This window comes from Streptomyces sp. SudanB5_2050 (genome assembly GCF_964272335.1).
GTDB classification, from domain to species: Bacteria; Actinomycetota; Actinomycetes; order Streptomycetales; family Streptomycetaceae; genus Streptomyces; species Streptomyces rochei.
The window spans coordinates 517,753-572,454 of record NZ_OZ186760.1 but is presented as its reverse complement, the minus strand read 5'-3'; the positions used below and the strand labels follow the sequence as shown (position 1 = coordinate 572,454).

The following is a 54,702-nucleotide window of genomic DNA, read 5'->3' as shown; positions in this document are numbered from 1 at the left end:
GCCCGACCAGGACGGGGCCGTCTCCGAGCCCAGTGGCCTGCTGGACCTGCTGGGTGTCGCGGCGGCCGTGCTCGACGACGAGGGCCGCATCACCCTGTGGAGCCCGGAGGCGGAGCGCCTCTTCGGATACAGCTCCGCCGAGGCGCTGGGACGGTACGCGGCGGACCTTCTGATCGATCCCCTGCACAGGTCCCAGGTGCTGGATCTCTTCGCCCGGGTGCTGTCCGGTGAGTCCTGGGCCGGAGGGTTCCCCATCCGCTGCAAGGACGGCACGGTGCGCCAGACGGAGTTCCGCAACGTGCCGCTCCAGGACGATCAGCACCACGCCTACGCGCTCGGTATCGCCACCGACCAGAAGCAGCTGCGTGAGCTGGAGACCGGTCTGGCGCTGACCTCGCGCCTGTTCCACCACGCGCCGTTCGGTGTGGCCGTGCTCGACCCCGACCTGCGCTACATGCTCGTCAACCCGGTCCTGGAGAAGATCCACGGCAAGCCGGCCGGCGAGACCGTGGGCCGGCACCCCTCCGAGGTCATCCCCGTCCCGGACACCAGCCGGATCGAAGCGGCCATGCACCGCGTCCTGGCCACGGGCGAACCCCTGCTGAACCAGTCCACCCTCAGCACCACCCCCTCCGATCCCGACCCGCGCGCCGAACACGCGTGGTCGGCGTCCTACTACCGGCTCCAGGACCAGCGCGGCCACATCATCGGGGTGGCCGTCACTGTGGTCGACGACACCGAACGGCACCGGGCCGCCGCCGAGGCCGGCCGGGTGCGCGGACGCCTGGCCACGCTCGCCGAAGCGGGGATGCGCATCGGTTCCTCCCTCGACCTCGACCGCACGGCGCACGAACTCGCCGACATCGCCGTCGACGACCTCGCGGACGTCGCCGCGGTCGACGTCCTCGATGTGATCTTCACGGCCGCCGATCCCGCCGTCCCCGACACCGGGCAGGGCACCGCCTTCCGCCCGCTGGCCGTGGCCGCCCGTCCACCGACGGACGCCGTCCGGGCCGCCGACCCGGTCGGTGAGTCCGTCATCTACGCCGCGGACCGGTTGGTCACCCAGTGCGTACGAACTGGGCGGCCGGTCCTCGTGCCGCACCTGACGGCCGAGAGCTTCCGGCGTCTGGGCACTCGGCCCGACAGCGGGATCCTCGACCGCGCGGGTGCCCACTCCTACCTGGCCGTGCCGCTCCGGGCGCACGGCTGCGTCCTGGGCGCCCTGTCCCTGCTGCGCGTCCACGACCCGCGCCCCTTCGACGAGGACGACCGTGACTTCGCCGTCGAACTCGCCGACCGGGCGGCCATCTGCGTCGACAACGCACGCTGGTACCGGCACGAACGCGACACCGCTCTCGCGCTGCAGCGCAGCCTCCTGCCGCACCGGGCCCCGGACCGCCCCGGGCTCGGGATCGCCACACGCTACCGCCCGGCCGACGACACCTCCGAGATCGGAGGGGACTGGTACGACGTGCTTCCCCTGGCCGGCGACGGCACCGCACTCGTCATCGGCGACGTCATGGGCAGCGGCGCGACGGCCGCCGCCACCATGGGACAACTGCGCACCGCCACCCGCGCCCTGGCCCGTCTCGACCTGCCGCCGGGCGCGGTGCTGAGCGGCCTGGACTCCCTCGCCGAAGACCTCGACTCCTCATTCGCCACCTGCACCTACCTCACCTGCCGGCCGGCCGCCGGTACCTGTGAGATCGCCACCGCCGGCCATCTGCCGCCCGTGGTGATCCGCCCCGACGGCACCACCGGACTCATCGACCCGACCCCCGGACCCCCGCTCGGCATCGGCGGCACCACGTTCACCACCCACCACTTCACGCTCGCCCCCGGCAGCCGCGTCCTGCTGTACACCGACGGTCTCGTCGAGACGCGCACCGACCCCATCGACGACCGGCTCCAGCTCCTCCTCGATCTGCTCACCCGCCACTCCCATCGAGAGCTGGAGGACACCTGCGACCTCCTCCTGGAGGAACTGCGCCACCCCGGCTCCCGTGACGACGTCGCCCTTCTCCTCGCCTCGCTCACCTGAACCCCGAACCGCGGTTAGCTACCTTGACATACCTATACGTCTATATATAGATTCGGGGTATGCCCGAGATCAGCCCGTCCGCGCAGGACATCGACCACGTGGCCGCAGGGCTCGTGGCGTGCCTGCCGGCGCTGACCCGGGCCCTCGACCGGCGGGTCGGCCAGGACTTCCCGTACCCGAAGCCCCCGGAGGCCCAGCTCGCGCTGCTCCGGCATGTACAGACCCATGACGGGACCACGGTGCGTGCGGCGGCCGACGCGCTGCTCATGAAGCCGAACAACGTCAGCGCCCTGGTGACTCAGCTCACCGAGCAGGGGCTGCTGGAGCGCCGGTCGGACCCCGCCGACAAGCGGGTCGCGCATCTGCACCTCACGCCGACCGCACGACAGCGGCTGACCGAGGCCGAGCGCACGATGGCCGTCCAGGTCGCCCGTGCGCTGCACGCGATGACCGACGGCGAGCGTGCGGCGCTCGGCTCGGCCCTGGGCGCGCTCTCCTCGCTCAGCCGGCACCTCCACACCCGCGACTGACCTCGCCGCACCCGGCCCCGGACCCATCGGCTCCGGGGCCGTGGCCCGGCGTGGCCGCCGGACCCTCCGTCCCGCGCGCCGGCCTCCGTACGGGGCCGGTGGTCGTTCCCCCCTGCCGTGCGGACGGCCGCGGTCCTCGCGCCGCCGCCCTCCCCGGCCGTAACTCCCACACTCGAAAGAGGACCGGCACACCCATGCCTTCCGCCATCTCCGCATCCTCCGCGCGCACCCACGCTCCGCCCGCCGACCGTCCCCGCGGCCGCCGCGCGAACCCCTGGCTGACGCTGATCGCCGTGGCGTTCGGGCTGTTCATGGTCGGGCTCGACGGCTCCGTCGTCTCCATCGCCAACCCGGAGATCGGCCGGGACCTGAACGCCTCGACCACCGATCTCCAGTGGGTCACCAACGCCTACCTGCTGGCCCTCGCCGCCGCGCTCATCCTCGGCGGCAAGCTCGGTGACCGCTTCGGACGCCGGACCTTCTACCTGATCGGCGTCGCGGGCTTCACCGTCGCGTCCGTCGCCATCGGCCTCGCGGGATCCGTCGAGGGCGTGATCGCCTTCCGCGCGGTGCAGGGCTTCTTCGGCGCGCTGCTGATGCCCAACACCCTCGGCATGCTGCGGGCCGTCTTCCCGCCCAAGAAGTTCGGCATGGCCGTCGGCATCTGGGCCATGGTCTCCTCGGTCTCCACTGCCCTCGGCCCCATCGTCGGCGGACTGCTCGTCCAGCACGTCAACTGGGAGTCCGTCTTCTACATCAACGCCCCGATCGGCGTCCTGGCCCTGGTGTTCAGCGCGCTGGTGCTGCCGCAGACCAAGAGCGGCGGCGCGGCGGACGAGAAGTTCGACCTGCCCGGGGTGATCCTGCTGGCGCTCGGTCTGCTCGCCGTCGTCTTCGGCGTCGTCAAGGGCGAGACCTGGGGCTGGACCTCGGGCGGCACCCTCGGCGCCATCGGGGCCGGCCTGGTGATCCTGCTCGCCTTCGGCTTTTACGAGACCCGGGTGGCGGCCCCGCTGCTGCCCATGCGCCTGTTCCGGAACCCGGCGCTCACCATCGGCACGGTCATCACCGCGCTGAACTTCTTCGTCCTGCTCGGCGTGATCTTCTTCGTCATGCTCTACCTCCAGAACGTGCGCGGCTTCACGCCCGTCGAGGCCGGTGTGCGCACGCTGCCGCTGAGCCTGGCCTCGGTCGTGGCCTCCCCGCTCGGCGCGGCGCTCACGGACCGGTTCGGGCCGCGGCTCACCATGCCGCTGGGCATGGCCCTCCAGGCGGTCGCCTGCTTCACCATGCTCGGCTGGAGCGCCGACTCGTCGTACGCCACGATGTGGCCGCCGTTCATCGCGCTCGGCCTGGGCGTGGGCATGGTGATGTCGTCCTCCTCCGACGCCATCGTCGGCAACGCGCCGGTCAAGGACGGCGGTGTGGCGGGCGGCCTCCAGGCGACCGCCCTGCAGATCGGCGGCGCCCTCGGCACGTCCGTGCTCGTCTCGCTGATCAGCAGCCGTGTCGGTTCCACCCTCACCGGCGAACTGACCTCCGCCGGTGCGCCCGCGCAGGCCGCGGCCGGACTGAGCGAGGCCAAGGACGCCGTGGCGATGGGTGTCGCGCCCGTCTCCGACACGATGCCCGACCAGCTGAGGACCGCCGTCGTCGAAGGCAGCCACCAGGCGTTCATGAACGGGGTGCACACCGCCGCCCTGGTCGCCGGGGTGCTGTGCGTCATCGGCGCCGCGACCGCCGTCGTCGGTGTGCGCCGCACCCCCGACACGGCTCGTCACTGACGGACCCCGGACCCCGGACCCCGGCCCCCGGACCCCGGACCCGGTTCCCGGGTCCGGACCTCGGACCGCGGGACCGGGCCCGGTCGAGCCCTCACTCGGCGGGAACGGCGTCCCGCACGTCGGCCACCTCCCAGGGCCCCGCTCGTGCCACGAGCGGGGCCCTGCGCGCGGGCCCACGTGGCGCAGCGGCCGGGCCGAGACGGGCCGCACGCGCCGGTCGGGTCAGAGGCGGCTGCCGATCGTCAGCTCCACGTCGCTCCCGGCTCGGGCCAGGCGCCGGATCAGCCAGGTGCGACCCGCGAGGGGGGTGCCGGCGCCGGTGGTGTAGGGCGGGACGTCGAGCACGGCGCCGGCCTGCTCCTCGATGCGCAGTTCCGCCGCGGTGACGACATCGTCGCGAAAGCGCAGATGCAGGTCGATCGGCCGGGGATCGGCGGCGAAGCCGTCGGGGTCGGGCAGCTCCAGGAGCAGGCAACGCGCACCGGGAAACAGATGAGTGTGACCGCAGACGGCCTGGAAGGCGTCGGCATCGGTCGGTTCCGTGGGGGAGGGCCGCACGAGAGGGCTCCAAGGGCTCAGGGGACGGGCCCTGAGCAGTCTGACGGCCCGGACGGTCGCGCCCCGGGATTCCCTGCCCGTGCTGCGCCGCCCGTCACTCAACCGCTGCGCGCGCCCGCTCCGTCGCCGGTTCAGGGCTTGGCCAGGGACCGGAACTCGGTCGGCGTCATGCCGGTGCGCTGACGGAAGAACGCGCTGAACACCGTCGGGTAGGCGAAGCCGATGCGTTCGCTGACCGCGGCGGGCGGCAGGGAGGTGTGGATGAGCAGGCGCTTCGCCTCCAGGAGCACCCGGTCGTCGATGTAGCGCTTGGCGCCGCAGCCGAGGGCCGCCCGGGTCGCCCGGGTGAGCGTGCGGGCGCTGTACCCGAGCCGGGCGGCGTAGTCCTCGACCCGGTGGGTCCGGCCGAAGCCCTCCTCGACGGCCTGGCGGAACAGGTGGAACGGCTCGCTTCCGGCGGAGCGCGTCCGCCGTGGGTCGGCGAGGTGGACGAGCCGGATCAGGATGACCGAGAGCAGGTGGCGCAGCGTCTCGATGTACGCCTCCAGCGCCAGACCGGGCAGCTCCCGGTGCTCGTCGACCAGCGCGTCGAGGTAACGGAGCAGGGCGGCCTGACGTGCCGCGTCCGGCGAGACCAGGCGGCACGGGGCATGCTCGCCGTCCCGTATCAGGACATCGGTCGCGGCGCTGGGGAAGCCGGTCGGGAAGACCAGGACGGTGGCGTCGCAGTCCCCGGGACCGTCCGGGAAGCGGAGGACCTGACCGGGCCACACCCACAGCCAGTCGCCCGCCCTCGCGGTGTAGGAGGTGAAGTCCACCGAGCACGCCACCCGCCCGCCGCGCACCGCGACGATCAGATGGAAGTCGGGCCGCGCGGGCAGGGTGAGGGGCAGCTTTCGGCCGGCGGCACGGACGGCGAGCCCGGGCAGGTCGAGAACCTCCAGGCCCGGAGGTCTGCCCGGAGTCGGACGGTAGGACACCCTCGGGATTCCGCTCGGCCGACGGCCGGCCGCGAACTGTCCGTTTTCCTTCATCGCGTGCCCGAGTGTATGCCGGTCGGCCTCCGGTGACGGTCCTAGGTTGGGCGGGAGGAAGCGCGACCGGGCCGAGCCGCACACGACCGGCCCCGCGGTGCCCCCGGCCGAGTGCGCCGCCCGTTCCCGCGATCAGGAAGGACACCATGACCATCGAGTTCGCCACCCGCTACCGCGAGCGCTCCCACATCCCCGCCGAGCCGGGCAAGCCCTACTTCATCGAGAAGGGCATGGGCGACCGCGCCCACCTCTTCACGGACATGTTCACCGTCTACGCCGGCGGCGAGCAGACCGAGAACACCTTCAACTTCTTCACCTGCGAGGGCCCCAAGGGCGACGTCATCCCGGCCCACTCCCACCCGGACACCTACGAGGTCTTCTACGTCACCGACGGCGCGGTGCGCCTGTTCGTCGAGGACCTGGAGGGCGAGCAGTACGAGAAGCTGCTCACCGCGGGCGACTTCGGCTTCGTACCGAAGAACTGCCCGCACGCCTACCGCATCGAGCGCCACCACAGCCGGATCGTCGGCGTCGCGGCCGGCCCCGGCGGCACCTTCGAGCGGTTCTTCGAGAACCTCGGCACCCCCACCGACGAACTCACCGTGCCGCAGCGGCCGTACGTGCCCGAGCCGCACAAGTTCGGCACCGTGCCGCAGCAGTACGACGTGACCTTCCTGCCCGACCACGAGTGGCGCACCGGCAACTGACCACCCCCGCCCCGCTGAGCTACGGAAGCGCCCACGGGGACGGCGGGTGACCGGGCCACCGGCACGGACCGGGTCGGGCCGGCCGCCCTGCTAGGAAGCCCGTGCGTCGTGGTCCTCGCGGTGGGCGAGGACTTCTCCCATGTGGGTCTGCGCCCAGTGCCTGAGCCCGCGCGTCAGGTGATGGAGTGAGAGGCCGAGGTCGGTCAGCTCGTAGGTGACGGTGACGGGGACCGTGGGTTTCACGGTGCGGACGAGCAAACCGTCGCGTTCGAGGGCCCGCAGGGTCTGAGTCAGCATCTTCTGGCTGACGCCGGCCAGGAGCCGGGCCAGCTCGGAGTAACGCATCGCCTTGGGGGCGTGCGAGGCGCCGGACTGCTCGGGTGTGTCACCGCCCAGTGCGCACAGGATCAGGACGACCCACTTGTCCGAGATCCGGTCGAGGAGCTGACGGCTGGGGCACACCGCCAGGAACGCGTTGTACTCCGCTTTGGCCTGTGCCTTCTCGTCGGCCTTCGTCGCCACTGGCCTCGCCTCTCACTTTCCGGTCCGTTACGCACTTCGAAGTGCCTACTTCCCGACGGGAAGTTCCTCTCCAACACTGGTGCAAGGGAGTGGGAGACACCACCCCCGGCACATAGTGAAAGGCACCACGATGAACACATCCTCCGCGTCTCTTCCCGGCGGAACCTGGACTCTCGGTGACTCGTCCGTCACCCGCTTCGGTTACGGCGCGATGCAGCTCGCCGGCCCCTGGGTCATGGGGCCGCCCGCCGATCACGACGGTGCTCTGGCCGTGCTGCGCGAGGCGGTCGGCCTCGGGATCACCCACATCGACACCAGCGACGCCTACGGACCACGCTTCACGAACGAGCTGATCCGTGAAGCGCTGCACCCTTACCCGGAGCCGCTGTTCATCGCCACCAAGGTGGGTGCGACCCGGGACGCGCAGGGCGGCTGGCCCACGGCCCGGCGCCCCGAAGACCTGCGCAAGCAGGTCCATGAGAACCTCGGCTCCCTCGGCGTCGACACCCTCGACCTGGTCAACCTGCGCATGGGCGACGCTCAGGGCCCCCGGCCCGGCTCGATCGCCGAAGCGTTCGAGACGCTCGTGGACCTCCGACAGGAGGGACTGATCCGCCATCTCGGCGTCAGCAATGTCACCGCGGAGCAGGTCGCCGAGGCCCGCGGCATCGCCCCCATCGTGTGCGTGCAGAACATGTACAACCTCGCCCACCGCCACGACGACGACCTCGTGGATCACCTCGCCGCCGATGGCATCGCCTACGTGCCGTTCTTCCCCCTGGGAGGCTTCACGCCGCTGCAGTCCGAGGCCCTCTCACGGGTTGCGAACCGACTGGGGACGACGCCTATGTCGGTCGCGTTGGCCTGGCTGTTGCGGCGCTCGCCGAACATCCTGCTCATCCCCGGCACTTCCTCCACCGCCCACCTGCGCGAGAACGTCGCAGGCGCCGGTCTCTCCCTCTCGGACGAGGATGTGGCCGAACTGGACGGCATAGGCCACTGAACAATATGTGAGACCCCTGCGCCCATATGGTGATGCTTCGGTTCACGTCCTGTCAGGAGGGGCACGCGCTGTGCCTGCCAGTGCAACCGATCAGGACGGGTGGTAGTGCATGACCGATACGGACCTCACGCGTACTGACCCTCCCCGGGCCCCGCTCCTTCTGGAGGGCGACAGCTCCGAGGGCATCGCTCGCGCCCGCGACCTCACCCGTGCCTTCGTCGACGGACTGGACCCGGCTCCGGCCGCCGAGACGGCCGACATCCTCGCCCTCGTGGTCTCCGAGCTCACCACCAACGCCCTGCGGCACGGCGGAGGCCGGTACACGCTCGAACTCACCGCCACCTCCGAGGTCGTCGACGCCGCCGTCAGCGATCCCAGCCCCGCGCCTCCACGGGAACGGATCCCGGATCTCATGGGTGGCACCGGAGGGTTCGGGTGGCCCATGGTCCGGCGCCTCGCCGGCCGGGTCGTCGTGGTCCCTGGGCCCGGCCGGGGGAAGACCGTTCACGCTCGTCTTCCGCGGCGGCCCGGGCCCGGTGACGCCTGAGATATCCGAACAACCGCCCTGTTCACCGGTTGCCCCTGCGCTCCCCGGGTAGCAGCGCAGGAGCGGAAGGCCGTATTCGCCCGCGTGTCTGGTACTGAGAGTGATGAATCGTGACTGGTCTCGGCAGTTCGGGCGGTGGCCGTGGGAAGGGCTCGGGCGATGCTCCCGAGGATGTCGCCCGGGAGATCGCCGATGCCGTCGAGGCTCTGGCGAGCCTGTGGTCGCTGGCCGCTCAGGAGGCGATGCTGCGGTTGTCCGTGCAGCAACTGCGGGCGCTGCGGGAGTTGCGGGCGACACCCGACCTCAACCTCACCGCTCTGGCGGAGCGGCTGGCCGTGGGGCTTCCCACCGCCAGCCGCCTGTGCGACCGGCTCGAAGCCGCCGGCTTGCTGGAGCGCGCACTGCATCCGCGCAGGCGCCGTGAGGTGCGGCTCAGTCTCACCTCGCACGGACACAAGGTTCTGGACGATGTCGCGGGGCGCAGAGCGCAGGCGCTCGCCGCTGTGCTGGTGGGGATGGAACGCGCCGACCGTGCGGCTCTGAGTCGCAGTATGCGGGCGTTCCTCGCGGCGCGGGAGTCCGGTTCACCGCTGTCCGGGAGCGGAGAGGAGCAGGACTGTCCCGCGCGTTCCGTACGGGCGGCGGGGGCCGGCGGCGAGGCTCCGGAGGCGCCCTGCGGCACGGACGACTAGCCGTGGTTCACGGCGTCGTGGTGGTGTGTCGGAGCGGCAGGCGGCTCACAGGACACCGCTGCGAGGGACCGGCAGTGCGGAGAGCCACTGGGTGACGGTGACGGTGGTGCCCTGCCCGGGGTGGCTGTCCAGGGTGAACTCCTGCACCAGACGCTTGGCCCCGCTCAGGCCCAGCCCGAGCCCGCCGCCGGTGGTGTAGCCGTCGGTCATCGCCAGGTCGATGTCGCGGATGCCGGGGCCCTCGTCGATGCACGACAGCCGCAGCCCACGGGCCTGGCCGTCGTCCAGAACGGTCAACTCCATGCGGCCGCCGCCACCGTGGACGAGGGTGTTGCGGGCGAGTTCGCTGGCGGCGGTGAGCAGCTTGGTCTGCTCCACGAGGCCGAAGCCGAGGCCGGCCGCGGCCCGGCGGACTTGGTGCCGCGCCCAGGCCAGGTCGGCGTCGGAGCCGATGGGGAAGCTGGTCGTCAGGCCGAGCCGGGCAGACATGACACGCCCTCCTGCGGATGTGGGGACCGTGCCGGGGAAGCGGCTCCCAGCAGGGCCAGGGCGCTGTCGACGTCCAGGGCGGTGCGCGGGCCGGGCAGGATGAGCCCCAGTTCGACCAGCGTGATCGCGACGGCGGGCCGCATCCCGGTCACCACCGTCCGGGCCGCCATCAGGTGGGCGCCGGCGGCGATCTCCGCCAGGACACGGCCCAGGAAGGAGTCGACGATCTCCACGCCGGAGATGTCGATGACGACGCCGGTCACCGGCCCTCGCGCGATGCGGTGCGCGAGGTCGTCCTGGAGCTGCTCGGCCGCGCCGTCGTACGGGGCTTCCCGCAAGGTGACCAGCAGTACGTCACCCAGCTCCAGCACCGGCACGGACACCGCGGGCCGCAAGGTCACCGTCGGACCGCCGCGGCGGTCCGCGGGGAGACTTCGATACCCAGCCGGCCCAGCGCGTAGGCGAGGGCGTCGGCCAGTCCGGCGCGTGTGGTGACGGGACCCAGATCGATGCCGAGGTGGACGATGGTCTGGGCGATCGCCGGGCGGATACCCGAGAGGATGCACTCGGCACCCATCAACTGCGCGGCGGCCACGGTCTTCATCAGGTGCTGGGCGACCAGGGAATCGACCGTGGGGACACCGGTGATGTCCAGGATGGCGTAGCGGGCGCGCTGCGCGACGATCGTCTCCAGCAGGCTCTCCATGACGACCTGGCTGCGGGCGCTGTCGAGCGTGCCGATCAGCGGTACCGCCACCACGCCGTCCCACAGCCGGATCACCGGGGTGGCCACCTCGAGAAGCTGCTCGCGCTGGCGGGCGATGAGATCCTCGCCCGCGTTGAGCGCCGTCTCCATCACGACCAGGCGCAGGGTCCCCATCAGCACGGTCAGGGCCAGCACGGACTCCCGGGCCTGCGGCTCCGAGGGGTCGGAGAACTCCGCGAGGAGCAGCTCGGTGGCCGGGGACCGCAGCGCCGCGACCTCCTCGGCGATCCGAGCCGGGGACGATCCGCTCCGGGCCCGGGAGGCGGCCATACGGCCCAGCTGGTCACGCACGGCCCCGAAACCGGCCGCCGCGACGTCCTCCGGCCGGCCGGACGACGCGACGGCGGCCAGCGCGTCCACCACCGCCTTGCTCGCCTCGACCGCCTCGTCACGGGAGAGGGTGAACACCGTGCGGAACAGAGGGACGTCCGCCCAGCGTTGGGCGAGCTGCTCGCGGCGCCGGGCGAGGAACGCGCCCACCTGCCGCGTCGCCAGCTCATGGGCTGCGTTCCGCTCCGACACCTGCATCGTCTCCCTTGCCCGTGGTCACCGCGCCGCCGAACGACGCATCCCTCCCGACAATAATTGCCGTATGGCAAACATTAGCCCCGGGGGTGGGGGCGAACAAGCGATTCCGGGTGAGGGTTCGGTGGTGGCGGTTCCGGTCACCGTCCCAGCCAGTCCAGGCAGACCACGAGAGCGTCGTCGTCGGGGACCGGCCGGCCCCGGTGGCCCGTGAGCTCCCGCAGGACGGCCCGGGGGACCTCGGCGGCCGGCAGCAGGCGCGTCGCCTGGATCGCGCGGGCCAGGGCCGCGTCCCCGTAGGCCTCGCCCTTCGGGGAGGCGACCGCGTAGACGCCGTCGCTGACGAAGAGCAGCCGGTCACCGGGCTCGACGCGGAACTCCTGGGCCACGTAGTCGGTCTCCTCGAACATGCCCAGCGGCAGCTGCGCCTCCAGCTCGATGTGCTCCACACTCCCCGCGCGCAGCCGGAGCATCTGCGGCGATCCGGCGTCCACCACCCGGGCCCGCCCCGTGGCGAGCTCGAAGTCGAACATCAGCATCGACAGGTAGCACTCGCCCCGGTACTGCGCGTACACCGCCTGGTCGGCCAACGCCGCCTGGTCGGAGATCGGCAGCCCCGCGCGCCGGGCGTTGCGCAGCGCGTTGATGGCCAGGTTCGTCAGCAGGGAGGCCTCTATGCCCTCGCCCATGCCGTTGGTGACGTACAGCATCAGGTGTTCCGCGGTCGCGGACCAGTCGAAGTTGTCGCCGAAGATGGCGTACGCCGGCTCCAGTTGCGCGCCCAGCTCGTACTCGGGCCGGGTGCAGGAGCGGCCGGGCAGGAGCTGCCACTGCATCTCCGCCGCCAGCGTGAGCCGGTCCTTGCGGCGGGCCTGGAGATACAGGTCGGTGTCCCGCTCCGCCACGACCACCTCACGCCCCAGCACCTCGGCGATCTCGGCCAGCTCCGCCAGGCAGCCGCGGACGTGGTCGCCGCCCGGCAGCACGACCGACAGCACGCCGAGGCGGTCACCGCGCACACTCACCGGGAGGTGCGCCCGCACGGACCCGCCTCCCGGCGCGTCCTCCACGAACGGCTCCTGGGCGCCGAAGGCCCGGCCCTCGGGGCTGTTGTGCACCGACACCGGCTCCATGGTGTGGGGCAGGACGGACACCGGCTGCAGCACGGTCAGTCCGTAATCGGCCATGAACAGCTCGACGCTGTCCGCCGCGTACTGCTCGACCAGTACACGACGGACAGCGTCGAGCAATTGATGCGGTGCGGCCGTACGGACGGCGCGCTCGGCGATCACAAATCTGTTCACGAGGGGAAGTCCAATCATTTGTCTGGCATCTCGGGAATGTGGGGACACGCGATCGATACGGGAGAAAGTCGGTGCTCCGGGCCGTGGGCCGCCGGAGTCCGGGCCTAGTACGCTGACATCCGTCCCGGCGTCTGCGAGAGTATGAACGTGAGTACCGTCCGCCCCGGCCCACAGCCCGACGAGGTCGCACGCGTGACCTCCACGGCCGCGGAGCTGCTGGAAGTGCTCTGGGGGCGTGCCTCGACGGCTCCCGCCTCCGCCTCCCAGCTGCGCGTGCTGCTCATCCTCGAACACCACGAGGGCATCAACCTGCGCACGCTCGCCGACTCCCTCGCCTCCACGCCTCCTTCGACCAGCCGACTGTGCGACCGGCTGCAGGCCACCGGGTTCGTCGAGCGTGTGGTGAGCCCGTCCGACCGTCGCGAGGTGCGCCTGCGCCTCAGCGACCGGGGGCGGACCTTCCTGGAGGACCTCCGCCGGCGAAGGCAGCGCGAACTGCAGGCGGTGCTGGACGTGATGCCCGCGGCGAAGAGGGCAGCGCTGCTCGAAGGGCTGGAAGCCTTCTGTGATGCGGCGGCGGGCCAGATACACCACGAGGCCGACTCCGACGTCCGATCCGCCTGAAGCGGGCACGGCCCGCCCGGGCGCGCCGCCGTCTCGGCATGACGGCAACCGGTGCGCGGTGCGACGCCGGACCGGCGGAGCATCCCGGCCCCTTCCTCATCCACTTCTGCCACGGCCACTGTGTTGCCTCATGACTACGGTTGTCAAACGGCAACAATCCCCCTTCCTGCTCGGACATCCGGTACCCGCTGCGCCGCGGTGCAAGGCTGTCGCGGTGTCGTGAGGGCGCTGGGGCCCACGTGGACCGGCTGCCGGCACCGAGGGGGAGTGCTGTACCACCGGGGAGAGCACGAAGGGGGGCATGCGGAAGCGGCACGGCTCCTCGGGGAGGCCGCCGTGCCGCGCGAGTCCGCGGGAGCGGGGAACGGGTCGGCCTCAGTGGGCCGTCGTGAGGGTGTCCAGGCGCAGCGGAGCGCCGGTGCGCGCGGTGATGGCCTCGACGGTGACGCCCGGGGCCGTCTCGACGAGGGCGAGGCCCTCCTCGGTGACGTCGATGACGCCGAGGTCGGTGATGACGCGGTGGACGCACCGTTCACCGGTGAGGGGGAGCGCGCACTCCCGGACGATCTTCGGGCTGCCGTCCTTGGCGGTGTGCTCCATCAGGACGATGACGCGGCGGGCGCCGTGGACGAGGTCCATGGCGCCGCCCATGCCCTTGACCACCTTGCCGGGGATCATCCAGTTGGCCAGGTCGCCGCGTCGGGACACCTGCATGGCGCCGAGGACGGCGGTGTCGACGTGGCCGCCGCGGATCATGCCGAAGGAGAGCGCGGAGTCGAAGAACGAGGCGCCCGGCAGGACGGTGACGGTTTCCTTGCCCGCGTTGATCAGGTCGGGGTCGACCTGGTCCTCGGTGGGGTAGGGGCCCGTACCGAGGATGCCGTTCTCGGAGTGCAGGACGACGTGGACGCCGGGCGGGAGGTGCTGGGGGACGAGGGTCGGCAGGCCGATGCCGAGGTTGACGTAGGAGCCGTCGGTGAGTTCGGCGGCGGCGCGGGCGGCCATCCGGTCGCGGGTCCAGGGCATCAGGAACGCACCGTCCCTCGTGCCGAGGACGCGGCGAGCGTCAGACGTTCGACGGGCTTGTCGGCGGCCTGGGCGGCGCTGAGCGTGACGACCCGCTGCACGTAGATGCCGGGCAGGTGGACGTCCTCCGGCGCCAGTTCGCCGGGTTCGACGAGTTCCTCGACCTCGGCGATCGTGACGCCCGCGGCCATCGCGGCGAGGGGGTTGAAGTTGGCGGCGGCCCGGCGGAAGACGAGGTTGCCGTGCCGGTCACCGCGCCAGGCCCGGACGAGGGCGAAGTCGGTGGTGATGCCGTGCTCCAGGAGGTACGGGCGCCCCCCGAACTCCCGTGTCTCCTTGGGCGGAGACGGGACGGCCACCGTACCGTCCGGCGCGTACCGCCAGGGCAGCCCGCCTCGGGCCACCTGGGTGCCGACACCGGCCGGGGTGTAGAAGGCGGGGATGCCCGCGCCGCCGGCGCGCAGCCGCTCGGCGAGGGTTCCCTGCGGGGTGAGTTCCACCTCCAGCTCTCCGCTGAGGTACTGGCGGGCGAACTCCTTGTTCTCGCCGACGTAGGAGCCGGTGACGCGGGCGATGCGGCCGGCGGCGAGGAGGACGCCGAGGCCCCGGCCGTCCACGCCGCAGTTGTTGGAGACGACCCGCAGACCGGTCGTGCCCCGCGCGTACAGGGCGTCGATGAGGGCGGCGGGGACGCCGGAGAGGCCGAAGCCGCCGACGGCGAGCGAGGCGCCGTCGGGGATGTCGGCCACCGCCTCGGCGGCACTGCCGCGGACCTTGTTCATGTGCTGGGTTCCCTTCCGGGAGGCGTACGGGGCGTAGGGGGTTCAGACGGTGGCGCCGGGCAGGACGGCCGACCAGCCGCCGTCGACGACGAGGTTGGCGCCGGTGATGTACGCGGCCTCGTCGGAGGTCAGGAAGACGGCCGCGTTCACCACGTCGTCCGGGGTGCCCACCCGGCCCAGCGGGACGTGGCGGGCGATGCCGCGCATCGGGTGGTCGTCGGCGAGCAGGTCGGCGCGCGAGCCGTCGGTGTCGATCATCCCGGGGCTGACGCAGTTGGCCCGGACGCCGTGCGGGGCGCCCTCCGCGGCGAGCTGCCGGGTCAGTGCGATCACCGCGCCCTTGGACGCCGAGTGCGCCGTGCGCGTGTTGGTGAGGGAGCCGGTCAGGCCGGCGGTCGAACCCACCGTCAGCACGCAGCCGCGGCTGCGGACCAGGTGCGGCCAGGCCGCCCGGACCGTCAACCACACCGAGTCCAGCTCGGCGCGCATCGTGAACGCGAAGTCCGCGTAGGACTGCGAGCCGATCGGCCCGAAGCGGACGGCGCCCGCGTTGGCGTAGACGATGTCGACGCCGCCGAACGCGTCCACGGCCTCCTCGGTCCAGGACCGCACGGACGCCTCGTCGGTGACGTCCACAGGACCCGGCGTCAGCATCGTGCCGCCCTCACGGGCCACCAGCCGCTGGGTCTCCAGGGCCTCCTCGTGCAGCAGGTCGCCGCCCACGACCAGCGCGCCCTCGGCGGCGAAGCGCAGGGCCGCCGCCCGGCCCTGTCCCCGGGCGGTGCCGGAGATCAGGGCCACCTTGCCGTCGAGCCGGTTCATCCGCCGGCCTCCGAGGCGAGCAGCGCGTCGGAGACGGACTTGACCCCGCCGTGCGCCGTCAGGCCGCCGTCCACCGGAATCTCCGCACCGGTGATGAACGACGACTCGTCCGACAGCAGGAACACCACCAGCGGCGCCACCTCGTCCACGGTGCCGGTGCGCCCGAGGGGAGTCTCCCGGACGTTGGCCGCGCGGAACGTGGGGGCCGCCGAGGCCGTCATCTCCGTCTCGATGTAGCCGGGGTGAACGGTGTTGACGCGGATGCCGAGGGGCCCGAGTTCGAGCGCGGCGGTCTTGGACAGGCCCCGCAGCCCCCACTTGCTCGCCGTGTAGGCGACCGGGTAGTGGGCGGTGAGCGCGGCCGAGGAACCGACGTTGACGATCGAGGAGCCCGGCGGCATCAGCGGGCTCAGGTGCTGGATGCCGAGCAGCGGACCGGTCACGTTGACCGAGTGGACCCGCTCGAAGTCCTCGGCCCGCACGTCACCGACCCGGGCCCGCCAGGTGACGCCCGCGTTGTTCACCAGGCCGTGCACCTGCCCGTACGCCTCCCGCAGCTCGGCGGCCAGTTCCGCCCACTGCTCGCCGTCGCTGACGTCGAGGCGGCGGCAGTCGCCGACCGGTGCCACGTCGGTGGCGACGACCCGGGCGCCCTCGCGGGTGAGGGCCTCGGCCTCGGCGGCGCCCTGCCCGCGGGCGGCGCCCGTGACCACGACGACCTTGCCGAGCAGCCTCTTGGGACGCAGGTCGCTCACGGCCGCACCCGGCCGCGCCGCCGGCCCGTCGGCAGAGGCACCGGATCGGTGCCGGGGACGACGGTGTTGGTCAGGGTGCCGATGCCCTCCACCGTGAGGGTGACCGTGTCGCCGGGCTTCAGCGGCGGCGGGGTCCGCTCGCCGCGCCGGCCCCACAGCTCGGCCAGGCAGCCGCCGTTGCCGCAGGTGCCCGAGCCGAGGACGTCACCCGGCACGACGCGGGTGCCGCGGGAGGCGTAGGCGGTCATCTCCTCGAAGGTCCAGCTCATGTGGGACAGCAGGTCCTCACCGACCTTCTCGCCGTTGACCTCGGCGGTCAGGGCCAGGCGCAGGAACCCGTCGGCGTCCCGGTACGGCTCCAGCTCGTCCGCGGTGACCAGCCAGGGACCGAGCGTGCCGGCGGTGTCCTTGCCCTTGCAGGGGCCGAGGCCCACCTTCATCTCCGCGCTCTGCAGGTCGCGCGCGGACCAGTCGTTGAACACGGTGTAGCCGACGATGTGGTCGCGGGCCTGTTCGGGCGTGAGGTCCCGGCCCTCCCGGCCGATCACCGCGCCGACCTCCAGCTCGAAGTCCAGCACGGCCGAGCCGGGCGGCACGGGGATGTCGTCCCGGTGGCCGTGGATCGCGTGCGGGTTGGTGAAGTAGAAGGTCGGGGCGGCGTACCACTGCTCGGGGACACCGGCCGCCCCGTCGACGGAGCGGCGCACGCCTTCGACGTGCTCCTCGAAGGTGACGAAGTCCCGTATCGAGGCGGGCTTCAGCGGAGGCAGCAGCCGTACCTCGGAGACGTGCGGGCCGGGCGGGACGTCGAGTGCGTCCCGGCCGGCGGCGAGCAGGCCGGGCAGGCCGTCGGTCCGGGCGAGCAGGGCCGACAGGGACGAGACGTCCGGCAGCGGGAGGAGGGTGCCGTCGTCCTCGACGACGGCCACCCGGTGACGGTGGCGGTGCTCGTAGGAGGCGAAGCGCATGGTGTGACTCCAGTGGGACGGATCGGCCGGTCCAGCGGGATCGACGGCCTCGTGGACCAGGAGGCCGCGGCGCCGGGCCGGGGTGACCGGCTCCTCGCCGCGGACGGTGTCGCCGAAGAGGTCAGGACCGGGGACGCGACGGTGCGCGTCAGGGCGTGGGCGGCACGGCCGCGTCCCCGGGGGCTCGGCGCCGGCTCAGACCGGCGGGGCGACGAAGACGCCGCGGTCGGGGTCGTTGAAGGACTCCTTGGCGACGAGTTCGTTCATGGGATTGGCGGTGCCCCACTGGTCGGTGACCTCGGGCTGGGAGAAGTCGTAGACGTGGGGGTGCCAGGTGTCCTCGTCCAGGCACTCCAGCTCGGTGGTGTACTCGACGGTGTTGCCGTGCGGGTCGAGGAAGTACGTGAAGGTGTTGTCGCCCGCCATGTGCCGGCCCGGGCCCCAGATCTTCCTGAAGCCGGCCCGGATGACACGGCCGGAGCCGCGCATGTACTCGTCGATGCCGCGCATCTCGAAGGAGACGTGGTGCAGGGAGGTGTGCGGGCCCTTGGCCAGCGCCATGGAGTGGTGCTGGTTGCTGATCCGCATGAAGTGCATGACCTCGCCCATGTGCGGCGAGCTGAGCGTGTCGGAGAGGGCGAAGCCGAGGTGGCGCTCGTACCACTCGCGGGTGCGGTTCAGGTCGGGGGAGTTGAGGACGACGTGCGAGAGCTTGACCGGGATGGACTCCTTCTCCTCGATCTTGCGGTGCTGCCGGACCTCGACGTCGGCGGAGACCTCGATGGTGCGGCCGTCGACGTCGAAGAAGCGGAAGCCGTAGCCGCCGCCGGGGGTGTCGACCGTGCCAGGCCGGGAGATCAGCCGCACGCCGCCCGCGAGCAGCCGCTCGGCGAGGGTGTCCACGTCGGCGGCGCTCGCGGCGCCGTAGGAGACGAGGTCGAGGCGCTTCTCCTCGGCCTTGCGGAGCCGGACGACGTACTGCTCGGGGGAGCCCTCGGCGGCCAGGAAGGAGATGCCGGAGTCCTCGGCGACCTTGGTCAGGCCCCAGACGCCGGAGTAGAAGTCGAGCTGCTTGTCGTAGTCGGGCACGGCGAGGTCGACGTGCCGCAGGTGGGTGAGCAGGCGCATGATGATCAGTCCTTCCGGAGGAGGGCGGCGGCGTTGCCGCCCCGGACGGCGTGGAAGTCGGCGTCGGGCAGGCGCGCGGCGCGCAGGGCGGCGACCGGGTCCTCGGTTCCCATGTCGAAGGGGAAGTCCGAGCCGAGCAGCACCCGGTCGGCCCCCGCGACGCGCACCAGTTCCCGCAGGACGTGCGGATCGTGGACGAGGGAGTCGAAGTACAGCCGCCTCAGATAGCTGCTGGGCGGGTGGGCACAGCCGGCGCCCGCGTCGGAGCGCGCCGACCAGGCGTGGTCGGAGCGGCCGATGTGGGTGGGCAGGTAGCCGCCGCCGTGCGCCGCGACGATCTTCAGCCCGGGATGCCGGTCGAGGACACCGGAGAAGATCAGATGGGACAGCGCGACGGCGTTCTCGGTGGGCTGGCCGACGGTGTTGGACAGGTACCAGCGGTCCAGGCGCTCGTCGAGCGTGCACCCGAAGGGGTGCAGGAAGAGGATCGCCCCCCTCTCCGCGGCCCGGGACCAGAAGGGCTCGTAGGCAGGGTCGGACAGCTCCCGGCCGGGGGCGTGGCTGGAGATCTCCACCCCGTCCAGGCCCTGTTCGAGGGCGTGGTCGAGGGCGCGCACCATGTGGTCGGGGTGCTGGAGCGGCACCAGGCCGAGCCCGCGCAGCCGGTCCGGCGCCTGCGCGCAGTGCGCCGCCGTCGCCTCGTTGGCCAGCCGGTACACCTTCTCCGCCGTCGCCTCGTCGGCCCAGTAGTGGTAGTGCGAGGGGGAGGGGCTGACCAGTTGCACGTCGACCCCCTGCGCGTCCATCGAGGCCAGGCGCAGGGCGACGTCGGTCATCCGCGGGACGCGTGCGCGGACCATGGGCCCGTTGACCGCGAGCGCGGCGGGCCCGTTGCGCCGGGCGTCCACCTCCTTGGCCTCGGCGTGGCCCGGAAGGCCGGCCACGAGTGACTCGACGTCGGGGAGCAGGACGTGTGCGTGCACGTCGACGGTGGGCGGGGTCACGGCAGCTCCCTGAGCAGGGTCATGGTGCGGGCCATCAGGCCGGGCACGTCGGCGTCCCGTACGCCGTCGAGCTGCCACTGCCCGATCTGCACGGACGCCTCCACGACCGGGCGGACGCGGGCGATCCGCCGTTCGTGGTACGCCTGGAACAGCGCGTCGTCCCATGTCCCGGAGGAGGTCAGCAGCTGTGCCAGTACCCAGGCGTCCTCGAGGGACAGGGCGGCGCCCTGGGCGAGGGTGGGCGGGCAGCAGTGGGCGGCGTCGCCGACGAGGACGACGCGGCCGCGGTGCCAGGAGCCTTCGACGAGCATCCGGTCGAACCAGGTGTAGTTGACCTTCGCCGGATCGGTGATGTGCTCGGTGATCTCCGGCCAGTGTCCGCCGTAGTGCCGGGTGAGGCGGCGCATCTCGTCCGCGTACGACTCGGACGGTATGGAGGCGCGGTCGCGGTTGGCCTCGACGACGTACGCGTAGATCGTGGTCTCGCTGGTGGGGCAGTAACCGGCGATGTAGGCGGGGCCGCCGTAGGCGAGGTCGGTGCGGGTCACGCCGGCGGGGCGCGGGGCGGCGATGCGCCAGATGGCCATGCCGGTCGGTTCGGGCTTGTCGGTGATGCCGATCGCGGCGCGGGTGGCGGAGCCGAGGCCGTCGGCGGCGACCACCAGGTCGTAGCGGCCCTCGGTGCCGTCGCTGAGGCGTACGGAGACACCGTCCGCGTCCTGGTCCAGGATCTCGGCGGTGGTGCCCAGCCGGACCGACGCGCCACTGGCGCGCACGGCCTCGATGAGGATCCGCTGGAGCCGCGGGCGCTGCATGCCGACGGTGGCCGGCAGGTCGTCGCCGCCGGTGCGCAGGTCGTTCTGGACGTGCAGGACGGTGCCGTCGGGGGCGGTGATGCCGACCGAGCCGAAGCCGAAGCCGGACGCCTCCACCTGCTCCCAGACGCCGAGTTCGCGCAGGACGCGCAGGGCGTTGCCCTGGAGGGTGATGCCGGAGCCGGCGGTGGCGTTCCAGTCGTCCTTGGCCTCGATCAGGTCCACGGCGATTCCGGCGCGGCGCAGCAGGATCGTGACGGCGTTGCCGGCCGCGCCGCCGCCGACGACCAGGACCGTGCGGGGTTGGGTCATGGGGGAACTCCCTCGTTCCTCGGGCTACTTGACGGCGATCGGGTTGACGGGGGAGCCGACCGCTCCGGTGATGGGCAGCGGCGCCGCGGTGAGCCAGAACTCGTACCGTCCGTCGGTGGCGCAGTCGTCGGCGAGGGCGTCGAGGTCCCACATCTCACCGATGAGCAGGCCGATGTGGGGGATGGCGACCTGGTGCAGCGGCTGGAAGGCGTGCTCGAACTCGTTGGGCCGCACCTCGAAGCCCCAGGTGTCGGTGGCGATCGCGGCGATCTCGCTGCCGTGCAGCCAGCCGGCCGTGGTGAACGACAGGCCGGGGGCGGGACCTCCGGCGTAGTCGCCCCACCCCTGGCGGCGGGCCCGGGCCAGCTGTCCCGTACGCACCAGTACCAGGTCGCCGCGGCCGACGGTGACGTCCTGGGCCCGGGCGGTGGCGGTCAGATGCTCCTCGGTGATCGCGAAGCCGTCCGGCAGCTCCCCGTCCTCGCCGACGACCCGGCCGACGTCCAGGAGCACTCCGCGCCCGGCGACGTGCGGGGCCATGTGCTCGATGCCGGTGACCAGGTCGCCGTCGGAGGTGACGACCTTCTCCGCCGGGCGGCCGTTCCACGCCTTGCCGTGGTCGAAGATGTGGCCGAGCCCGTCCCACTGGGTGGAGCACTGCAACGGCATCGCGATGACGTCGTCGGCGCCGCCGATGCCGTGCGGGAAGCCCTGGTTGCCGAGGGCGGCGTCGGTGCCGGTGTCCAGCATGGTGTGCACCGGGTTGGTGCGGCGGCGCCAGCCCTTCTGCGGCCCGTTCATGTCGAAGCGCTGGGAGAGGGAGAAACTGACGCCCCGCCGGATCAGCGCGGCACCTTCCCGACGCTTGGCCTCGTCGAGGAAGTTGAGCGTGCCGAGCACGTCGTCGTCACCGAAGCGGCCCCAGTTGGAGTACGCCTTCGTGGCCCGGGCGATCGAGCCCTCGGGGTCCGTGCGGTCCAGGGTCACCGGGCCGCCTCCGCCACGCAACGGGTGCGCTGGGCACCGAGTCCGGTGATGGTGGCGTCCATGACGTCGCCGTCGCGCAGCAGCCGGCCCCAGTGCATGCCGTTGCCGGCGGGGGAGCCGGTGAGCACCAGGTCGCCGGGGAGCAGCCGTGCGGTCTGCGAGGCGTAGGAGACCATCCGGGCGACGCCGAAGATCATGTCCTTGGTGGACTCGTCCTGCATGTTCTCGCCGTTGAGCTTCAGGGTGAGGCGCAGGTCGCCCGGGTCCGCGATCGACGCGGTGGGCACGATCCAGGGGCCGAGCGGGGTGAACCCGGGGGCGTTCTTGCTGCGCAGCCAGTCGCTGCCGATCTGCGGCATGTCCCGCCGGAAGACGGTGGCCCGGTCGGTGAGGTCGTTGGCGATCGTGTAGCCGGCGACGTGGTCGAGGGCCTCCTCGACGGACACCCGGTGAGCGGGACGGCCGATCACCGCGGCCAACTCCAGTTCCCAGTCGGGCTTCTCGGCCCACGCCGGCAGCACGACGTCGTCGTACGGCCCGGTGACGGCGCTCGGCAGTCCGATGAACACGTACGGCAGGTCCTCGGCCGCCCGCCGGTCCATGATCTCCGCGGCCTCCGCGCGACGCTCCGCCTCCGGCCGCTCGTCACCGGGCGCGCGGTGCGCGACGTGCAGGTCGATGACGTGCTGCCGGTAGTTGGCGCCGGACTGGAACACCTGGCGCGGCTCGACCGGTGCGTGCACCCGGAAGTCGTCGAGCGGCTGCAGATCCCCGTCGGCGGTGCCGGCCAGCGCCCGCAGTCGAGGCAGCGCCGTGTCCCAACTCTCCAGCAGCGTACGGATGGTCAGCTGTGGGTCGTCGAAGGCGACGCGCAGGTCGCGCACCCGGGCGTCGGGCGTGACGAGGGCGGGGAAGGCGGGGCCCTCGGGAGCGGAAAGGGTGGCCAGGGCGAAGGGTCCGGCGAAGAGGGCGGACGCGGCTTCAGGTTTCACGGACATGTCCTCCTGATTGCGATGGCACTAATCTGGACCCGCCACTCGCGATCAGGGAAATCGATTCCGTGGATGACTACCATCCACTGAACGAATTACCGCAGGTCGTCGTCGGACAGCTAGGGAAAACGCCGTGAATCTCAGTCGCCTGGACCTCAACCTCGTCGTCGCCCTGCGTGCCCTCCTCGAAGAGCGCAACGTCACCCGTGCCGGGCAGCGCGTGGGCCTCAGCCAGCCCGCGATGAGCGCGGCCCTGTCCCGTCTGCGCCGCCATTTCGACGACGACCTGCTCGCCCGGGTCGGCGGCCACTACGAACTGACGGCCCTCGGCCAGGTCCTCCTGGACCGCACCACCACGGCGTACGACGTGCTGGAGCGTCTCTTCGCCAGCCAGGCGGACTTCGACCCCGCCAAGGAGAGCCGGGAGTTCAAGCTCGTCGCGTCCGACTACGCCGTCGCGGTCTTCGGGGCCGAGCTGGCCCGGTTCGTGCACGAGGAGGCCCCGGGCATCCGGCTGCGCTTCGCGCAGACCCCGCCCACCGTGGTGGACGCCACCGACACGCTGCTCAGCACGTCCGACGGCCTGCTGATGCCGCACGGGGTCATCAGCGACTTCCCGGCCACCGACCTGTACGGGGACCGGTGGGTCTTCCTCGTCGCCGACGACCATCCGAGCGTCGGCGACCGCCTCACCCGCCAGGACCTGGCCCGGCTTCCCTGGGTGACCTACCAGCGCACCTACGACGCCCCGGCCGTGCGCCAACTCGGGATGCTGGGCATCGAGCCCCGGGTCGAGGTCTCCGTGGACAGCTTCCAGATCATCCCGCTGCTGGTGGCCGACACCCGGCGCATCGCCCTGATCCAGGCCCGCCTGGCCCGGCTCCTGGCGCCGCTCGCCGGTGTCCGCGTGGTGGAGCCGCCGTACGAGGCCGTGCCGTTGCGGGAGGCCATGTGGTGGCACCCCGTGCACACCCATGACGCGGCCCACATCTGGCTGCGCGAGACCGCCGCCCGCGTGGGCAGACGGATGGCGGACGAGCCCGAGGGGTGAGCGGGACGGCCGGGGCGCAGCCTCCCGACCCCGGCGCGGCCCGGTGCGGCACCGGCGCTCAGTCGAGCGACGCCACGAGCCGCGCCATACCCCACAGGATGATCAGATCGAGGGTCATCACGCTGATCGACCACAGGGGGTAGTACGGGATGAACATGAACTGGGTCACCAGACTGATCGCCGCGACCGTCACCGCGGCCGGACGCCCCCAGCTCACGGCCTGCAGCACCCCCACGCCCACGAGGATCAGCGCGACTCCGACGACGAGGTGGATCCAGCCCCAGCCGGTGAGGTCGAAGCGGTACTCGTAGTGCCGGGGCACGCCGTAGAGGCGGTCCTCGGCGATACCGGCGATGCCCTGAAGAACGCTCAGCACTCCGCTCAGGAGCAGCGGCACGCCGAAGTACCGCATCGGTCCGGCGGGCCGGGCGTCGGTTCCGGCGCCCGCGGTACCTCGTCGTGCTCCGTGGGGCATGTCCACCATGACGCGTCAACCCTTCGTACTGGAGCGGTCGTCACCGCACCTCGCGGCGCCGGCGGGAAGTCGGCGCATCGGTCACGGCCCCAGCGTCCCTCGGAAGCGGTCGCCCGGCGAGCGCACCGTGGCATACGGGGCCCTGCCGACCCCGGACGGGGGCGGGCGGTGGGGACGTGGGCCCCGCGTGTGTCGGAGCGCGTCGCGCACGCGGCCCCGTCCTCACACGACGCACGACGGGCCCGTCACCTCCGGCCGACCCGCCTCAGCGCTTGAAGTCCGTCTCCTCGAGGCGGGTCTGGACCGTGCGGCCGCTCTCCCAGGCGTTGGCGCCCGGTGCCACCTCCGGCACGGGGATGTCCGCCCGGTTCTCCCGCTTGGCCGACGTCGAGATGCCGAGCCTCCCGTCCCGGGCCCGGATCATCTCCTCCGAGGCCTGTCCGTCCTCGGTGAAGCCCATCATCAGCTGCGGGATGCCGTACGGGAAGTCGTCGCGGTCGTACTGCCAGGTGTGGAACGTCTTCCCGTAGGTGGTCACGAGGTCCTCGAAGTAGGCGTGCTCGGCCAGGTCGGGGACGCCGGGTGCGGTGAGGCTGCCGGACTTGACCTCGTAGTGGTGGCTGTGCCACAGGCGCTTCTCGTCCTCGGGCAGGCCGCGGAAGCGCTCCTCGCTGATGATGTACTCGATGCCGATCAGACGGGCGTCCGGGGCGTTGCGGTCGAAGATGACGCACTGGTGCAGGTCGTGCCGGAGATGGACGCAGAAGTGCGTGGCCTCCACCTGCCGGCCCATGTCGTCGGCGTACATGTGGAAGCCGTTGAGGTAGGTGCTCATCGCGTCGAGGGGGTACTTCCGCTGCAGGGCGCCGGCCGCCAGGTCGAGTGCCCGGTGCTTGAGCGGGTGCCCCTTGCCGACCTTGCCGAGCGTGGCCGCCTTGCGGCAGAACCGGAGACCGGCCGCGGCGGTCATTCCCGCCGCGACACCGATGCCGACGGCCGCGGCCTGCCCCCGGCCGGAGCCGGGTGAGCGGTGTGTGCCCCTGATGAGTGTCATGGGCGCCGGGTCCCCCGCGCCGGGCGGCTGTAACGAGGCGCGGCGGGACCCGGCGGGGCACTGCGGACGGGGCGGGCCGAGAAGTACCGCTACGGCCGGTCTCACGCGGGCGGTGTGCTCGATCACCGCTCGCCGGTCGCGTCATTCAGCGCGGTGAGCCGCCGGCCTCGGGGAATCCGTACCCGGCCCAGTCCCCGACGACCCGGCGGCGCAGTTCCTCGGGGTAGGAGTTGTCGAAGGACGCGGTGGTCGCCCTGGTCACGCCTTCGAACTGCTCGGGCAGCAGGCAACTGACGATCTCCTTTCCGCCCCGGCCGGCGCGCACCTCCTCGGGCGTGAGGTAGGGGACCATCGGGATTCCGGGGGCCTGCGGGTAGGCGTAGCGGCCGGTCGTGGGGTGGCTGCGGGTCGCCATGGCCCACACGACCTGGTCGATGTCGGTGATGTCGATGTCGTCGGCCACCAGGAGCACCTTGGGCACCAGCCATCCGGTGTGCGAGTCGAAGAGCACCTCGGCCACGGCGTCGACGAGCTGCCGTTCCGTCATTCCGGTGCGCGCCAGCCGCCGGATGTCGACGGATACGACGATCCAGCAGGTGGCCGCCTCGTAGGAGCACCAGGCCATCGAGACGGGCAGGCCGCTGGAGCGCAGCAGTTCGAGGCCGGCCGCGGAGATCATCGTGCCCCAGATCGTGTGGTTCTCCTCCGGAGGCGTACCGGCCACGCAGACCGGCAGAATCGCCTGGTCACGGTAGGTCACGGCCTCGACGTGGAAGACCGGCTGCGGCTTGCTCCCGGAGAAGGAGTACCCGTGGTATTCCCCCATCGGTCCCTCGGGGGCCGTCTCGTCGGGACTGATGTAACCCTCCAGCACGATCTCCGAGTTGGCCGGGACATACAGGTCGTTGGTCTCGGCGCGGACCACGTCGACCGGGCTGCCGGTGAGGGCGCCGACGTAGCCGCTCTCGTCGACCTCGGCGGGCAGCGGCATGCCGGCGGCGGCCAGGGCGGCCGGCGGTGCGCCGAGCACCATGGCCCACGGAGTGCGTTCGCCCCGTTCGGCCCACATGCGGTGGATCATGCCGAGGTGCTGCTGCGGCATGGCCGGACCGACCAGGGTGCGGGGTCCGTGCAGCATGGTGCGGCTGACGGACCAGCTCGTCCAGCGTTCGTCCGGTGTGCGCACCACGTGGAAGCCGTAGGTCCCGAAGTACCGGCCGCCGTCCTGCTGATGCAGCAGCGGCACCGGGAAGCGGGTCAGATCGACGTCGTCGCCGATGAGGACGTTCTCCTTGCAGGGGCCGGTGGGGACCACGCGTGGCGGGACGGGCGCCGCCCTCATCGCGGAGATGAGCTTCTCCAGCAGGTCGCGCGGCGTGGTGTCGCGCCCCAGACCGAAGTGGGCGGCGAGGCGCCCGTAGGTCTCGCCCGGCCGTCCGCTGAGTCCCGCCGGGGCGCCGAGTATCCGGAAGCCGGGGTCACCTTCGGTGAGGGCGCTGAACAGCGGGGCGGGGCTCTTGGTGTCGTAGACGCGCCGGGTGACCGCTCCGGCCTCGAGCGTGGGACTGACCGGCTTGCCGATGTCGACGGCGTCGCCGGTGGTGAGGAGTTCGGCGACGAAGTCGCGGAAGTTGAGTGCGCTGCCGCGCTGTGTCATGACAGGGCCTTTCCTGGGGGCGTGGGCCGGGGGGCGACTCCGGCCGGTCGTGCGCTCGCTCGCATGCCCTGCCAGCGTCTGGCGGTGGGCAGGTCCAGGCCGAACTGGTCCAGAACGCGCGCGACGATGTGCTCGACGACGTCGGCGAGGGTCGAAGGCTCGTTGTAGAACGCGGGGACGGGCGGCATCACGACGGCGCCCATGCGGGTCACCTCGAGCATGTTCTCCAGGTGCACGGCGGACAGCGGCGTCTCGCGTGCGACCAGCACCAGTCGGCGCCGCTCCTTGAGCATCACGTCGGCGGAGCGGCCGATGAGCCCCTCGCCGTACCCGGTGCGGATGGACGCCAGCGTCTTCATGCTGCACGGCACGACCACCATGCCGTCGGCCCGGAACGATCCGCTGGAGATCGACGCCCCCTGGTCGTCCGGACCGTGGCACACGGACGCCAGCGCCTGTACGTCACGCAGCGAGTACGGGGTTTCCTGGGCCAGGGTGGCCCGCGCCCAACGGCTGACGACCAGATGCGTCTCGACGTCGAGTTCCCTCAGCGCTTCGAGCAGGCGCACACCGATGGGCGCGCCGGTGGCTCCGGTCATCGCGACGACGAGTCTCACTCCGCCCGGCCTCCTTCGTGATGGTAAGTGACGCACAGTTATTACGTACACGTCCTAATAGGTCGCACGGTATAGTACGTACACGTCCTTATCAACCGAGCGGAGGCGGAGGCGATGGCGCAGGAGGACCCGGGCCACTGCTCTCCCGTCGACGCGCTGGGCGGACTGGGCCCCCTGGCCCGGCAGTTGAACCAGGTGCACAACCGGCTCTGGCACGAGCGGGTGCACCAGGACCTCACGGGGCCCCAGTTCACCGTGCTGAGCCTGCTGGACGCCCACGGTGACATGGATCAGGGGACCCTCGGCGCGCTCGCCCGTCTCGACAAGTCGACCGCCGCCCCGCTGCTCGAACGGCTGCGCCGCCGGGGGCTGTTGGACATCACCCGGGATGCGGGCGACCGCAGGCGCAAGGTGGTGAGCATCACCGAGGAGGGGCGGCGGCTCGCGATCCGCCTCGCTCCGGCGGTCGTCACGGTGAGCGAGCAGATGCTCGCGCCGTTCTCACCCGAGGAGCGCGCCCAGTTCCTGAGCCTGCTCCGCCGGGCGGTCAGCGAGTCGTAGCGGTGCCGCTCGGGTCGCCGCTGCCCGACCGGGCGCGGTGGTCACTCGCCTCGCGGGGCGCAGGGGCGGGTCGGCCCTCCTCGAGGAGTTCTCGGCAGTGGGCCACGAAGCCCGCGAGCGTGAGGTCGAAGGCGCGCTCGGCGCGGGCGGGCCGCCCCGTGGCCGACTGGGCCAGGGCGAGGTGCGGGGCCTCGGCGTCCTCTGCGACCACCCACATCTCCTGGGGCGCCGACATGTCCAGTGCCGATCCCAGCACGATGTTGTCCAGCCCGGTGATGATCGGCATGACGGCCTCCGGCGCGAAACCCGTCTCCAGCAGCAGGCCCGCCACCCGCTCGTACTGTTCGATCACCCGTGGCGCGCGTACCGGCGCGGTCATCAGCATGGGGATCGCCCGGGGGTGGGCCGCGAACGCCGCGCGGTAGGAGCGGGCCCACAGGGTCAGGGCGGTGTCCCACGGGCGCTGGTCGAGGGCGCCGGCGTCGAGCCCGTCGGCCACCCGGTCCCGCAGCAACTCGATCACCCCTGCCCGGCCATCCACATGGTGATACACCGAGGCGGTCTGCACCCCGAGGCGCCTGGCGACCTCGGGGAGCGTGAAGTCGCCCGTCTCGTCGACGAGTTCGAGCGCCGTCCGGCCGATGCGGGTCCGGTCGAGCAGAGCCTTCCGAGGCCGCCCCATGTTCATTCTCCTCACGTGAGGTCTTCCCGAATCGTACGGCGGACGTCTACATTGCCTAAACCGAAACGGTTTAGATTTACCGGCGGCTCGCCCTGTGCCCGTGTGCCTCGGCTCCCGGCCGCCGACCCTCCTCTCCAGCGTCGAAGAAGGGCCGAGCGTCATGACCGTAGAGTCCGCATCCCGCGAGGAGGCGCCACAAGGGGCGGATCCGCAACACCCGGGATCGGCCGGGAGCGACGACTCCTCGGGGCTGCGCCGGGGGAGTCTCGGCGTCGCAGACATCGCGTTCTTCGTGGTCTCCGCCGCCGCGCCCCTGACCGTCATGGCCGGCGTGGCGCCCCTGGCCATCAGCACCGGCGGCATCGGCGCCCCCGTCGGCTACCTCCTCGCCGGCATCACGCTGGCCCTCTTCGCGGTCGGCTTCACCGCGATGACCCGGCACGTCCGCAGCAGCGGCGGGTTCTACGCCTTCATCACCCGCGGTCTGGGACGCCCCGCCGGATTCGGCGCCGCGACGGTCGCCCTCCTCGCGTACAACGGGATGCAGATCGGCGTGTACGGACTGCTCGCCACGGGCACCCAGGACGCGCTCGAAGCCCTGTGGGGCATCCATGTGCCCTGGCCGGCGATCGCACTCGCCGGCGTCTTCGTCATCTGGTACCTCGGTTACCGCAGCATCGAATTCGGCGCCAAGGTCCTCGGTGTCCTGCTGCTCGCGGAGACCGGGATCCTCGTGCTGCTCGCGGGCGGCGTGCTCCTCGACGGCGGTGCCGAGGGCATCGCGGTGGACTCCTTCACGCCCGGCAACGTGCTGGTGCCCGGCACCGGCGCGGTACTCGCCTTCGCGTTCGCCGCGTTCACCGGCTTCGAGTCCACCGCCATCTACCGCCGTGAGGCACGCGACCCGAACCGCACCATCCCGCGAGCCACCTACATCGCCGTCGGATTCCTCGGCCTCTTCTACGCGTTCAGCGTCTGGATCGTCATCCAGGCGTACGGCAGCTCCCACATCATGACGGCCGTCACCACCGACCCGGTGGGCCTCTTCTTCACCGCCACCACGGAGTATGTCGGCGGCTGGGCGGCCGACCTCATGCACGTCTTCATCGTCACCAGCATCATCGCCTCCCAACTGGCCTTCCACAACGCGATCAACCGCTACGGGTTCTCGCTGGCCCGGGAAGGCGTGCTGCCCGAGGCGCTCGGCAGGGTCCACCCCAAGCACCGTTCGCCGTACGTGGCGGGCATCGCGCAGAGCGTCCTGGCGCTGATCTGCGTCACGGCCTTCGCCGCGGCCGGCGCCGACCCCTACCGCCAGCTCCTGCTGTGGATGAACACCCCGGGCAGCATCGGCCTGATGGCGCTGCAGGCGATCACGGCCGTCGCGGTGCTCCGCTACTTCCGGCGCGTCCGGCACGAGGAGGGCCGCTGGCGCACCCTGATCGCGCCGCTGGCCTCCGCCGTCCTGATGACCGGCGCGATGGTGCTGATCATCAGCAAGATCGGCCTGATGACCGGAGCGTCGTTCACCACCAACACCGTTCTCGTCTCGATGGTCCCCGTCGCCTTCGTCGTCGGCCTCCTGCTCTCCCAGCAGGTGCGCCGCAGCCGGCCCGAGGTGTACACCCACTTCGCGCGGGAGCCGGACGAGGAGGACACCGCCGGCTGACCGCATCCCCCGGCCCGACCGAGCCCGCCAGCAGCCCCGACCGCCCCACCCAGCAAGGAAGTACCCTCCGTGTCACACCCCGCCCAGCCCCTGTCCGCCGTCGCCGACACGATCCTGGCCAACGCTCGCGTGCGCACCCTCGACCCCGACCGGACGTCGGCGAGCGCCGTCGCGGTCAAGGACGGACACATCGTCGCCGTCGGGGACGACGGCGACGTACGGGACTGGCGCGGCGCGCACACCGACGTCGTGGACCTGGCCGGCGCCACCCTCACGCCCGGCCTGGTCGACGGCCACAGCCATCCGTACCTGGGCATGGAGATGGCCACCGGACTCGACCTCTCCGCCTGCCGGGACCTCGACGCACTGCGGACCGCGCTGGCCGACGCGGCCCGGGCAGCGGGCCCCGGCGACTGGGTGCTGGCCCACGGACTCGACCACAACGCCTTCGGCGGCCGGCCCGTCCACCACGACCTGATCGACGCGGCCCTGGCCGGCGTCCCCGCCTTCATCCGCCTCTACGACGGACACTCCGCCCTGGCCAGCGGTCCCGCCCTGGCCGCCGCGGGCATCGACGGGCCGCGCGTCTTCGCCCAGCGGGCCCACGTCGTCTGCGACCCGGACGGGCGGCCCACCGGGCACCTCGTCGAGTTCGCCGCCATGGCCCTGATGGATGCCGTCCTGCCGCGCGAGAACGCGGCCGTGTGCCGCGAACGGCTCCTCGGCCTGCTGCGCGACATGGCCGCGACCGGACTCACCGGCGCCCACGTCATGGACCTCCAGGACCCCGGCGTCCTCGACCTGCTGGCCGACATCGAGGAGAGCGGCGAGCTGCCGGTGCGCCTGCGGATCGCCCCCTGGTGCATGCCCGGCACGGACACGGAGGGCCTGGACCACCTCGTCGCGCTGCAGCGCGCGCGTGGGCGGCGCTGGCGGATCGGCGGCGTGAAGTTCTTCATGGACGGCACCGTCGAGGGCGGCACGGCCTGGCTGGAGCACCCCGACTGCCACGGTCAGGGCACGGAGGCGTTCTGGCCCGATCCCGCCGCGTACACCCGGGCCGTGCACCGACTGGCCCGCTCCGGAGTGCGTACGGTCACCCACGCCATCGGCGACGCGGCCGTACGCCACGTCCTGGACACCGTGGAACTCCTCGACGACCCCGCGCAGCGCGCCCTGCACCGGATCGAGCACATCGAGACGGTGCCCGACAGCCAGATACCCCGCTTCGCCCGGCTCGGGGTGGCCGCCTCCATGCAGCCCACCCACCTCGCCTACACCCGCGCCGACCACCGCGACGCATGGTCCACGAGGGTCGGCAAGGAGCGCGCCGACCGGGCCTGGCGCTGCCGCGATCTGCGGGACGCGGGCGCGGTCCTGGTCCTCGGTTCGGACTGGCCCATCGCCCACTACGACCCGCGTGAGGTACTCGCCACCGCCCGGCTGCGCCGGCTGCCGGGACACCCGGAGACCGAGCCGGTCGCCGCAGGGCAGGCGCTCACCGGCCTGATGGCCCTGGAGGGTTACACCTCGCACTCCGCGCGTTCGGTGGGGGAGCAGGACGTGGCGGGACGGATCGCCCCCGGCTACCGCGCCGACCTCACGGCGTTCGCCGTGGACCCCGTCACCGCGCCCGCCGACGAAGTGGCCGCGGCGCCCGTCACGCTGACGATGACCGGGGGCGCGGTCGTGCACCGGACCTGAGCCGGAGACGTTCCCGGTCCGGGCCCGCGACCACGGAAGGAAGGGTGCGACGCCATCACCGCCCAGGTGACCGGCCCCGGGGCAGTACCGGGGCACTGATCACCGCTCCCCGCGGCCGGGGAACCGCCCACCGTCCGGTGCGGTTCCCCGGCGGATCAGCCGGTGTTACGGGACGCCCGGAACCGTGTCACGCCGCTGCCCACCCTGCGATCATGTGCGCATGGACACGGGGAGATCCACTCACGGACGCCGTACGGCGGCCGGCTCTGTGCGGAGTCGGGCCGCGTCCGCTCTGCCGGCTGCGGCGGCGGTGCTGGCCGTGCTCGCCACGCTGGGCGTGGTGATCGTGGTGCTGCCGGGCCTCGTGGTCGAGCGCGATCTCGGCGGGGGCAGGATATCGGCCGCCGAACGGCTCGCCGCGGTGAACAACGTCCGCACCACGCTCGTCCAGGCGATCGGTGGCGCGGTGCTCCTCTTCGGCGCGTACGCCACCTGGCGGCAGTTGAGGGTCAATCAGGAAGGGCTCAGAGCGACCCAGGAGGGATACCTCACCGACCGCTTCAGCCGAGCGGTCGACCAGCTCGGCAGCGAGGCGACAGATGTGCGGATCGGTGGCCTCTACGCGCTGTGGCGGCACGCGGACCATTCGGCGCACGACCGCGAGTCGGTCATCTCGATCAAGGCCGCCTATCTCCGGACCCACCTGCCCTGGCCGCCGCGGGACGGGGACTCCCCGTCGGCGGAGACGTCCGTCAACTCCGTGCCTCCGCTGGAGACCCGTGCCCCGGACGCCCAGGTGGCCCTCACCGGCCTCGGAGTCCTGTGCCGGGAACGCCGACCCGACTGGCTCAACGTCAGCTACACCGACCTGCGTCGGGCCGACTGCGACGGACTGTGGCTGCACCACGTCAACTTCGACGGCGCCTGCCTGGAGGCGGCGAGCGTCTACCAGGTCAACCTGACCCGGGCGTCACTGATCCAGGCCAACCTGCGGCACGTGGAGCTGGGGACGTCGATACTCCACCGGAGCCGCTGCGTCGAAGCCGACCTGCGCGGCGCTCGCCTGGTCCGGGCCGACCTCAGCGAGGCCGACTTCACCGGGGCCGACCTGCGGGAGGCCAATCTGCGCAAGGCGCGGGGCCATGGCGCCCGGTTCACCGGTGCGGACCTCAGACTGGCCGACCTCCGAGGAACCGACCTCGCCCGTGCCGACCTGACACGGGCGAAACTGGAGGGCGCGCTGGCCAGCGACGTCACCATCTGGCCGACGGGCTTCGACAGCCGGGCGGCCGGCGTCGTCATGGCCGAGGACCCCGGTGACGAGCCCAGCATCCTGCTCCACGCCGCCGCGATCGCGAGGGACGTCCCACCCTTGCGCTCGGTCTGACACGCCCGGCGTCCGGCCGCGACCGGCCCCGCGGTCCGCTCACCTGCGCCAGAACAGATGGTGCGTCACGCCGCTCGGGCTGGGCACCACCTCCAGGTGGAACCGGTCGCGCAGCTCGTCGGGGGAGTCCCAGAGCCGCAGCCCCGTCCCGAGCTTCACCGGCGAGACCACCACATGCATAGTGTCGACGAGGTCGGCGTCCAGGAACTCCCTCACGGTGCTGACCCCGCCGCCGAGCCGGACGTCCTTGCCCCGCGCCGCCTGGCGCGCCCGCTCCAGGACCGTGGCCGGGTCGGCGTCGACGAAGTGGAAGGTGGTGTCGGAGAGCGTGAACGACGGACGCTCGTGGTGGGTCAGGACGAACACCGGGGTGCGGAACGGGGGCTCGTCACCCCACCAGCCGCGCCACTCGTGGTCGTTCCAGGGCCCGCGCTGGGGCCCGAACTTGTTCCGTCCCATGATCTCGGCGCCGATGTTGCGGGTGTAGTCCCGCGTGAAGCAGTCGTCGAGGCCCCGGCTCCCCCCGGGCTCGGTGCGCATGGGCCAGCTCGCCGTGGCACCGGCCCAGCCGAACAGCTCCGCCGGGTCGACCGCGTGGCCGAACGGCCTCTCCAGGCTCTGACTCTCACCGGCACCGATCCCGTCACTCGAGACGTTGAAGTTCTGCACTCTCAGCAGCTGAGCCATGTGCTCCTCCTGTGTGGTCGACGACGGTGAGGTGAGACTCCGCGGGCCGCGAGAACTCATCGCCACGCCGTCCGGCAGGCGTGACGGTGACCCGAGCCCCCGGACCCGCCGGGTGCCGGCGATTCACGCAGGCTGCCAGATCTCCGACAGGAGCGTCGGGGTGAGCACGTCCTCCGGCCGGCCGTGCCCGACCAGCCGTCCGTCGCCGAGGAGCAGGCAGGCGTCGGCGGAGCGGGCGGACTCCAGATCGTGCGTGGCCTGCACGACGGTGGTGCCGTCGGCGACGAGTTCCGTCAGCAGCGCTGTGATCCGCTCCCGGGCCTCGGGGTCGAGCCCGGTGGTCGGCTCGTCCAGGAGCAGCAGGTCGGACTGCTGGGCCAAGCCCTGGGCGATCAGTACGCGTTGACGCTGCCCGCCGGACAGCTCGCCGAGCTGGCGGGCGGCGAGTCCGGCGACGCCCAGTCGTTCCATGGCGGAGTCCACGACCGCCCGATCCTGCCGATTCAGGCGCCGCCACAGCCCGCGCTCGCCCCAGCGGCCCATCTCCACCGTCTGGCGCGCGGTGAGGGGGAGCGTGTCACCGACGGCGCCGCGCTGCGGGACGAAGGCCGGAGGGCGTCCCTTCGCGTACTGGAGCCGTCCGGATGTGGGGACGATCACGCCGGCGAGAACGCCGAGCAGCGTGGACTTCCCGCTGCCGTTCGGACCGACCAGTGCCGTCATGGTCAACGTCGGTATCCCGACGCTGAGTTGGCGCAGGACGGGCCTGCCCGGATAGCCCGCTTCCAGATCGGTGACGCGTACGCGCTGATGGTCGGTCTCGGTGTCCCGGGGCCCCGGGCGATGTTTATTGAACATGATTGTCATTGTAGTGTCGTCGCATGGAGTGGTTGACGGCCCCTTTCGAGGTGGCCTTTGTGCAGCGTGCCCTGTGGGCCGGAGTCCTGGTGTCGGCGATCTGCGCCCTCGCGGGGACGTGGGTGGTGCTGAGGGGGATGGCCTTCCTCGGTGACGCCATGTCCCACGGACTGCTGCCGGGCGTCGCGATCGCCGCACTGCTGGGGGGCAATCCGCTGGTGGGGGCGGTGGTGAGCGCGGCGGTCATGACGGCCGGCGTCACCGCCCTGGGCCGCACGCCGAGACTGTCCCAGGACACCGGAATCGGCCTGCTGTTCGTCGGCATGCTGTCGCTCGGCGTCATCATCGTCTCGCGGTCGCAGTCCTTCGCCGTGGACCTCACCGGGTTCCTCTTCGGCGACGTCCTCGCCGTACGCGAGAGCGACCTTCTCCTGCTCGCGGTGGCGCTGCTGCTGGCGCTGGTCGTCTCGGTGCTCGGTCACCGGGCCCTCCTGGCGCTCGCGTTCGACGACCGCAAGGCCGAGACGCTCGGCCTGCGCCCCCGTGTCGCGCACGCCGTGCTGCTCGGCCTGCTGGCCCTGGCCATCGTGGCCACCTTCCACATCGTGGGCACGCTGCTCGTCCTCGGCCTGCTCATCGCCCCGCCGGCGGCGGCTCTGCCGTGGGCGCGCGGCGTGAGCGGCGTCATGGCCCTTGCCGTGCTCCTCGGGGCGACCAGCACCTTCGGCGGTCTCCTCCTGTCCTGGCATCTGAGCACCGCGGCCGGCGCGACCGTGTCCGCCCTCGCGGTCAGCCTCTTCTTCCTGTCCCACCTGGCGTCGGCGATCCGGCACCGACGCCGCACCCACCTCTCCCGATCCGCCGCTGGCCCCGTGCACACCCCCACGACCCGACCGAACGACATCTGAGGCGGTCTCCTTGTTCGTCCGAAGAAACGCCATATCCCTCGCACCGGCACTCCTGACCGCGGTCCTGCTGACCGCGGGATGCGCGGGCCAGGGCGACGACCCCGAACCCCCCTCGAAATCGGCCTCTTCCTCGGCCACCCCCCACGGCTACGTCGAAGGCGCCACCGAGGCGGCCGAGCAGCAGTCCCGGCTCCTGCTGGGCGACAGCGCCACCGGCGAGACCCGGGTACTGGACCTGATCACCGGCAAGGCGCACACGACGGCACCCAGAGCCGGAGTCACCGCACTGACCACGGACGGCCGTTTCGGCTACTTCCACGGGAGCGACGGCACCCACGTCCTCGACAGCGGCGCGTGGATGGTCGACCACGGGGACCACGTGCACTACTACCGCGCGAAGATCCAGGAGGTGGGCGAACTCCCCGGCGGCACCGGCACGAACGTGCGGAGCGACGCCGGCGTGACCGCGGTGACGGGCGCGGACGGAAAGGCCCGCGTCCACGCCCGCGCCGACCTGGAGAAGGGCTTCACGGGCACACCCGTCGGGCTTCCCGGCACCTACGCCGCACCCGTGGTCCCGTACGCGGAACATCTCGTCGCGCTCACCGAAGACGGCGACGGCCCCGCGAAGGTGAACGTCCTCGACCGCTCGGGCAAGCGCGTCGCGTCCCTGGAGCCGGAGTGCGCGGACCCGAAGGGCGACGCGGTCACCCGGCGCGGCATCGTCCTCGGCTGTGCCGACGGCGCCCTGCTCGTCCACGAGGACGACGGAGCCTTCAGCGCCGAGGAGATCCCGTACGGCGAGGGGGTGCCGAAGACCGAGCGGGCCACGGAGTTCCGGCTCCGCCCGGGCAGCACCACGCTCACCGCGCCCGCGGGCGAGGACGCCGTCTGGGTCCTGGACGTCACCGAGCGCACCTGGACCCGGGTGGAGACCGGGCCCGTGGTCGCCGCGAACACCGCGGGCGAGGGCGCGCCGCTGCTCGTCCTGGAGACGGACGGAGCCCTCCACGGCTACGACACGGCCACAGGCAAGGAGACCGCGGTCACTCGGCCCCTGCTGAAGAACGCCTCCGAGGCCGCCACCGGCGAAGCCCCCGCGCCCGTGATCGAGGTCGACCGGAGCCGGGCCTACGTCAACGACCCCGCCGGCCGACGCGTCCACGAGATCGACTACAACGACGACCTCCGGGTCGCCCGCACCTTCGACCTCGACGTCCGGCCGTCCCTGATGGTGGAGACGGGCCGATGAGCGCGCGTGCGCGGGCGGCGCGGGTGCGCGCCCTGCTGCTGTCCCTGGTCACCTTCTTCGTCGTCGCCGGTACGGCGACCGGCTGCGCGGGCGGCGACGAGCGGCCCCGGGTCGTGGTGACCACCAACATCCTCGGTGACATCACCCGGGAGATCGTCGGGGACGAGGCGGACGTCAGCGTCCTGATGAAGCCCGACGCCGATCCGCACTCCTTCGGTCTGTCGGCCGTGCAGGCCGCCGAGTTGGAGAACGCGGACCTGGTCGTCTACAACGGCCTGGGCCTGGAGGAGAACGTACTGCGGCACGTGGAGGCGGCCCGCGCCTCGGGTGTCGCCACCTTCGCGGCCGGCGAGGCGGCCGACCCCCTGACCTTCCACGCCGGAGAGGAGGGCGGCCCCGACGACGAGGCCGGCGAGCCGGACCCGCACTTCTGGACCGACCCCGACCGGGTGCGCAAGGTGGCCGCCCTGATGAGCGACCAGGTCGTGGAACACGTCGACGGGGTGAACGAGAAGGCCGTCCGGGACAACGCCGAACGCTACGACGGACGACTCGCCGACCTCACCACCTGGATGGAGAAGTCCTTCGCGGCCATCCCGGAGGACCGGCGCGCCCTGGTGACCAACCACCACGTCTTCGGGTACCTGGCCGACCGCTTCGGTTTCCGGGTGATCGGCGCGGTCGTCCCCAGCGGCACCACACTCGCCTCGCCCAGCTCCTCCGACCTTCGCTCCCTCACCCAGGCCATGGAGAAGGCCGAGGTGCGCACCGTCTTCGCGGACTCCTCCCGGCCCACCCGGCTCGCGGAGGTCCTGCGCCAGGAGATGGGCGGTGACGTGGACGTGGTCCCGCTGTACTCCGAATCGCTGACCGAGAAGGGCAAGGGCGCCGGTACCTACCTGGAAATGATGCGCGCCAACACCTCGGCCATGGCCGAGGGCCTCACCGGCGACTGAACGAACCCCACCCCGGCGGCCGGGCATGCCGAACGCCGGCCGCCTCCACCCGAGAACCGAGCCCCCTGGGGGCCGGAGAGGAAACATACGCGATGAACAAGCCGACGCGCGCCAGAACGCTCACGGGCACGGCCCTGGTCCTGGCGGCCTCGATGGCGCTGACCGCCTGCGGCGGCGGCGACGCCTCCTCCGACGCCGAGCCGAAGAAGGCGAAGACCAGCGAGCCCGCCCCGGTCGACAACCCGCTGGTCGCCACGTTCGACGGGGGACTGTACGTCCTCGACGGCGAGACCCTGAAGCCGGCGAAGACGATCGAGCTGCCCGGGTTCAACCGGGTCAACCCGGCGGGCGACGACGACCACGTGGTCATCTCCACCGACGAGGGCTTCCGCGTCTTCGACGCCGCCCGGCAGACCTTCACGGACACCGAGTTCAAGGGCGCCAAGCCCGGTCACGTCGTCCGGCACGGCGGCAGGACCACCCTGTTCACCGACGGCACGGGCGAGGTCAACGTCTTCGACCCGGCCGAACTCGGCGACGGCGCCGAACCGCGAACCCGCACCTACACGTCCGCCGAGCCCCACCACGGTGTCGCCATCGAGCTGACCGACGGCGAACTCGTCACCACCCTGGGCACCGAGGAGAAGCGCACCGGGGCCCTCGTCCTGGACAAGGACAACAAGGAGATCGCCCGCGCCGAGAACTGCCCCGGCGTGCACGGAGAGGCCGCCGCCAAGGACGAGGTGGTCGGACTCGGCTGCGAGGACGGCGTACTCCTCTACAAGGACGGCGAGTTCACCAAGGTCGACGCCCCCGACGACTACGCCCGCACCGGCAACCAGGCGGGCAGCGACGTCTCCCCGGTCCTCCTGGGCGACTACAAGACCGATCCCGAGGCGGAACTGGAACGGCCCACCCGCATATCGCTGATCGACACCCGCACGGCGAAGATGAAGCTGGTCGACCTCGGCACCAGCTACTCCTTCCGCTCGCTCGCCCGCGGCCCGCACGGCGAGGCCCTCGTCCTCGGCACCAACGGCGTCCTCCACGTCATCGACCCGGAGACGGGCAAGGTGGAGAAGAGGATCGACGCGGTCGGCGACTGGACCGAGCCCCTGGACTGGCAGCAGCCCAGGCCCACCCTCTTCGTCCGTGACCACACGGCGTACGTCTCCGAGCCGGGCAAGCGCCGACTGCACGCCTTCGACCTGGACTCGGGCGAGAGGCTGACGTCCGTCACGCTGCCCCAGGGCACCAACGAACTGTCCGGGACGGTGGCGGGTCACTGACCGGGCCGCGGCGGCAGGCCGGGCGATCCGGCCTGCCGGTCGGTGGCCCCGCGGGTCAGGTGCTCGCCCGGACGGGTCCCTCGGCGAATCGCTGGTTCGCCGAACCGTCGCACTGCTGGATCCGCAACGGTTCGCCCCGTCCGGCCACGGTGAGACAGAGTTGCGGCGCGGCCGCCGGCCGTAGCGTCTCCCCGTTCCGGAGGAACTTCTGGTGTGTCCCGCCGTGGCAGTTCCACAGGACCAGGGGCGTGCCGGCCGGGTACCTCGTGTCGGGGACGTCCAGGCAGCGGTCCTGGGTCAGTTCGGTGTGGAGGGTGCCGCGTGTCCGGTCGTACCACCAGCCTTGGTTGCGGCCGCCGTGGCATTCCCAGCCGAGCACACGGGTTCCGTCGGCGCTCGCCGCCGCGGCGGCGTCCAGGCAGGTGCCCGCCGCCCGGTTCACCAGCGGCCGGTAGACCGTGTCCCAGGCGTGGGGGAAGAGAACCGGCTTGCCGGAGGAGTCGACGTCCGCGCAACTCGCCTCCTGGGACCCGGAGTCGTACAGCTGCGTCAGGCAGGAGGCGAAGGCGGCGTGGCCGCGCGCGTTGGGGTGGAAGGACTGGCGCAGGGAGTTCTCGTCGGGGAGGCCGGGCTTGGACAGGTCGATGTAGGCACCCCTGGCCCAGGTGTCTTCCATGCAGACCTCGTGGCCGTGGAAGAGCCGCGAGTTGTCGAGGTAGACCGCGCCGGTCGCGGCGGCGGCCCTGCGCATGCCGCGTTCGAAGGCGGGGACCGCGGTGTTCCGGCCCCAGACGGTGTCGGAGTCGTAGCCCAGACCACCGCAGGCCAGCTTGCCGGCGAAGTTCGGGTTGTCGCGGAAGTCGGGGCCGATGGGGCTGGGGTAGCCCATGAGGACGAGCCGGTAGTCCCCGTCCGCGTAACCGGCGTCCCGCATCACGCTCTTCAGGTCCCGTACGGTCTGCTCGACCTTGGGCACTAGAGCGTCGACCCGGGCCTGCCAGCCCGGGGCGTACTTGGGTTCGCAGGGGCCCTGGCTGAGCAGGTAGCGCGTGACGCAGTCGGTCATGACGGGGCCGAACTGGAGGTCGTCATTGGCCCCGGCGACCAGCAGCACCATTTTGACGCGGGTGTTGCGGGCCTTGATCGCGAGGTTGTCGCTCTGCACGAGTTCGTCGGCGTACTGCGGGGAGCCGCCGACGCGGATGTTCCCGGTGTACGCGCCGGAGCACGAGACGTCGAAGGTGAGGTCGGCGGGGATGCCGGTGCGGTGGATCGCTGCCTCCGGCGAGCGGTGACACCAGTTGTCGGGACCGTTGGTGCCCGGTTCGTAGGTCCCGATTCCCTCGCCGGAGATCTCGCTGTCGCCGAGGGAGACCAGGCTGGTCCTGCGGTCGTCGAAGGGTCGCTCGGCCGGGCTCCCGTAGATCTCCGTGGCCTCGGCGGCACGGATGGCCTCCAGCTCGGGGGAGAGCGGTACGGAGGAGACGCTCGCGGCGGGACCGGGTGGGGCGGCTTGCGCGGTGCCGCCGGCGGTGACGGTTCCACCGATCACGGCCACTGCGGCGGCGGTCGCCGTCAGCCAGCGGTGTCTGTGCCGAGTGCTCTTCACTGTACCTCCCGGTGATGGGTTACCGAGGGTTTTACTGGCCGGTAAGCCCCGGGGGAACCCTTGGAACAAGACAACTGTTCAACTTTCACGCCGAGTGACGAACGGGCCGTCGCATTCCGGTGCTTCACGGCCGGACGTGGCGTCGAACGGGTGTCTGCCTTGCGTGCTCCGAGAAGGGTCGAGCACAGTATGGAATCGAGCGGTGACGCAGTGCGCGCGAACAGGGGGAGCGTATGACCAAGGTGCTGAGGGCACGTCCGAGGGGCTTCACGATGCCGGCCGCCCTGGCTGCCGCCTGCGGCTTGCTGCTGGTGACCGCCGCGCCGGCGAGCGCCGAAGTGAAGTCCACCTGCGGCACCTACATCTGCGTCGCCACCGCGTACCAGGGCCGTGACTACGTCCAGGACATCACCGTCACCACGAGGGACGGCCTGCCGGGGACGTTGCGTGCCTTCGTCGGCGACTACCGGGGGAGCAAGACGAACGTCTCCCGGTGGCGGTTCGTGGTGAACCAGGAGATCAGGGCCTACCCGAGGCTGGCCGTCTGCGGCGGACTCGATCGCGGTGGCCGGGTCATCGAGAACCACTGCGTGATGATCCCCTGAACCCGCGCGGGCCTTCTCCACCTCGCGAGAAAAGACGGTGAGGGTCCAGCTGTGTCCTGCTAACGTCTGCGCCATGAAGCGCGCCGCCATGACGACGACGCCGGAGAGTGTCCCGGCGCGCTGACGGACGACCTGATGCGAAGCCCCGGGGCAAGTGCCCCGGGGCTTCGTCACAGGCCCGGTCTCTTGCCCCACGACGAGCGAGGAGACCGCGATGACCACCGCGCACGACCACCGCAGGCTCGGCCGTGAACTCGGCCTGTTCGACACCGACCCGCTGATCGGCGCCGGCCTGCCGTACTGGCTGCCCGACGGAGCGGCCGTGAGGCACACCCTTGAGGAGTACATCCGTGCCGCCGAGCGGCGGGCGGGCTACCAGCACGTGTACTCACCGGTGCTCGGCAAGCGGGAACTGTACGAGATCTCGGGGCACTGGGCGCACTACAGCGACGACATGTTCCCCCCGATGGACCTCGGCGGGGAGCAGGTCGTCCTGCGGCCCAGCCTGTGCCCCCATCACGCGGTGATCTACCGCTCCCGCTCCCACAGTTACCGTGAACTGCCCCTGCGGATGGCCGAACTGGGCGGCATGTACCGTTCCGAACTCTCGGGCGTGCTCGGCGGACTGACCCGGGTGCGGGCCATCCAGCTCAACGACGCGCACATCTTCTGCACCCTGGACCAAGTCGCGGACGAGGCGGAGGCGGCACTGGAGATGATCCGCCGGGCGTACGAGGCACTCGGCATCACCCCGGCCCGCTACCGGCTCTCCCTGCCGGGCCCCGGCGGCAAGTATGTCGCCGCACCGGAGAAGTGGCGGCGGTCCACCTCCCTGCTGGCCGGCATCCTCGACCGCTCCGGCCTGCCCTACGAGGCGGTTGAGGGAGAGGCCGCCTTCTACGGCCCCAAGATCGACGTCCAGGTCACCGACGGCGCCGGGCGGGAGTCCACCTTGTCCACCGTCCAGGTCGACTTCCACCAGCCCGAGCGGTTCGACCTGCACTACATCGGCGCGGACGGCGCCAGACACCGCCCGGTCATGGTCCACCGCAGCATCATCGGCAGCGTGGAGCGAGCCGTGGCCCATCTCATCGAGGAGCACGGCGGCGCGTTCCCCGCCTGGCTCGCCCCCACTCAGCTGGTCATCCTCCCGATCTCCTACACCGAACTGCCGAACGCCGAAGACCTCGCCCGACGCTGCGCCCGTCTCGGACTCCGGGCCCGGATCGCGGGCCCCGACCGCGGCAGCCTCGGGGGCCGTGTCCGAGAGGCGCGGCTGGTGCCCTACCAGGCCGTCATCGGCGCCAAGGAGGCCGCCGGCGAGCACGTCGCACTGCGCTTGCGTGACGGACGACGGCTCGACCCGATGCCGGTCGGTGACGCGCTCACCCGCATCAGCGCACTCGTCGAGGCCCACAGCACCGACCTGTGGGCCGACCCGGCCCCACAGCAGGCGTCGTAGGCATGCGACCCGGGTCAGGGGAGCGAGGGCGGGGTCCATGCGTGGTGACGCAGGATCATGCGGGTGGCGATCCGGGACGGTGTCAGTCGCATGGCTGTGTTCCGCAGGGGGACGGCCAGGGGGTGGGAGAGCTGGTGTCCCATCCTCCCGGCCTGCCGGGCGGCCCGCGCGACGGACTGGCTGCGCGGCCGGCGCTCGGTGTCGTAGCGGGCGAGCGCGGCCTCGACCGTGGGATCGGTGCCGAGGGCGGCGGCCAGCGTGACCGCGTCCTCCAGGGCCTGGCAGGCACCCTGTCCGAGGTTGGGGGTCATCGCATGGGCCGCGTCGCCGAGCAGTGCGATCCGTCCGACGGCGTACGAGGGCAGCGGCGTGCGGAGTTCGTTCACGTCGTGATGCAGCACGGCTTCGGGCCTGGTCGCGTCGAGCAGGGCGGGGATCGGAGGGTGCCAGTCGTGGAACCGTCGGCGGAGTTCGGCCAACGGGTCGGCGAACCGTGTCGAGGCGGGGTGACGGAGGACGGCGTGCCACTCGGCCCGCCCGTCCGAGAGGGCGATGTGGCCGAACTCCGCGCCGCGGCCCCAGGTCAGCTCGAAGTCGGTACGCAGGTCGACCGCGTGCTCGGTGAGGGCGCGCAGCACCGTCGAGCCGCTGTAGACCGGGCCGGGATGGTCCGGGAGGAGCCGGCTGCGGACCGTGCTGCCGACGCCGTCCGCCGCCACCACGAGATCGGCGGTGAGGACCGTGTCCGCGCAGTCGACCCGGACGGTGCCGGGGCCGGTCTGCTCGACCCGGAGCACTGCACGGCCGCTCACCAGTGACCGCTCGGGCAGGGAGGCGCGGAGCAGTCGGTGCAGGGTGGAACGGGGGACACCCATGATGGGCGTGCCGACCGACTTCTCCAGTGCCGAGCCGTCCATCCGGGTCAGCCAGGCGCCCCGGGGCGTCCGGGTGCCGCCGCTGTACTGGCCTCGGGATGCCTTTCGGACCGCCTCGCCGACGCCGAGTTCGTCCAGCGCCCGCAGGCCGTTGGCGGCCAAGGAGATGGCGGCCCCCGCGTCCGCGAGCGTGGACGCGCGCTCGAGGACCGTCACCTCCCATCCGATGCGGTGCAGACCGATCGCGGCGGCCAGTCCGCCTATGCCGCCGCCGACCACCACAGCCGTGTTGCCCATGCGCGAACCCCCTTCTTCTACATCTGTAGAAGGTGACTCTAGCGCGACTCTCTACTGGTGTAGAAAGGGGCTATGGCTTCGGACCGGCGCACCCTTCTCGCAGACGCGGCTCTCGACGTTCTCGCCGACGAAGGGATGCGCGGTCTGACCCACCGCGCGGTCGACCGCCGGGCCGCCATGCCGCCCGGGACCACCTCCGCCTACTTCCGCACCCGAGCCGCGCTGTTGGCCGCACTCGTGTCCCGCCTGGTCCGACTCGACCAGGAGGAACTCCAGACGACGGCCCAGGACCTCCCGCCCCTGCGTACCGTCGAGGAACTGGTGGACGCGATGGCGCGGCTCACCCGACAGCGACTCAGCGGTGAGGGCCGCCGTCGTTCGCTCGCCCGCCATGCCTGCGCCGTCGAGAGCGTGCGCGACCCGGAGCTGCGGGCGATCCTCGTGCCCCGCGAGAACGCCGGCCGCGAGGCCGTCCGGGTGTTCCTCGCCGAGCGTGGCGTCACCGACGCGGAGGACCGCACCCACACTCTGCTGACCTGTGTCGACGGACTGATCTTCGACCGACTGGTGAACGGTGGCGAGGTGCGGCGCGAGGCCCTCGAAGGTCTGGTCGTCGCCGCCCTGCGTTAGGGGCGCCGGGCTCGCGTGGGGGAGGGAGCGCACCGAACTGATCTAATGGGCCGCCGTTGATCGACAAGGAGGAAACCTCATGCCTGCGACCCTTCGGCCCCGAGCGCTGCGTTCCGGCGACCTCGTGGTGGTCACCGCGCCGTCGGGCGGGCTCGAGCCGGGTGAGGAACCGCTGCTCGCCCGCGGTGTGGCGATCCTCGAGCGGATGGGCTTCCGCGTGCGGGTCAGCCCGATGGTCGCCCCGGGGAGGCATCGCTGGTGGGCGTCGGGCACTCCCGCGGAGCAGGCCGACGAACTCAACGCTCTGCTCCGGGACCCGGAGGTGCGGGCCATCGTCGCGCACACCGGCGGGCAGGCGACCGTCGGCTACCTCGACCTGATCGACCTGGACGCGATCCGCGCCGACCCGAAGCCGATCATCGGCTACAGCGACATCTCGCTGCTGCACATGGCGTTGCACGCCCGAACCGGCCTCGTCGGCTTCCACGCCGACATCGCCACCCACGGATTCGGGAACGACTGGTACACGCTGGGCGACGAGGCCCGTCGCTCCGAGCTGGTCGACCTCTACACCCGGGTGCTCACCAAGGCGGAGGCGCCGGGCGCGCTGCCCGCGAAGGCGGCTTGGGAGACCTGGCGGCCGGGCAGCGCGCAGGGACCACTGTTCGGCGGCTTGCTGAACCGTCTCGTCCTCCTGCAGGCGACGCCGTTCGCGCCGGCCGCCGAACGGTTCGAGGGCGCCGTGCTGTTCTGGGAGGAGCTGCAGCGGCCGGTCTCGCGGATCTGGTACGACCTGCACGCCTTGCGTCTGTCCGGTGTGCTGGACCGGATCGCCGCCATGGTGGTGGGCATCCCGACCGAGGTCACGCCGTACGACGGCGCCGAACAACGCGCGGATCTGCGCGACGCGGTACTCGACGTCCTCGGCCCACGTGACATCCCGGTTCTCGCCCAGGTCGACTTCGGTCACACCTCGCCGAACCTCCCCCTGCCCATCGGCGTCCGCGCACACGTGGACGCGGACAACCGGACGCTGTCCCTGATCGAGCCGGCGGTCGCGGAACAGTGAGTCCTGAAGGGCGTTGACGCGCGACGACGGGCTGCGACCCGTCGTGCGCTGCGCCAGGCACGAACGCGTCGCCGGCACCGTTGGGGACCCAGTCGGTGAGGACGACCGGGTTCATCGCAGGCGAAGGAGGGTTGCCTGCACGGCGAGTGCCTTGGACAGGTGCTGCCGTGTCCGCTCGTGCTCGTGCGGTGCGTGCTGGGGTCGGCCGAGGACCTGGATCGCCTCCTCGACGGCCCGGAGCGCCCGCTCGGTGTCGGTTCCGGCGTCGGCACGGATCGCGGCGAACACGTACTGGGCCCAGGCGTGAGGCAGGAGGTCGCCGCCGCGTGCGGCGAGCGCGCCCAAGGCCGTCACGGCCTCCTCGCTGTGAGCAAGGGCCTGGTCCACGTGCCCCAGGGCCAGTTCGAGGGGCGCCATGGAGGCGAGGTAGGTCGCGTGCTGCTGGAGCAGGCGGTAGGTCATCGCGGTGCTCATCGGTACACGGCCCTCCGCGCCGGACGACAGCAGCCGCCGCAGCCCTGCCGCCTGCTCCCGGTACAGGGCGACGGCGTCCTCGAGGCGGCCTTCGCCGACCAGCTTCGCCACCTGCCCGTCCATGATCGAGCCCGCGAGCTCCACCATCTGGGTGGGCTGCAGGGACTGGACGGGGATGCCCTGGTCCGAGGCGGCCTCGACCAGGGGGTGGACGCGACCCGGCTCCGGCACGGGCTCGGGCTGGGACTCCGGCGGGGACGGAGGCTGCGGTTCCTGCCGGACCTGGTCGAGCCGCCACCAGCGGTGCGCGTCGGTGAGCCGGCCGTGCCGCATCCGATGGTCGGCCAGGGACCTGGCGGCCTCGGCGTGCCCCGCCTCGGCCGCACGCTCGAATCCGGTCCCGGCCTCGTCGTGCCGGCCCTGCTCGTCCAGCAGCAGCCCCAGCCGGTGGTCACCGTCGGGATCGCCCGCCTCGGCCGCGGCCCGGAACCAGCGTTCGGCTGCGGCGAGATCGCCGTCACTCCACAGTGCCGCGCCGAGGGACGTCATGGCGTTCGTCGCGCCGGCCTCGGCACCCCGGCGGAACCAGTGGCGTGCCATGTCCCGGTCGCCCTGCTTCCAGTGCAGGACGCCCAGGTTGAAGCAGCCCTCCAGGCTGCCGGCGGCGACTGCCCGGGTCCACCAGAGCTTCGCGTCGGCCGCGTTCCCGTCCTCCCAGCACATGTTCCCGAGGTTGAACATGGCCTGGGGCAGCCCCGCTTCGGCCGCGCGCCGGTAACACTCGCGCGCCTGCTCGCTGCTTCCGGCCCTGGCGAGACGGACACCCTCGTTGTAGGTGTGCACGGCCTCGTCGTCCGGTTCCGCCTCGGTCGCCGGGACGCCGTCCGGTCCGTCGTCCGCCTCCAGGACCCCGAGGTTGTGCCTGGCCGTGTGCAACGCGGTCCGGTGTCCGTCATCGACGGTGACCAGCCGTTCGTAGAGGGCGATGGCCTCACGCAGAGACGCCACCGCGCCGCCCCGGGCGGCGCGCGCGAGGACGGCGCCCTGGCTCGCCAGCGCGTTCGCCAGCAGGGCCTCGTGGGCGAGCCGGTCGGTCCGCCACAGCCGCCTGGCCAGCTTGACGGCCTCCTCGGCCCTGGCGACCGCCTCCTCGTCCTCGTCGACGTCGGCGAGCCGGCCCGCGTAGTTCAGCAGGGAGGTGGCGAGGTCGGCGGTGTGGGCCTGGCCGTTGAGTTCGACCAGGTCGCGGCGGATGCGCACGGATTCCTCGGCGGCCCGGACCGCCTCACCGCTCTGCCCGAGGCGCTGCCGAGCGGTTCCCAGGTTGGTGAGGGCCCGGGCCAGACCGGGCAGATGCGTCTGCGGAGCAGCGGCCACCAGCTCGCGGTACCCGGCGACGCTCTCGACGAGTGCCTCGGCGGCGTCCTCGTTCCGGCCGACCGCCAGGAGGCGGGTACCCAGGCCGCACAGCGCGAAGGCGAGACGGGGCGGGTCCGCCAAGTCGCTCCCCGCCAACTCGCGATACCGCGCGACGGACTCCCCGGCGGCTTCGACCGCGTCGCCCCGCTGCCCGGTGTTCTGCAACTGGTTCCCGTAGTTGGCCAGGGCCAGGGCCAGTTGGGGGCGGGCCTCACGGTGCCCCTCCCGGACCTGCTCGCGCAGCAGGTCGATCGCCCGCCGGGTGAAACCCACGGCTTCCTTGTGCCGCCCGAGGTCGGACTGGTAGCCGCCGATGTCCATCAGGCACAGCGCCACATGCGTGCCGTACGTCTGCGGGTCCAGCTCATCGAGCCGATGCAGGGCGGCGAGGGCCTGGTGGTTGGCGCGGACGGCCTCGGTCTTGCGCCCGGCGTGGGCCAGGCGTACGCCGAGCCGCGCGTACCAGGACGCCGCGTCCTGCAAGCGGGTCGTGTCGTCCACCCGCTCGCGCACCAGCCGCTCGGTCACCGCGGCCGCGCCGACGTCGAGATCGGCCTGCCGCTGCTGGGGCAACCGCATCTCGACCTCCAGCAGCACGTCCGTGTCCACGTACCTGGCGTGGCTGAGCGCGACCAGCGCAGCGCTGCCCGCCCCGACGGCGATCTCCGGCCGCTGCCGGATCAGGCTGCCGAGTTCGGCCCCGACGTGCGGCCAGCGGTCCGCTGCGGAGGCCAGCACCGTCACCGCCCGGTTCGCGAAGGCGGGAACCGGCAGGTCGGGCCGGTCGGCGGCGAGGAGCGTCCGGGGCACGGACGCGGTCCAGGGGTCCGGGTCGTAACCGGAGACGTCGTGGCCGGGTATCAGGAGGGCGACCAAGTCCTCGGCCAGCCGGTCGGGACGCAGCGGCTCCAGCACCTGGGCACGGTCCAGGGGCGGGTAGCAGAACCGGTGGTCCGTCACGACGCGGTCGGCCGCCCGCAGCCCGAGTCCGTCCAGCCGGCCGACGCCTTCCGCGTACGATGCCGGTCCTGCCAGCACCGCGGTGAACACGGCGCGGGCCATCACCGTCGGCGGCGTGTCGAACTCCTCTCCCGCCAGCCGCGATCCGTACAGCCGGCGCCAGCCCATGCGCTCACGGTCCAGCAGGTACGCGGCGATCTCCTCGACGCCCTCCGGTACCGGGCTGCCCGGCCGGCCGGCGGCGAGCGCCGTGACCAAGGCGGCCATGTGAAGGGTCAGCACCTGCGCGTAGGGCGGGGTGTCCAGCCCCCGCACGACCTCGGTGATCGGCTCGCTCACCCCCAGGACGGCACCGAACCGGTCGCGTGCCGCCACGAACGCCCGCTCGCGGTCCGTGACATCGGCGGCGAACTCACGCAGCGGCAGGTCCGCGACCGCTGCGCCGACGGACCGCAGTTCGCCGCGTACCGCGGCCCACCACTGCACGGTCCGGCCGATCAGCAGCACCCGCACGGCCGGACCGGCCAGCAGCGGGTCACGGAGCAACTCGACCAGTTCCGGATGGGCCCAGCGGTCGGCGTAGTCCACGATCACCAGCAGCCCCCGGCCGTCGGCCGGGACCGGTTTCTCCTGACGCGGTCGAGGGCTGTCGCGGTGGCATGCCTCGACCACCTGCCAGCCGGCCTCGGCGGACAGTTCGGCGAACCTCGCCGACAGCCGGGTCTTCCCCTCACCGCCGGGGCCGTGGAGCAACAGGGCGGACAGCGACGCCGTCCCGGTGTCGCGCCACTCGGCCAGCCTGGTCAGTTCCTCCTGACGGCCGCTGAACGGAACGATCTGACTGCGTGCGTCGAGCAGCCTGCTGGGCTGGTCGGCGAACACCCGGGGAAGGGCCTGGTCGTCCACCGTCGGGGCGAAGGAGAACCGTTCGAGCCGATAGGGGCGTCCCGGGCCGATGGTGATCCGGGAGCCGATGATCGGGCCGGTGCTCGCGAAGCCACCGGGGCCCGCCTGAGCGTTCCCCGTTCCCGACACGTGCACGGAGTCGGAGGCGTCGCCCCGCGGGCCTCCCAGGTAACCGGTGACCGAGGTGGCGCCCGGCCCGGCCGTGGCGTCCCCGGTGTCGCTGACGCTGGTCGTCGCGTCGGTCGTCGTGTCGGTCTCTTTCCCGGCACTGCGCCGACGCTTGCCCCATCTGACCACCCGGTCTGCCTCCCGCTTGGTCCCCCCACGCGTCCTCCCGGCGGTCCGGCCGCTCAGGAGACGCAGTCGATGACGCTCACGCTAGGGCCATCGGCCCCGCCCGCCCGGCGTTTCTCGGAAAACCGCGACCGGGCCGCCCCACGGCCCCGCTCCCGCAGGCGCCTTGGACCCCGCCGACGGCGCGACTGCGCGGTGCGGCAACTAGGCTGCGGCGTATGAGCCAGACTCCCGTCGACCCCGTCGCGCACAACCGCCTCGCCTGGGACCGCCAGGTGGAGGAGGGCAACGAGTGGTCACGTCCGGTCGGCCCCGAGGTGATCGCCAAAGCGCGGGCCGGCCAGTGGTCGATCGTCCTGATCGGGTACGAACCGGTCGACCCGACCTGGTTCCCGCCGGAGATCGCCGGTCGCGACGTGCTCTGCCTCGCCTCCGGCGGCGGGCAGCAGGGACCGGTGCTGGCCGCGGCGGGCGCACGGGTGACCGTCTTCGACAACTCGCCCCGCCAGCTGGCGCAGGACGAGATGGTCGCGGCTCGGGAGGGGCTGGACCTGCGCACCGTGCTCGGCGACGCGCGTGACCTGAGCACGTTCCCGGACGCCTCGTTCGACCTCGTCGTCCACCCGGTCTCCAACCTGTTCATCCCGGATCCGGCGCCGGTCTGGCGCGAGTGCCACCGCGTGCTGCGCCCCGGCGGGACGCTGCTCTCCGGTTTCCTCAACCCGGACGTCTACCTCTTCGACGCCGAGTCCTTGGAGGCGCGCGGCGAGCTGGTGGTGCGCCACAGGCTGCCCTACAGCGACCTCACCCACCTGGAGCCCGCCGAGCGGGAGCGGCTGTGGGGCCTCGACGCGCCGGTGGAGTACAGCCATACGCTCACTGACCAGATCGGCGGGCAGATCGCGGCGGGCTTCGCCATCACCGGCTTCGCCGAGGCGCCGCACCACTCGGACGCCACGGCCGGCTGGCTCTCCGGCTACTTCGCCACCAAGGCGGTCAAGGCCGGGTCAGGCCACTGACCCGGTCCTGGGACCGGTAGTCAGTGCGAGTAGTCGATGCCGGAGACGGAGTTCTCGCCACTGGCCTCTCCCGTCCGCTCCACGGTGGCCGAGCCGCGTCCCCTGCCACCGGGCCGCCGGATACCGGAGACGCCACCGCGGCTCGCATTCCCCGTACGGGTGGCCTGGTCCGTGGGCCCTGTAGGGGACGGACGCTGGAACAGGGCCCAGACCAGGGCGGCGATGCCGACAGCGGCCTGGACCGTGGCCCCGGCCAGTTGCCCCGCACCGGGACTGCCCAAGAGCCAGACCAGCGGTGTGGACAGGACGCCGAGCACCGCCAGCACGATCACCGTGATCTTCCATGTCCGTGACACAGCGGCTCCCCCCAAGACCTGACACACTCGCCAACTCCGTGGTGACGACTTGTCACTCGGCATTGTTCCGTGGATCCGTCGTCCGGGCCAGCGAACGCGCGTCTTCGGGGGAGGCGCCGACGTGAGGCCCCGGTGCGCGGAGCGGTCCGGCCCGCGCAGCCTCACATACGGGCTTTGAGCACGTCGACCTCACAGCCGGGCGCGAAGGGGTCGAAGCCGTGCTCGATCAGCCAGCGGACCGCCAGCATGCTTCGCAACGACCACCACGCGTGGATCACGTCGAGGTCGACGTCGGTGCCGTAGCCGGCGATGACGTCGTCGAGGTGCTCCTCGTGTCCGAGGGTGAAGGTGGCGAGGTCGTACAAGGCGTCACCCTGACCCGCCTCGGACCAGTCGATGATGCCCGTGACCTCGTCGCCGTCGAGGAAGACGTGAGCGATCTGCAGGTCGCCGTGGGTGAACGCCGGGGTCCACGGCCGGAGCGCGGCCTCGGCGACCTGGCGGTTGCGGGTGACCAGGTCGGCGGGCAGGACGCCGTTCGTCACAAGCCACTCGCACTCCTCGTCCAGTTCCGCCGCCAGTGCGACGGTGCTCCGCCCGGCGCGGCCCGGCCGGGGCGGCAGAGGAGCTTCGTGCAGCTTCCGGATGGCGGCGCCCGCCGCGGCCCAGGCCCTCGGCGAGCCGGTCGACGGTCCGCCGAGGCGCCCCAGCGTCGTCCCCGGCAGTGCGGCGATGGCGAGCACGGGCGGGTTGCACCAGAGCACCTGCGGGGTCGGGACCGGCGCGAGGGACATCGCCTCGACCTCGACCTCGATGCGCGCCTGATCGGCGTCCACCTTCAGGAACATGTCGCCGACGCGCAGGGTCGCGCGCTCGGAATGGGCGACGACGACTCTGACCTCATCCATGGGCGACCAGTATCTCCGGGATGCGCGCCGACGTCGCCAGCCGTGTCGCGCGTCATCGAGGACGAAAGCGGCTTGACCGGCCACGACTTCAAGGTGGCCTGCCCCAGCCCACCAGAGCCGGTGACCCGGCCCGAGGTCAGTCCGCGTACAGGAAGACCAGGCACAGAGCCGCGAACAGTACGACGGACACGCCGAGCAGCGTCAGCGCCGCCGGGACCGCCGCCGTCAGTCGCTCCCCGCTCCTGCGCCGGCCTGAGCGGAACACCACACCCGCCAGGACGAGCGGCAGCGCCAACAGGGCGAGGAAGATCGCCGGTGCCGAGAACCGGCTGAACGCGGTGGTGCCGCTGTCGGTGACCAGATGCCAAGCGGTCGTCCCGAAGACCACGGCCGGGCCGGCCAGCAGGGCGAACGAGAGGGCCGATGCCACCGCGACGGTCAGCCCCTCGGTCAGCCGTTCGCCACTCGTCCGCTCCCGGCGGACTTCCGCCGTCCCGCTGTCCCCCATGCCCGTTCCCCCAACTGTCGCAGGTCGGTGTCGTCAGCACTCCCGATGAGCCGCTCAGCCCGTGACCGGCAGAGAACGGCAGTGGCGAAGGCCGAGGCGACAGACGTGATGATCTCACGGGACCACCGAGCCGTCGGAGCCCGGCGCTGCCTTCCGGCTTCCGCTGCTGTCGGCTCGGTCAGTCGAGGAAATCGGCCAGTCGGTCGTTCAGTTGCTCGGGTGTGGTGAGAGGGAGGGAATGGTGGGTGGCGCCCGGGAGTACCGCCACCTCGGCCTGGGGGAGTGTGCGGCGGGCGCGGTCGGCCACCCGGTGGGTGTGATGGGTGCGGCTGTGCTCGGCGAGGAGGACGAGTACGGGCATACGGAGGTCGGCCACGCGGGGGCGGCCTCCGGTGATGAGCTTGCGGTCGGGCACGGTGTGGGCCAGGGCGTAGAGACGCTGCCAGGCTTCGTCCGGACGGGCGGGACCGGTCTCCCAGGCGAGGAAGGAACGAACCCGGTCCTCGGTGGGACGGACGAGCGTCGGCAGCGCCCGCAGCAGGTAGCCGGGCCGGAAGCCGGAGAAGACCTGCGTGGGATCGATCAGGGCGAGACGGGCGACCCGTTCCGGCGCGTGCAGGGCGTACCCGGCGGCGATCCAGGCGCCGTAGGAGTGGCCGCACAGGTGTACGTCGGCGGCTCCGATGCCGTCCAGCAGGGCGTCCAGCCAGGTGTTCAGGTCGTCAGCGTTCCTCAACGGCGTGCCGCGGCGCTCGGTGCGGCCGGCGTCGCCCACGAGGTCGACGGCGTGGACCCGGTAACGCCGGCCGAGGGCCGCCGCGTTGGCGAACCAGACCAGTCCGGTGGCCATGCCGCCGGGCAGCAGCACCAGCGGGCGGCCGTCGGCCGGCCCGTACACATGGACACGGGTGGGCCCGTAGGGCGTGGCGATGTCGTGTTCTTCGGTGGACTCGGGCCAGCGGGCGCGGAGTTCGTCATAGGCGAGGTCGAACGCGGACGGGGACACTGACATTCCTCTCGTTCGGCGATACTCTCGTTCAGCGAGATAATAGGCCGGAGTCTTCGGGAGGACGCGTGCACGATCAGAATCCGACGATGGGCCTGGTCCACCTGCTGCGTGCGGTGACGGTGAACTTCGACCTGCTCGGAGCCGAGTTCGCCGCCCGCAACGGCCTGCACCCCACCGATGTGCGCGCACTGATCCACCTGCTGGACGCGGCGCGGGACGGTACCCCCGCGACGCCTGGATGGCTGGGCCGGCAACTGCGTCTGAACTCCGCCGGGACCACCGCACTGGTCGATCGGCTGGAGCGGCTCGGGCTGGTGCGCCGCGAACGGGACAGTGCGGACCGGCGACGCGTGCTGCTGGAGGTGGAGCAGAAGGCCACCGAGCTGGGGTGGGCCTTCTTCGGACCGGTCATCGACAAGGTCGTCGCCACGGCAGAGGGCTTCGAGGCGGACGAACTGGAGACGGTGCGCCGCTTCCTGGCCTCGGTACTCCACGCCACCCAGCAGATGCGCTCACTCTGACCACCGCTCACCACCGCGCCGGTTCCCGCCGCGATCAGGTGTCCAAGGAGACGCTTCATGACCACTCGATTGACAACGCCGAGAGCGCAGCGCGCCTCGCTCGTGCGAGCCGCGCTCGCCGTGCAGACCGTGACCATATTCCTCCAGGCGGTCTCCGCCGGTCTCCTGCTGACCTCGGCCTACGGGGAGATGCTGCACAGCGTCGGAGCCCGTGTGATGTACGGGGCGTCGATGCTGTACCTGCTCGTGGCACT

55 protein-coding genes (2 of these 55 cut by a window edge) are annotated in these 54,702 nt (G+C 72.0%); 24 read left to right on the top strand and 31 right to left on the bottom strand.

Annotated features, from left to right (window positions below; all coding sequences use genetic code 11):
- From ACFZP7_RS02145 to ACFZP7_RS02135, 3 genes are all read left to right on the top strand, one after another.
- A protein-coding gene (locus tag ACFZP7_RS02145; protein ID WP_385633691.1) for a SpoIIE family protein phosphatase crosses the window boundary here: on the top strand, positions 1-2,044 show its 3' portion. The gene continues 35 nt to the left of window position 1, outside the view; the window shows 2,044 of its 2,079 coding nt (coding positions 36-2,079); its start codon lies beyond the left edge, outside the window; its stop codon occupies positions 2,042-2,044.
- 59 nt (positions 2,045-2,103) lie between these two features.
- On the top strand, positions 2,104-2,574 hold the full coding sequence (locus ACFZP7_RS02140) for a MarR family winged helix-turn-helix transcriptional regulator (protein ID WP_385633690.1): 471 nt from the start codon (positions 2,104-2,106) through the stop codon (positions 2,572-2,574).
- A gap of 194 nt (positions 2,575-2,768) precedes the next feature.
- Entirely contained in the window at positions 2,769-4,358 is a 1,590-nt protein-coding gene (locus ACFZP7_RS02135) for an MFS transporter (protein WP_127441871.1), read from the top strand.
- Positions 4,359-4,580: 222 nt separating this feature from the next.
- Here the strand turns inward: ACFZP7_RS02135 and ACFZP7_RS02130 are convergent, their stop codons facing one another.
- Complete coding sequence (locus ACFZP7_RS02130) at positions 4,581-4,916, bottom strand: hypothetical protein (RefSeq protein WP_385633689.1); 336 nt, start codon at positions 4,914-4,916, stop codon at positions 4,581-4,583.
- A 131-nt stretch (positions 4,917-5,047) separates the two neighbouring features.
- Complete coding sequence (locus tag ACFZP7_RS02125) at positions 5,048-5,896, bottom strand: AraC family transcriptional regulator (RefSeq protein ID WP_385633688.1); 849 nt, start codon at positions 5,894-5,896, stop codon at positions 5,048-5,050.
- 200 nt (positions 5,897-6,096) lie between these two features.
- Between ACFZP7_RS02125 and ACFZP7_RS02120 the strand changes: the two genes are divergently transcribed.
- Positions 6,097-6,657, top strand: a complete 561-nt coding sequence (locus ACFZP7_RS02120) for a quercetin 2,3-dioxygenase (protein ID WP_019324409.1) — start codon at positions 6,097-6,099, stop codon at positions 6,655-6,657.
- A 90-nt stretch (positions 6,658-6,747) separates the two neighbouring features.
- On the opposite strand, the gene ACFZP7_RS02115 is transcribed toward ACFZP7_RS02120, so the two are convergent.
- Complete coding sequence (locus ACFZP7_RS02115) at positions 6,748-7,179, bottom strand: winged helix-turn-helix transcriptional regulator (RefSeq protein ID WP_385633687.1); 432 nt, start codon at positions 7,177-7,179, stop codon at positions 6,748-6,750.
- 130 nt (positions 7,180-7,309) lie between these two features.
- Here ACFZP7_RS02115 and ACFZP7_RS02110 point away from each other — a divergent pair, with 130 nt between their 5' ends.
- From ACFZP7_RS02110 to ACFZP7_RS02100, 3 genes are all read left to right on the top strand, one after another.
- The gene (locus ACFZP7_RS02110) at positions 7,310-8,182 is read left to right on the top strand and encodes an aldo/keto reductase family oxidoreductase (RefSeq protein ID WP_385638305.1); all 873 of its coding nucleotides are present in this window, start codon (positions 7,310-7,312) and stop codon (positions 8,180-8,182) included.
- A gap of 109 nt (positions 8,183-8,291) precedes the next feature.
- On the top strand, positions 8,292-8,729 hold the full coding sequence (locus ACFZP7_RS02105) for an ATP-binding protein (RefSeq protein ID WP_385633686.1): 438 nt from the start codon (positions 8,292-8,294) through the stop codon (positions 8,727-8,729).
- Positions 8,730-8,839: 110 nt separating this feature from the next.
- Positions 8,840-9,421: a MarR family winged helix-turn-helix transcriptional regulator gene (locus tag ACFZP7_RS02100; RefSeq protein ID WP_385633685.1), complete on the top strand. Its 582-nt coding sequence runs from the start codon at positions 8,840-8,842 to the stop codon at positions 9,419-9,421.
- Positions 9,422-9,466: 45 nt separating this feature from the next.
- Here ACFZP7_RS02100 and ACFZP7_RS02095 read toward each other — a convergent pair whose 3' ends face one another.
- The 4 genes from ACFZP7_RS02095 to ACFZP7_RS02080 form a co-directional block, all read right to left on the bottom strand.
- A complete protein-coding gene (locus ACFZP7_RS02095; protein ID WP_193515637.1) occupies positions 9,467-9,910 on the bottom strand; it encodes an ATP-binding protein in 444 nt (147 codons plus the stop codon).
- Positions 9,889-10,311, bottom strand: a complete 423-nt coding sequence (locus ACFZP7_RS02090; protein ID WP_385633684.1) for an STAS domain-containing protein — start codon at positions 10,309-10,311, stop codon at positions 9,889-9,891. The genes ACFZP7_RS02095 and ACFZP7_RS02090 overlap by 22 nt, the downstream gene beginning before the upstream one ends.
- Positions 10,308-11,204, bottom strand: coding sequence for an STAS domain-containing protein (locus ACFZP7_RS02085; protein ID WP_385633683.1), 897 nt, complete (start codon positions 11,202-11,204; stop codon positions 10,308-10,310). Before ACFZP7_RS02085 ends, ACFZP7_RS02090 begins: the two co-directional genes overlap by 4 nt.
- Before the next feature lie 137 nt (positions 11,205-11,341).
- On the bottom strand, positions 11,342-12,505 hold the full coding sequence (locus tag ACFZP7_RS02080; protein WP_355515962.1) for a PP2C family protein-serine/threonine phosphatase: 1,164 nt from the start codon (positions 12,503-12,505) through the stop codon (positions 11,342-11,344).
- A 141-nt stretch (positions 12,506-12,646) separates the two neighbouring features.
- Here ACFZP7_RS02080 and ACFZP7_RS02075 point away from each other — a divergent pair, with 141 nt between their 5' ends.
- On the top strand, positions 12,647-13,129 hold the full coding sequence (locus ACFZP7_RS02075; protein WP_210900586.1) for a MarR family winged helix-turn-helix transcriptional regulator: 483 nt from the start codon (positions 12,647-12,649) through the stop codon (positions 13,127-13,129).
- Positions 13,130-13,504: 375 nt separating this feature from the next.
- Here the strand turns inward: ACFZP7_RS02075 and ACFZP7_RS02070 are convergent, their stop codons facing one another.
- From ACFZP7_RS02070 to ACFZP7_RS02025, 10 genes are all read right to left on the bottom strand, one after another.
- Positions 13,505-14,155 (bottom strand): 3-oxoacid CoA-transferase subunit B, encoded by a 651-nt coding sequence (locus tag ACFZP7_RS02070; RefSeq protein WP_385633682.1) that lies wholly within the window; start codon positions 14,153-14,155, stop codon positions 13,505-13,507.
- Positions 14,155-14,937 carry a CoA transferase subunit A gene (locus ACFZP7_RS02065; protein WP_019324421.1) on the bottom strand — a complete coding sequence of 261 codons (783 nt, stop codon included), beginning with the start codon at positions 14,935-14,937 and terminating at the stop codon, positions 14,155-14,157. The genes ACFZP7_RS02070 and ACFZP7_RS02065 overlap by 1 nt, the downstream gene beginning before the upstream one ends.
- 42 nt (positions 14,938-14,979) lie before the next feature.
- A complete protein-coding gene (locus ACFZP7_RS02060; RefSeq protein WP_019324422.1) occupies positions 14,980-15,759 on the bottom strand; it encodes an SDR family NAD(P)-dependent oxidoreductase in 780 nt (259 codons plus the stop codon).
- Complete coding sequence (locus ACFZP7_RS02055) at positions 15,756-16,514, bottom strand: SDR family NAD(P)-dependent oxidoreductase (RefSeq protein ID WP_385633681.1); 759 nt, start codon at positions 16,512-16,514, stop codon at positions 15,756-15,758. Before ACFZP7_RS02055 ends, ACFZP7_RS02060 begins: the two co-directional genes overlap by 4 nt.
- Positions 16,511-17,482: a fumarylacetoacetate hydrolase family protein gene (locus ACFZP7_RS02050; RefSeq protein ID WP_136235028.1), complete on the bottom strand. Its 972-nt coding sequence runs from the start codon at positions 17,480-17,482 to the stop codon at positions 16,511-16,513. The genes ACFZP7_RS02055 and ACFZP7_RS02050 overlap by 4 nt, the downstream gene beginning before the upstream one ends.
- Positions 17,483-17,677: 195 nt before the next feature.
- Positions 17,678-18,610 carry a VOC family protein gene (locus tag ACFZP7_RS02045; RefSeq protein ID WP_220670194.1) on the bottom strand — a complete coding sequence of 311 codons (933 nt, stop codon included), beginning with the start codon at positions 18,608-18,610 and terminating at the stop codon, positions 17,678-17,680.
- Between the two features lie 5 nt (positions 18,611-18,615).
- On the bottom strand, positions 18,616-19,614 hold the full coding sequence (locus ACFZP7_RS02040; protein WP_127441868.1) for an amidohydrolase family protein: 999 nt from the start codon (positions 19,612-19,614) through the stop codon (positions 18,616-18,618).
- Entirely contained in the window at positions 19,611-20,741 is a 1,131-nt protein-coding gene (locus tag ACFZP7_RS02035) for an FAD-dependent oxidoreductase (protein ID WP_385633680.1), read from the bottom strand. Before ACFZP7_RS02035 ends, ACFZP7_RS02040 begins: the two co-directional genes overlap by 4 nt.
- A gap of 24 nt (positions 20,742-20,765) precedes the next feature.
- A complete protein-coding gene (locus tag ACFZP7_RS02030; RefSeq protein ID WP_385633679.1) occupies positions 20,766-21,728 on the bottom strand; it encodes a cyclase family protein in 963 nt (320 codons plus the stop codon).
- Positions 21,725-22,726 (bottom strand): fumarylacetoacetate hydrolase family protein, encoded by a 1,002-nt coding sequence (locus tag ACFZP7_RS02025; RefSeq protein WP_385633678.1) that lies wholly within the window; start codon positions 22,724-22,726, stop codon positions 21,725-21,727. The genes ACFZP7_RS02030 and ACFZP7_RS02025 overlap by 4 nt, the downstream gene beginning before the upstream one ends.
- A gap of 127 nt (positions 22,727-22,853) precedes the next feature.
- On the opposite strand from ACFZP7_RS02025, the gene ACFZP7_RS02020 reads away from it, so the two are divergent.
- Positions 22,854-23,771, top strand: a complete 918-nt coding sequence (locus ACFZP7_RS02020; RefSeq protein WP_385633677.1) for a LysR family transcriptional regulator — start codon at positions 22,854-22,856, stop codon at positions 23,769-23,771.
- Positions 23,772-23,829: 58 nt separating this feature from the next.
- On the opposite strand, the gene ACFZP7_RS02015 is transcribed toward ACFZP7_RS02020, so the two are convergent.
- The 4 genes from ACFZP7_RS02015 to ACFZP7_RS02000 form a co-directional block, all read right to left on the bottom strand.
- On the bottom strand, positions 23,830-24,255 hold the full coding sequence (locus tag ACFZP7_RS02015) for a hypothetical protein (RefSeq protein ID WP_385633676.1): 426 nt from the start codon (positions 24,253-24,255) through the stop codon (positions 23,830-23,832).
- A 256-nt stretch (positions 24,256-24,511) separates the two neighbouring features.
- Positions 24,512-25,300 carry an OBAP family protein gene (locus ACFZP7_RS02010; protein ID WP_385633675.1) on the bottom strand — a complete coding sequence of 263 codons (789 nt, stop codon included), beginning with the start codon at positions 25,298-25,300 and terminating at the stop codon, positions 24,512-24,514.
- 145 nt (positions 25,301-25,445) lie between these two features.
- Positions 25,446-26,957 carry a UbiD family decarboxylase gene (locus ACFZP7_RS02005; protein WP_385633674.1) on the bottom strand — a complete coding sequence of 504 codons (1,512 nt, stop codon included), beginning with the start codon at positions 26,955-26,957 and terminating at the stop codon, positions 25,446-25,448.
- Positions 26,954-27,574, bottom strand: coding sequence for a non-oxidative hydroxyarylic acid decarboxylases subunit B (locus ACFZP7_RS02000; RefSeq protein ID WP_281403611.1), 621 nt, complete (start codon positions 27,572-27,574; stop codon positions 26,954-26,956). Before ACFZP7_RS02000 ends, ACFZP7_RS02005 begins: the two co-directional genes overlap by 4 nt.
- 114 nt (positions 27,575-27,688) lie before the next feature.
- Here ACFZP7_RS02000 and ACFZP7_RS01995 point away from each other — a divergent pair, with 114 nt between their 5' ends.
- Positions 27,689-28,135: a MarR family winged helix-turn-helix transcriptional regulator gene (locus ACFZP7_RS01995; RefSeq protein WP_127432992.1), complete on the top strand. Its 447-nt coding sequence runs from the start codon at positions 27,689-27,691 to the stop codon at positions 28,133-28,135.
- On the opposite strand, the gene ACFZP7_RS01990 is transcribed toward ACFZP7_RS01995, so the two are convergent.
- Positions 28,122-28,817, bottom strand: coding sequence for a TetR/AcrR family transcriptional regulator (locus ACFZP7_RS01990; protein ID WP_385633673.1), 696 nt, complete (start codon positions 28,815-28,817; stop codon positions 28,122-28,124). The genes ACFZP7_RS01995 and ACFZP7_RS01990 overlap by 14 nt on opposite strands.
- Positions 28,818-28,977: 160 nt before the next feature.
- Between ACFZP7_RS01990 and ACFZP7_RS01985 the strand changes: the two genes are divergently transcribed.
- The 3 genes from ACFZP7_RS01985 to ACFZP7_RS01975 all read left to right on the top strand — a co-directional run bounded on the left by ACFZP7_RS01985 (position 28,978) and on the right by ACFZP7_RS01975 (position 33,577).
- On the top strand, positions 28,978-30,486 hold the full coding sequence (locus ACFZP7_RS01985; RefSeq protein ID WP_385633672.1) for an APC family permease: 1,509 nt from the start codon (positions 28,978-28,980) through the stop codon (positions 30,484-30,486).
- A 90-nt stretch (positions 30,487-30,576) separates the two neighbouring features.
- Positions 30,577-32,190: an amidohydrolase gene (locus tag ACFZP7_RS01980; RefSeq protein WP_385638302.1), complete on the top strand. Its 1,614-nt coding sequence runs from the start codon at positions 30,577-30,579 to the stop codon at positions 32,188-32,190.
- Between the two features lie 220 nt (positions 32,191-32,410).
- Entirely contained in the window at positions 32,411-33,577 is a 1,167-nt protein-coding gene (locus ACFZP7_RS01975) for a pentapeptide repeat-containing protein (RefSeq protein WP_385633671.1), read from the top strand.
- 39 nt (positions 33,578-33,616) lie between these two features.
- Here ACFZP7_RS01975 and ACFZP7_RS01970 read toward each other — a convergent pair whose 3' ends face one another.
- Both ACFZP7_RS01970 and aztA read right to left on the bottom strand, forming a co-directional pair.
- Positions 33,617-34,264 carry a dihydrofolate reductase family protein gene (locus ACFZP7_RS01970; RefSeq protein ID WP_385633670.1) on the bottom strand — a complete coding sequence of 216 codons (648 nt, stop codon included), beginning with the start codon at positions 34,262-34,264 and terminating at the stop codon, positions 33,617-33,619.
- Positions 34,265-34,387: 123 nt separating this feature from the next.
- Entirely contained in the window at positions 34,388-35,131 is a 744-nt protein-coding gene (gene aztA, locus ACFZP7_RS01965; RefSeq protein WP_385633669.1) for a zinc ABC transporter ATP-binding protein AztA, read from the bottom strand.
- Positions 35,132-35,145: 14 nt separating this feature from the next.
- Here aztA and aztB point away from each other — a divergent pair, with 14 nt between their 5' ends.
- The 4 genes from aztB to aztD all read left to right on the top strand — a co-directional run bounded on the left by aztB (position 35,146) and on the right by aztD (position 39,527).
- Positions 35,146-36,030 carry a zinc ABC transporter permease AztB gene (gene aztB, locus ACFZP7_RS01960; protein WP_385633668.1) on the top strand — a complete coding sequence of 295 codons (885 nt, stop codon included), beginning with the start codon at positions 35,146-35,148 and terminating at the stop codon, positions 36,028-36,030.
- A gap of 10 nt (positions 36,031-36,040) precedes the next feature.
- Positions 36,041-37,282, top strand: a complete 1,242-nt coding sequence (locus tag ACFZP7_RS01955; RefSeq protein WP_385633667.1) for a hypothetical protein — start codon at positions 36,041-36,043, stop codon at positions 37,280-37,282.
- Positions 37,279-38,238 carry a zinc ABC transporter substrate-binding protein AztC gene (gene aztC / locus ACFZP7_RS01950; RefSeq protein WP_385633666.1) on the top strand — a complete coding sequence of 320 codons (960 nt, stop codon included), beginning with the start codon at positions 37,279-37,281 and terminating at the stop codon, positions 38,236-38,238. Before ACFZP7_RS01955 ends, aztC begins: the two co-directional genes overlap by 4 nt.
- Before the next feature lie 92 nt (positions 38,239-38,330).
- Positions 38,331-39,527 (top strand): zinc metallochaperone AztD, encoded by a 1,197-nt coding sequence (gene aztD / locus ACFZP7_RS01945; RefSeq protein ID WP_385633665.1) that lies wholly within the window; start codon positions 38,331-38,333, stop codon positions 39,525-39,527.
- A 55-nt stretch (positions 39,528-39,582) separates the two neighbouring features.
- On the opposite strand, the gene ACFZP7_RS01940 is transcribed toward aztD, so the two are convergent.
- A complete protein-coding gene (locus ACFZP7_RS01940) occupies positions 39,583-41,136 on the bottom strand; it encodes a ricin-type beta-trefoil lectin domain protein (protein WP_385633664.1) in 1,554 nt (517 codons plus the stop codon).
- 233 nt (positions 41,137-41,369) lie between these two features.
- Here ACFZP7_RS01940 and ACFZP7_RS01935 point away from each other — a divergent pair, with 233 nt between their 5' ends.
- Both ACFZP7_RS01935 and thrS read left to right on the top strand, forming a co-directional pair.
- Complete coding sequence (locus ACFZP7_RS01935) at positions 41,370-41,741, top strand: hypothetical protein (protein WP_385633663.1); 372 nt, start codon at positions 41,370-41,372, stop codon at positions 41,739-41,741.
- Positions 41,742-41,955: 214 nt separating this feature from the next.
- Positions 41,956-43,203 (top strand): threonine--tRNA ligase, encoded by a 1,248-nt coding sequence (gene thrS / locus ACFZP7_RS01930; protein WP_385633662.1) that lies wholly within the window; start codon positions 41,956-41,958, stop codon positions 43,201-43,203.
- A 14-nt stretch (positions 43,204-43,217) separates the two neighbouring features.
- On the opposite strand, the gene ACFZP7_RS01925 is transcribed toward thrS, so the two are convergent.
- On the bottom strand, positions 43,218-44,375 hold the full coding sequence (locus ACFZP7_RS01925; RefSeq protein ID WP_193449671.1) for an FAD-dependent monooxygenase: 1,158 nt from the start codon (positions 44,373-44,375) through the stop codon (positions 43,218-43,220).
- Between the two features lie 72 nt (positions 44,376-44,447).
- On the opposite strand from ACFZP7_RS01925, the gene ACFZP7_RS01920 reads away from it, so the two are divergent.
- Together ACFZP7_RS01920 and ACFZP7_RS01915 are read left to right on the top strand one after the other, a co-directional pair.
- Positions 44,448-45,005 (top strand): TetR family transcriptional regulator, encoded by a 558-nt coding sequence (locus tag ACFZP7_RS01920; RefSeq protein WP_365940221.1) that lies wholly within the window; start codon positions 44,448-44,450, stop codon positions 45,003-45,005.
- A 79-nt stretch (positions 45,006-45,084) separates the two neighbouring features.
- Positions 45,085-46,074 (top strand): LD-carboxypeptidase, encoded by a 990-nt coding sequence (locus ACFZP7_RS01915; protein ID WP_385633661.1) that lies wholly within the window; start codon positions 45,085-45,087, stop codon positions 46,072-46,074.
- 111 nt (positions 46,075-46,185) lie between these two features.
- On the opposite strand, the gene ACFZP7_RS01910 is transcribed toward ACFZP7_RS01915, so the two are convergent.
- Positions 46,186-50,130 carry a hypothetical protein gene (locus ACFZP7_RS01910; RefSeq protein ID WP_385633660.1) on the bottom strand — a complete coding sequence of 1,315 codons (3,945 nt, stop codon included), beginning with the start codon at positions 50,128-50,130 and terminating at the stop codon, positions 46,186-46,188.
- Between the two features lie 215 nt (positions 50,131-50,345).
- Between ACFZP7_RS01910 and ACFZP7_RS01905 the strand changes: the two genes are divergently transcribed.
- Entirely contained in the window at positions 50,346-51,146 is an 801-nt protein-coding gene (locus tag ACFZP7_RS01905) for a class I SAM-dependent methyltransferase (RefSeq protein ID WP_127436183.1), read from the top strand.
- Positions 51,147-51,166: 20 nt separating this feature from the next.
- On the opposite strand, the gene ACFZP7_RS01900 is transcribed toward ACFZP7_RS01905, so the two are convergent.
- The 4 genes from ACFZP7_RS01900 to ACFZP7_RS01885 form a co-directional block, all read right to left on the bottom strand.
- On the bottom strand, positions 51,167-51,502 hold the full coding sequence (locus ACFZP7_RS01900) for a hypothetical protein (protein ID WP_307852317.1): 336 nt from the start codon (positions 51,500-51,502) through the stop codon (positions 51,167-51,169).
- Positions 51,503-51,663: 161 nt separating this feature from the next.
- Positions 51,664-52,410, bottom strand: coding sequence for a phosphotransferase family protein (locus ACFZP7_RS01895; RefSeq protein ID WP_385633659.1), 747 nt, complete (start codon positions 52,408-52,410; stop codon positions 51,664-51,666).
- A gap of 136 nt (positions 52,411-52,546) precedes the next feature.
- Complete coding sequence (locus tag ACFZP7_RS01890) at positions 52,547-52,918, bottom strand: hypothetical protein (protein ID WP_385633658.1); 372 nt, start codon at positions 52,916-52,918, stop codon at positions 52,547-52,549.
- A gap of 178 nt (positions 52,919-53,096) precedes the next feature.
- A complete protein-coding gene (locus tag ACFZP7_RS01885) occupies positions 53,097-53,930 on the bottom strand; it encodes an alpha/beta fold hydrolase (protein WP_385633657.1) in 834 nt (277 codons plus the stop codon).
- A gap of 83 nt (positions 53,931-54,013) precedes the next feature.
- On the opposite strand from ACFZP7_RS01885, the gene ACFZP7_RS01880 reads away from it, so the two are divergent.
- Positions 54,014-54,448 carry a MarR family winged helix-turn-helix transcriptional regulator gene (locus tag ACFZP7_RS01880; protein WP_109203707.1) on the top strand — a complete coding sequence of 145 codons (435 nt, stop codon included), beginning with the start codon at positions 54,014-54,016 and terminating at the stop codon, positions 54,446-54,448.
- A 57-nt stretch (positions 54,449-54,505) separates the two neighbouring features.
- A protein-coding gene (locus ACFZP7_RS01875) for a hypothetical protein (protein WP_385633656.1) crosses the window boundary here: on the top strand, positions 54,506-54,702 show its 5' portion. Its footprint extends 226 nt past the window's final position; 197 of the gene's 423 nt are visible here — the first part of the coding sequence; the start codon lies at positions 54,506-54,508; its stop codon lies beyond the right edge, outside the window.

Bases quoted from the DNA above. Each gene is read 5' to 3' on its own strand.
- ACFZP7_RS02140 (WP_385633690.1), top strand. From the start codon at position 2,104: ATGCCCGAGATCAGCCCGTCCGCGCAGGACATCGACCACGTGGCCGCA.
- ACFZP7_RS02135 (WP_127441871.1), top strand. From the start codon at position 2,769: ATGCCTTCCGCCATCTCCGCATCCTCCGCGCGCACCCACGCTCCGCCC.
- ACFZP7_RS02120 (WP_019324409.1), top strand. From the start codon at position 6,097: ATGACCATCGAGTTCGCCACCCGCTACCGCGAGCGCTCCCACATCCCC.
- ACFZP7_RS02110 (WP_385638305.1), top strand. From the start codon at position 7,310: ATGAACACATCCTCCGCGTCTCTTCCCGGCGGAACCTGGACTCTCGGT.
- ACFZP7_RS02105 (WP_385633686.1), top strand. From the start codon at position 8,292: ATGACCGATACGGACCTCACGCGTACTGACCCTCCCCGGGCCCCGCTC.
- ACFZP7_RS02095 (WP_193515637.1), bottom strand. From the start codon at position 9,910: ATGTCTGCCCGGCTCGGCCTGACGACCAGCTTCCCCATCGGCTCCGAC.
- ACFZP7_RS02085 (WP_385633683.1), bottom strand. From the start codon at position 11,204: ATGCAGGTGTCGGAGCGGAACGCAGCCCATGAGCTGGCGACGCGGCAG.
- ACFZP7_RS02075 (WP_210900586.1), top strand. From the start codon at position 12,647: ATGAACGTGAGTACCGTCCGCCCCGGCCCACAGCCCGACGAGGTCGCA.
- ACFZP7_RS02070 (WP_385633682.1), bottom strand. From the start codon at position 14,155: ATGCCCTGGACCCGCGACCGGATGGCCGCCCGCGCCGCCGCCGAACTC.
- ACFZP7_RS02065 (WP_019324421.1), bottom strand. From the start codon at position 14,937: ATGAACAAGGTCCGCGGCAGTGCCGCCGAGGCGGTGGCCGACATCCCC.
- ACFZP7_RS02060 (WP_019324422.1), bottom strand. From the start codon at position 15,759: ATGAACCGGCTCGACGGCAAGGTGGCCCTGATCTCCGGCACCGCCCGG.
- ACFZP7_RS02050 (WP_136235028.1), bottom strand. From the start codon at position 17,482: ATGCGCTTCGCCTCCTACGAGCACCGCCACCGTCACCGGGTGGCCGTC.
- ACFZP7_RS02045 (WP_220670194.1), bottom strand. From the start codon at position 18,610: ATGCGCCTGCTCACCCACCTGCGGCACGTCGACCTCGCCGTGCCCGAC.
- ACFZP7_RS02035 (WP_385633680.1), bottom strand. From the start codon at position 20,741: ATGACCCAACCCCGCACGGTCCTGGTCGTCGGCGGCGGCGCGGCCGGC.
- ACFZP7_RS02025 (WP_385633678.1), bottom strand. From the start codon at position 22,726: ATGTCCGTGAAACCTGAAGCCGCGTCCGCCCTCTTCGCCGGACCCTTC.
- ACFZP7_RS02015 (WP_385633676.1), bottom strand. From the start codon at position 24,255: ATGGTGGACATGCCCCACGGAGCACGACGAGGTACCGCGGGCGCCGGA.
- ACFZP7_RS02010 (WP_385633675.1), bottom strand. From the start codon at position 25,300: ATGACACTCATCAGGGGCACACACCGCTCACCCGGCTCCGGCCGGGGG.
- ACFZP7_RS02005 (WP_385633674.1), bottom strand. From the start codon at position 26,957: ATGACACAGCGCGGCAGCGCACTCAACTTCCGCGACTTCGTCGCCGAA.
- ACFZP7_RS01995 (WP_127432992.1), top strand. From the start codon at position 27,689: ATGGCGCAGGAGGACCCGGGCCACTGCTCTCCCGTCGACGCGCTGGGC.
- ACFZP7_RS01990 (WP_385633673.1), bottom strand. From the start codon at position 28,817: ATGGGGCGGCCTCGGAAGGCTCTGCTCGACCGGACCCGCATCGGCCGG.
- ACFZP7_RS01985 (WP_385633672.1), top strand. From the start codon at position 28,978: ATGACCGTAGAGTCCGCATCCCGCGAGGAGGCGCCACAAGGGGCGGAT.
- ACFZP7_RS01975 (WP_385633671.1), top strand. From the start codon at position 32,411: ATGGACACGGGGAGATCCACTCACGGACGCCGTACGGCGGCCGGCTCT.
- ACFZP7_RS01970 (WP_385633670.1), bottom strand. From the start codon at position 34,264: ATGGCTCAGCTGCTGAGAGTGCAGAACTTCAACGTCTCGAGTGACGGG.
- aztA (WP_385633669.1), bottom strand. From the start codon at position 35,131: ATGACAATCATGTTCAATAAACATCGCCCGGGGCCCCGGGACACCGAG.
- aztB (WP_385633668.1), top strand. From the start codon at position 35,146: ATGGAGTGGTTGACGGCCCCTTTCGAGGTGGCCTTTGTGCAGCGTGCC.
- aztC (WP_385633666.1), top strand. From the start codon at position 37,279: ATGAGCGCGCGTGCGCGGGCGGCGCGGGTGCGCGCCCTGCTGCTGTCC.
- aztD (WP_385633665.1), top strand. From the start codon at position 38,331: ATGAACAAGCCGACGCGCGCCAGAACGCTCACGGGCACGGCCCTGGTC.
- ACFZP7_RS01935 (WP_385633663.1), top strand. From the start codon at position 41,370: ATGACCAAGGTGCTGAGGGCACGTCCGAGGGGCTTCACGATGCCGGCC.
- thrS (WP_385633662.1), top strand. From the start codon at position 41,956: ATGACCACCGCGCACGACCACCGCAGGCTCGGCCGTGAACTCGGCCTG.
- ACFZP7_RS01925 (WP_193449671.1), bottom strand. From the start codon at position 44,375: ATGGGCAACACGGCTGTGGTGGTCGGCGGCGGCATAGGCGGACTGGCC.
- ACFZP7_RS01920 (WP_365940221.1), top strand. From the start codon at position 44,448: ATGGCTTCGGACCGGCGCACCCTTCTCGCAGACGCGGCTCTCGACGTT.
- ACFZP7_RS01915 (WP_385633661.1), top strand. From the start codon at position 45,085: ATGCCTGCGACCCTTCGGCCCCGAGCGCTGCGTTCCGGCGACCTCGTG.
- ACFZP7_RS01905 (WP_127436183.1), top strand. From the start codon at position 50,346: ATGAGCCAGACTCCCGTCGACCCCGTCGCGCACAACCGCCTCGCCTGG.
- ACFZP7_RS01895 (WP_385633659.1), bottom strand. From the start codon at position 52,410: ATGGATGAGGTCAGAGTCGTCGTCGCCCATTCCGAGCGCGCGACCCTG.
- ACFZP7_RS01890 (WP_385633658.1), bottom strand. From the start codon at position 52,918: ATGGGGGACAGCGGGACGGCGGAAGTCCGCCGGGAGCGGACGAGTGGC.
- ACFZP7_RS01885 (WP_385633657.1), bottom strand. From the start codon at position 53,930: ATGTCAGTGTCCCCGTCCGCGTTCGACCTCGCCTATGACGAACTCCGC.
- ACFZP7_RS01880 (WP_109203707.1), top strand. From the start codon at position 54,014: ATGGGCCTGGTCCACCTGCTGCGTGCGGTGACGGTGAACTTCGACCTG.